The sequence below is a fragment of the Varibaculum cambriense genome, from assembly GCF_022133705.1.
Classification (GTDB): Bacteria; Actinomycetota; Actinomycetes; order Actinomycetales; family Actinomycetaceae; genus Varibaculum; species Varibaculum cambriense_A.
On sequence record NZ_JAKNHJ010000003.1, the window covers coordinates 115,344 to 162,931 of the forward strand.

The window sequence follows — 47,588 nt, forward strand, 5'->3', positions numbered from 1 at the left end:
CATCTCGGCTACTGCCGGCATCCGGGTGGAGCCACCCACTAGCACCACGTGGTCAATATCTGATACGTGGATCTTGGCATCCGCGATTACCTGCTCGAAGGGCTTGCGGGTGCGTTCCAGCAGATCCTGGGTCATTTCTTCGAAGTGAGCGCGAGTGAGGCGCTCATCTAGGTGCACCGGGCCAGATTCGGCCATCGACAGGTACTGCAGAGAAATCTGGGTAGAGGTCGCCGAAGATAGTTCCTTCTTGGCTTGCTCGGCGGCATCGCGTAGGCGCTGAATCGCGATCTTGTCATTCGACAAATCCACACCGGTATTGGTTTTAACGGTACCGATTAGCCAATCCACGATCCGCTGATCCCAGTCGTCACCACCGAGGCGGTTATCACCGTTAGTAGCACGCACCTCGATAGTGGAAAAGCCGTCCTCATCCTTCATTACTTCCAGCAAGGAAACGTCAAACGTACCGCCACCAAGGTCAAATACCAGGATGGATTCGTCCTTTTCGCTCTTTTCTAGTCCGTAGGCAAGAGCCGCGGCGGTGGGCTCGTTTACCAAACGCAGTACGTTTAGTCCCGCAATTTTACCGGCGTCTTTGGTTGCCTGACGCTGCGCATCATTGAAGTACGCCGGCACGGTGATTACCGCGTCCTGCACCGAGTCCCCTAGGTACTCTTCAGCATCTTTCTTCAGCTTGCCCAAAATGAAGGCACTGATCTGCTGGGGGGTGTATTCTTTATCGTCAATTTTTACTTTCCAGGAGCTGTCTCCCATATGACGCTTCACGGAGGCAATGGTGCGATCTACGTTAGTTACCGCCTGCCGTTTGGCAACTTCGCCCACCAGCACTTCCCCAGCCTTAGAGAATGCCACTACCGAGGGGGTGGTGCGCTGGCCTTCCGCATTGGCGACAATAGTGGGCTGCCCACCTTCTAGAACCGCAATCGCGGAGTTGGTGGTGCCCAAGTCAATACCTACTGCACGTGCCATGATCTTTCCTTCCTACGAATGTATTTAGTTGGTCTTACTAGCTCTAGGCTCTGGCGGCTGACGCCCGCTTGTTTCAGTCTTGACGCCTTCCGATCAGATTTCATAAACCTTGAGCCTTACACGCTCAAGGCTACCAAATACTGGCGGAGTATCAAGCCGAACCTTCAAAACCTGAGTCTACTTAACTCAACTTTAAATGCGTAACTTTTATTCCCCTATTTCTAAATATTTTTAAGAAAAGCCCTTAAAAGTGCGCCAAACTGGGGTTTTACCCTAAACAAAACTCGGTCACGACCAACTAATTCCCAAAATTTAGCCCGCTAAGGTCAAGTTACTTCCCAAATTGCGCTGGGAGCGTATATCTTTTCTAGGTAAGAGCCTTCCGCGCAGTAAAGGAGAAATCATGGCAGTAGAACTGGTTACAGAGTTTAGCGACGAACTCGTAGAGGCATTTTCTCGGCTCCTCCCCCAGCTTTCGCAGTCTGCCAAGCAGCTGAGCCCCCAGCAGATAAAAGAATTCTGCGACCAAGAGGGGGTTTATCTGTTAGTCTTTCGCTCCGAAGAGGGAAAAATTCTAGGGATGCTCTCCTTAGCAACCTTCAAAATCCCCACCGGTAAGCGGGCTTGGATCGAGGACGTAGTGGTGGATGCAGCTGCCCGTGGCCAGGGAGCGGGGCAAAAACTAGTAGAGGCAGCAGTGCGCCAGGCCAAAAAGGTCGGAGCTAAAACCGTGGATCTCACCTCCCGTCCCTCGCGCGAAGCTGCCAACCGGCTATATCGGCGCTGCGGATTTAAACAGCGCGAAACCAATGTTTACCGTTACGCGGGATAATTTGGTCTCCCATATTTCTGCGCATACGTCTAGCTAGCAAAACTGACAACTGTGAGGACGCCAGCAGGATTTGCCCTGCGATGCAAGAAAAAACACATTAACGATTTGGATAGCCATATTTGCTGGTAAACCCATTTTAATCCGGTTTTCTCCGAATAGACTTTCGGCCTAAAGCGTGAGTTAGCTAGCAATGTTACCCAAAGACAGTAGGGATCAGGTAACAATAGGGGCAAAAGAAGTCGAGAAATAAGGAATGATTACATGAGCGCCCTGTCCATTCCCAGTGTGGAACTTTCCACCGGATATCAGATTCCGCAATTTGGTTTTGGAACTTACAAAATCGCCCCAGAAGACTGCGTAGATGCTGTTAAATACGCTTTGGATCTCGGCATTCGCCACATCGATACCGCGCAGATGTACCACAATGAGGCAGAAGTGGGACGCGCCATTGAAGAATCGGGGATTGACCGCGACGAGATTTTCTTGACCACCAAACTTAATAACGACAAGCACCTACCGGAGGACGCCCGGAAGTCTTTCCAGCAGAGTCTGGAAGATTTACGCACCGACTATGTGGATCTATTTTTGATCCACTGGCCGCTTCCCACCCTTTATGGGGGAGATTTCGTGCAGACTTGGCGCACTCTTCTGGAGTTCCAGTTCGATAAGACCGCCCGTACCGTGGGGGTTTCTAACTTCCAGATCAACCACCTGGAGCGTTTGATTGCAGAGACGGGAGTAACCCCGGCGGTCAACCAGGTAGAGATTCACCCCCAGTTTGCCAATAACGAGCTGCGTGCGTTCCATAGTAAACACCAGATCGTAACCGAAGCCTGGTCACCACTAGCTCGCGGCAATGTTTTAGGAGAAGAAAAAGTAGTTGCGGCAGCTTCTCGCCTCGGGAAAACACCTGCCCAGGTAGTACTGCGTTGGGGCATTGAACGCGGAGACGTCCTCTTCCCCAAGTCGGTTCACCCCGACCGCATTAAGGAAAACTTGGATATTTTTGATTTCCAACTAGATGAACAGGCTAAAGCTGATCTGGATTCTTTGGATAAGGGCGAGGCCGGCCGCTCCGGTTCCCACCCCGACACCATGGATCGTCTCTAAACCTCTATATCTGCCAACAACGCGTGGCCTAGATTTTTCCTCCCACCTGACGAACAGTTATCGCCATTCCCGGTAATAGGTTGGTGCGGTAGAAGTACGCGGGGGCTAGATTTTTCCTCCTGCCCAAAATTTTGGAAAACGTAGCGACGTTTTCCAAAATTTGCGCCCGCCTAGCCGACTCGGATAAAACCTAGCCCCCGCGCACAGCTGAAACAAACCAGGCTGCTATGTTGCGCCAAAACGGGCGCATACCAGCCCCTAGGCAAGACCTTACGGTTGGCGCGCTAAAAGATGCGAGAGGGCGACTTGAGCCGAGCGAAGCAAGGCTCACCAGAGCCCCGAGCGCTTTTAGCGCACCAACCCGCTACCCTCGCGCTCAAACGCAAAACTCCTATCCCCCGCTTAACCTAATTGCGTTAATACAGGCTAGTTTTCGCGATGGGCGTGGTAGTAGTTGATCAGCGCTTTCGTAGAAGGATCCTGTTGCGCTAAGACCTCCTGGTCACCGGCAATTGCGGGAGTAAGCGCCTTGGCGAGCTGTTTGCCCAGTTCTACACCCCACTGGTCGAAACTGTTAATCCCCCACACTACCCCTTGGGTAAAGGTGATGTGTTCGTAGAGGGCGATCAGCTGCCCCAGTACCGAGGGGGTTAGCCGCGGCGCCATGATCGAGGTTGACGGTTTGTTTCCAGGGAAGACTCGCGCAGGGACGATAGGTTCCGCAGTACCCTCGGCACGTACCTGATCAGCGGTCTTGCCAAAGGCTAGCGCCTGGGTTTGGGCGAAGAAATTACCTAAGAACAACTCGTGCTGATCATTGTCACCGTCTTTGAGTGGCCAGGTGGGGTTGGCGAAAGCGATAAAGTCGGCGGGAATCATTTGGGTACCCTGGTGGATCAGCTGGTAAAAAGCGTGTTGCCCGTTAGTACCGGGCTCTCCCCAGAAGATTTCACCAGTATCGTAGCTTACCGCTTCCCCATCCCAGCGTACGGCCTTACCATTGGATTCCATAGTTAGTTGCTGCAGGTAGGCCGGGAAACGGTGTAGATATTGCGAATAGGGCAAGACCGCGTGGGTAGGAGCGTGTAGGAAGTTGCGGTACCACACGTTGATTAGTCCCATCAGCATAGGAACATTCTCACTGAGCGGAGTCGTTCGGAAATGCTCGTCCATAGCGTACATACCGGATAGAAAATCGGAGAATCCTTCTTTACCAATCGCGACCGCCAGGGCGGTGCCGACTGCGGAATCTACCGAGTAACGTCCTCCTACCCAATTCCAAAAACCAAAGGCATTATCTGGGTCAATACCAAATTCGGCTACTGCCTCAAGATTGGTAGACACCGCCACGAAATGCTTGGATACTGCCTGCCGGGAGTCTTCATCGCTAAGCTGCGATCCGCTATCTTTACCTTCCCAGATTCCCCGCGCAGCCAGTTGATCCAGGAGCCAGCCGCGGGCGGCGCGGGCATTGGTGAGGGTTTCCAAAGTGGTGAAAGTCTTGGAAGCCACAATAAACAAGGTGGCTTCGGGATCCAAGTCCTTCACTTTTTCGCATAGATCCGTAGGATCAATATTAGATACGAAGCGGCACTCCAGTCCGGGTTTAACATAGGGAAGCAATGCCTCGTAGGCCATGGCAGGACCTAAATCCGAACCTCCGATTCCGATATTCACCACGGTAGTGATGGGTTTTCCAGTAATTCCAAGCCAGGCTCCACTGCGCACTTTTTCTGCAAAGGCATAAACCCGCTCTAGAACAGCGGCTACATCGGCGCTAACATCCTGTCCATCAACCTCCAGCTTGTCGCTTCCAGGGCGCCGCAGCGCAGTATGGAGTACCGCGCGATCCTCGGTGGTATTAATATGTTCACCTGCGAACATGGCATCACGGTGAGCTTCGACTTTGGTTTGTGCTGCCAGGCGTGCCAGCGCGTCCAATATGGGAGCGGTTACCAAGTTCTTTGACAAGTCAACCCGCAAATTCGCGGCAGTAAAACTGAGCTGTTCGGCGCGGTCTGGTTGTTGTTCAAACCAACCGCTAAGATCCGGTTTGAACGATTCGGCAAGATTAGTTAACTCTTGCCAGGCTTGGGTGGTACTGGGGTCAATCGGAGCGCTCATGTTTTCTCCTGTTCGAATTGGTTTAGGTTATAGGTCGGTTACTGGCAATGGTCGGACTTCAATATCCCATTCATCACGGGAAACCACCGAAATAATATCAACCAGTGGCAACCACCATTGACTTAGGGGACGACGAACTTGCGGATCAACCTTTTGCTGCATTTGCAGCAATGGGAAAGACTCAATCCCTTCAGCCGACAGTCCCACTCCCAAGGGCTCGCTGCGATTTTGCGTAAATTGTTCGCTGAGCTCTTCAATCGCTGCCCGCACCAGGCGAGTCGCTAAGATGCGGTCAAAGGGCGAAGGCTCTCCCCCTTGCTGCAAGTGCCCCAGAGCCGAGTGGCGCACATCGAACATTCCTTGCGATTCTTGGGCAAACACGGAGGCTATGAATTCTCGATCATACCGGCCTCCGGCTTCTTCATTATGTAGTACCAGACACAGGCGGCGACCATCCCGGAAAGAATCCCGCATCATTTTCACGTCGCTCGCTAGATCTTGCAGGTCATAGGGGAATTCATCGAGGTAGACCAACTCGGCTCCCGCGGCGATACCTGACATTAACGATAGGTATCCACAGTGGCGACCCATCGCATCAGCCACGAAGCAACGCCGAGAAGCTGCCGCAGATTCACGGATACGATCTAACGCCCAGACCGCATTATTAAGGGCAGAATCAGCGCCGATAGAAAGCTCAGATCCCGGCAAGTTATTGTCGATTGATGCCGGAATACAAATCATCGGAATATTAAACGCCGGGTAGCGGGAGGTTTCCTGTCGCATCTGATTAATCGACAGGTAGGCGTTGTAGCCACCGATTACGATCAGGGCGTCGATGCGCTGTTCCTCCAGAGCTCGTCCTATTGCGTAGTACTCTTCTACCCGGGGAATAGGGCGCAAAGTTCCAAGTTCTGCTCCTCCATCAAAGCCCCAACCTTCAACGTCTTCCCAAGCTAGCTGCTTAACTTTTCCAGACATGAGTCCTTCAAAGGAACCGTAGATTCCCAGCATTTCAAACCCACGGTCTATTCCTTGACGCACTGCGGCTCTAGCAGCGGTATTCATTCCGGGAGCAAGTCCGCCTACATGCATAATGGCTACCCGCCGGGCATTATCGGGTAGTTCGTCTTGCTGGGGCGGAGTCGACATTACTTCATTTATGGCCAGCATCTCGCTGAATGAACATCCTCGCGCCTTAACTGCCTTTTCGTATTCTTGTGCTTTCGTAAACTTGGCAACCGCGCGAGTATCGGTGACTGCTTTCATCAAAGGCAAGCGCGCAACCCGGTTATTACGAGCCCCAATGATCACCGGCTCAGAGTTTTGGTCCTGGTGTAGTACTTCATACACTGCCGCATATCCCAGGGCGGTAGGCATCCACCGGTCATAGGCTGAGGGCGTACCCCCGCGCTGTACGTGTCCCAAGATAGTCAGATGCGGACGCTCCCCGGTCTCTTGCTCGAGGGCATCGCACACATCGTTGGCAGTAATGGGATTGCCCTGATGATCGATAGCACCTTCGGCCACCAACACGATGGATTCGCGCCTGCCTGCCTTACGCCCAGCTTCCAGTTTCTTCGTCAGAATTTTTTGCCACCCTTGTTCGGGAGGAGCTTCGGGGATGAACACATAATCGCAACCCCGGGCAACCGCACTCATCAGTGGCAGGTATCCGCAATGGCGTCCCATAACTTCTACGACGAAAGTGCGGCGATGGGAGGCAGCGGTAGAAGAAAGCTCATCTAGAGCCGCCAAGATTCGCTGCAAGGCTGAGTCAGTGCCGATGGTCATATCGAAACCAACTAAATCATTGTCGATAGAACCAACCAGACCGGCTACCCGCAACTTTTCGTGTCCAGCTACCTGTTCGGGGGTAAGTTCGCCTGCCTGAACCAGTTCTTCCAGGAGACTGGGCCACTCTTCTTGAAATTCATTAGTACCGGCTAGGGAGCCATCTCCCCCAATAGAAATCAGGCGATCTATACCTTTTAGAACCAGGTTTTTAGCGGCTTTACGCAGTCCAGAACGCTCGCGAAACTCTTTACAGCGGGCAGTCCCAATTACCGTGCCCCCCTTATTGAGCACACTAGATACATCCGACCATCCCATCGGTTTGATCATCTCACCGCCGGTAACAGCTCCCTGCCAACCTTCAAGGATCGCATAGGGCTGCGCACCCATTTTTAATGCGGTTCGCACTACCGCACGTACTGCAGCGTTCATCCCCTGGGCATCCCCGCCCGAGGTTAAGACTCCTAGACGCTTCGGTTCGGAACCTGTGGACTGACCCATTATTCCTCCTCTGGAAGGCTGGTACCTAGGCGCTTCCCCTGGCAACCAACGTCATCATTTTGTCAACTTCTTTCGGATCTGGGGCATCGATTTTTTCGCCAGACAAGAATTTGGCGAGCGCTTGGGCGTAAATCTGCCCGCTTACTTCAGGATTAAAATCGATAGAGGTAAGTGGCGGGTTGAAGAGTTGACCTTCGGGAGCATTACCTACGCCGATAACGGCACAATCGTTGGGAACCATGCGTCCACACATTCTCAGCGCCTGGATAACCTCCATTGCCAGGAAATCGTTATGGCAGATAAACCCGTCAACCCCCGGGTTCTTGGAAAACAGCTGCACTAACTCTCCGGAAAGATTGGGAGAATTGTATTCGGTAGTCAGCATGGTGGGCGTGGGGCAACCTCCGAAAATACACCCTTGCAACACTCCGGCATACCGTAACTGGTTAAGGTTTTCTAGCAAGGGATCGGAAGAACACAGGTACACCAAGTTGCGGTGACCTGAGGAAACCATTCGGGACGCCATCGCCCGCCCAGAAGCGCCATATAGCGCTGCCACCACTGGATAGGCGGGAGAATCGGTAGCAAAAATTGCCGGCTCGACCTGCACTCCCAGACTTTGCAACTGCTTATTCTGTTCTTCACTAAAGGGAACTAGCGGCAAAATCGGGCCGATTAGCTTTGCACTGTCTGCCAAAGCATCAACATCGAGTTTATCGGTCTCTATCTGGACAGGGATTAAGTCAAATCCCATCTTGGCGATTTCATAGGCGGTGCGTATTGCCATGCTAAGTAACGGAGAATCATACGGCATCGGAGGACTCACTAACAGAAAGCGCTTCGCTTGCGTCTTAGCGTTCTTCGCCACTGTGACTCCCTTCTGTTGACGCTGATTCCGCTAGGTTACTGAGCATCTAACTCACTACTCAATACTAACCTATTTCTTGATATCGACCAGACGAAAGAGATCGGGGCGGACGCTGCTTTTTCGCGTCCGCCCCGAATAGACCGGCAGGATCTGAGATTTCCCGGTTTAAGTCACCTGTCAAAACCCCAAGGTCAAATGGGTTTTAGCTTAGGCATCTTGCTTTAGACGCTTAGCCAGGTTCTCAATCAACACATTCATGAAGCCATCGGTATCCAACCAGGGATGATCCTCATCAATTAGGCGAGCTAGGTCTTTGGTCATTTGCCCGCCTTCAACAGTAGAGACAATTACCTCCTCTAAGGTCTGCGCGAAGTGAGAAACTTCGGGAGTATTGTCTAGGTTGCCGCGATGAGCCAGACCGCGCGTCCAGGCATAGATTGAGGCAATCGGGTTGGTGGAGGTTTTTTCTCCGCGCTGCCAGCGGCGATAGTGCCGAGTTACCGTACCATGCGCTGCTTCGGCCTCGACAGTGCGCCCATCGGGAGTCATTAGTACCGAAGTCATCAACCCTAGGGAACCGAAACCTTGAGCAACCGTATCGGACTGAACATCGCCATCATAGTTCTTACATGCCCAAATATATCCGCCTTCCCATTTAAGGGAAGAAGCCACCATGTCATCAATCAAGCGGTGCTCATAGTGCAGACCGGCTTCCTCGTATTGCTCTTTGAATTCGCTGTCATAGATGTCGGCGAAAATATCCTTAAACTGCCCGTCGTAGGCCTTCAAAATCGTATTCTTGGTGGATAGGTAAACCGGGTATCCCCGCAGCAGGCCATAGCGGAAACAAGCGCGAGCGAAATCTTTGATGGAGTCATTGAAGTTGTACATTCCCATGGCGACTCCCCCACCTTCGGGGTATTCAACCACGGTATGTTCTATAGGCTCAGATCCATCTTTCGGCTGGAAGGTAATGGTTAGGCTCCCGGCACCGGGGATTTTGAAATCAGTGGCCTTGTACTGGTCACCGAAGGCATGGCGAGCAACCACGATGGGCTTTGTCCATCCGCCCACCAGGCGCGGCACATTGCTCATGATAATGGGTTCGCGGAAAATCACCCCGCCGAGAATGTTGCGGATAGTGCCATTGGGCGATTTCCACATTTTCTTTAGCCCAAACTCTTCCACCCGCGCCTCATCAGGGGTGATAGTTGCACATTTTACCCCGACGCCGTGTTCTTTAATCGCGTTGGCGGCATCAATAGTGACCTGGTCACCGGTGGCATCCCGGTTCTCTACGCTGAGGTCGTAGTAACGAAGATCCACGTCCAGATAGGGAAGGATTAGTTCGTTGCGGATTTGTTGCCAAATGATGCGGGTCATTTCATCGCCGTCTAGTTCGACGACCGGGCCGACTACTTTGATCTTTGCCATGAATAACTCCAAAAGCTGTAGTTTTAAGTCCTCACTATCAACTTTACTCGACATCGAGATAAATTAGCAATGGCTAGCGTTGTGAACTGGCAGGCGATTTTGCCGATCGCACCGGACGCTCCTACTCCGTTACCATTGCGCAGCGATAAACGCTTCGCCCAGAGTAGCTTCCTACCTTAAATTGGTTACATGCGGGTGCAGATTGGAAAAACTTGTGCGGCCAAGCCGGAGCCACTTATCTGGCTAGAGGCCGGACTGGGCGGGTCTATGCGCAGCTGGAACTTGACGTTCCCGATTCTTTGTCGCGCTTTTTACTGCGCTCGCACAACCCGCTCCCCGATTTTGCACCCCGAAAAGGGCGCGGAAGTGACTTGGCAAAGCCTAGTGGCGGAGATGCGAGCGGGCGGGGAAGAAATTGCTCGCCACCTGGGTGCCACTTTTGACAAGCCGCTGCCCATGGTGCTGGTGGGACACTCCTATGGGGCAATGCTGGTGCGAGTTTGGGCAGCACAACTATTAAAGTCCCCCACTTCCTCCCGGGTGCAGCCTGTGGGAATCGTACAGATAGACCCCTCCTTCGAGGGAAACAACGAGGGCGCGAGTCCTCTCTATCAAAAGCTGGAGCAAAAGATCCTCGCCTGGATTTACCGCGGCGCTGCCCGCGAGCAACCCTCCTTCTACTTGGCGTGGCAAGATCTCCAAGAGATTGATTTACTGGATCGCCAACTTCCCCAATTGGTGATTTCCGCTGCCCACCGTCGCAGTAGTAAAACTTGGCAAGGTTTGACTTCCTACGCTCGAGCCATTGACGCCCGCCTAGTGCGCGCCGATTCTTCCCGCCATCACCTGCAACTATTTGATCCAGTCACCGTGGCGAGTCAGATCATAGAGTTTACGGCGCAAATCAACGTTCAAACCAATAACAAAAGGTAGTTAGCTACTACCTGTGGAAGTCACCAGCAACTATAGAGAAAAAACTTAAGGGCGGGGACGCCCGAAACCTGCGTCCCCGCCCAAAAAAACACTATCAGCTGCTCTTAGTCGGCGTTATTGACAGTCTCAGCATTTCCCTCGATCTGACGAGAGCCGCGCTGGACTGCAATCTTGCGAGGCTTAGCTTCCTCTGCCACCGGGATAACTAGCTTAAGCACCCCGTCCACATACTCGGCCTCTACCTGGTCAAGAGCCACCCCATTCCCTAAGGTGAGCTGACGAGCGAAAGTACCGAAGGGACGCTCATGAGTCAGCCACTGGGCACCTGCGATTTCGGGGGATTTGCGCTCGGCACGAATAGTGAGGGTGCGATCCTCGATATCGATGTCTACGCTTGCCGGATCCACCCCCGGCAAATCAAAGAGGGCGATGAACTTTTCTCCATCACGATACAAATCCAGAGGCATAGCTGCCCGGGAAGGCCCTTGGCGCATCGCGTCATCAAAAATCGCTTCCATCTGACGGAAGGGATCATACCTGCGAACCATGATTACTCCTTACCCCCGCGAAGTTGCGGGAAATCTTCTTACCGAGATTCTCTCGGTCTCACGTCCTCTATTTTGGCACTCTCTACATTCTAGTGCTAGCCAATTATTCTGGAGGCGAAAAGTTAAGTCTAATAGGCTCAACTTTAAATTTTCTGCTCCCTAATTCGTTCACTTGCCCCTGTTCTCCGCTTTGAACAGCCAATATCTATTGCTATCCCCAACCGCCAGTGACGGTAACCCAAAACGCCGCCCCAAAGACGCCCTAAAACTATTCAATACTGAGAAAATAGGAACATGAGCACGCGATACCTACCTGTATTTGTCTACGGCACCTTGAAACTCGGTTCTCGCGGCTTTGGCTCTAGTCTGAAAGCCGCGGTGACCGAATTCGCCCCGGCCTATTTGCGGGAAGCATCCCTATATATTGGGGCGTCCTATCCGATGGCGATCCGTTCTATCGGCGGCACCGGCATTGTGGGGCAAGTACTCTTGATCGAACAACGCCTATTTGAAGAAACCCTAGAAGAACTCGACGAATACGAAGGATATTTAGGGGAAGGCGACCCCAACAATATGTATACCCGGCAAATCGTGCGGGTAGAGGTATTCCCGGACAAAGACAGCACCTGGGAAGGACCTACCCAACAGGTACAGGCCTATGTCTATATGGCTAACGCGGACTCCTTCCGCGATCACCGCGATGAACTGGTGCTCTCCCCCAGCGGTGATTGGGAAAACCACGAGGAGGAATGGGAGGAGCTCTCCCCCGCCCTCGAAGACACGCAAGACCCTAACATCGATGAACGTTTCCCCGACGACGAGGACGAGCTAGACGGCTAAAGCCTAGCTGGCCGCTATTTACCACCTTCAGCGCCCGCAACCAGGGATTGCTGATACTTCATCATCACTTTCTGCTGCAAGTTTTGTCCCGCTAAGAACCAACGTCCGTCCGCTTCCTGCCAAGCCATAATTTGCAGCGGAGTACCCTGCTTATCCTTAATCAATACTGCTTTCGCCCCGTCGACATCTGCCTTAGTCTCCGGAGAGAACCTCAGGTCTGCTAACTTCACCGAGGGCGACTGCGCAGACTGCGCAAAGGTTTTCTCAACCGCCTGCGTGCACTGATCTAAGCTATTTTCATCGGTTTTTTGGCTAATCGCTTGTACCAATTGCCCCCGCGCCTCCTCGGAACTTAAAGCACAAATAGTTTGCGCATCCTTATCTAGCAGCGCCCCATAATAAGCTTTTGCTCCTTCCTGGGGAGAGGAGGCGCCCGTGGGAGTAAAAATCTTTTGCCAAACGCCACTGGCGTACAGCGCAATCCCGATGGCGGCCACTATTGCTACTATCCCCAATGTCCAGGAAATAGCGGTGCGGGAACGAGAATGAGTTTTCTTAGTTTGACCGGTCTTCTTCAGGGCAATCTGATCAACATTGAAAGCAGTACCAGATTCGGAGTCCGCAAGTTCATCGCGGTCAACGTGTCCGCCAACTTGATTACCCCAAACCCGCTTGTCCCCTTCGCTCTCGACTTCGGGATCTACCTCAGCGGCCGCTTCCTTTCCGCCAGCTAACGGCAAAATCTCAGGAACTTGAAACTCTTCGTCAGCGCTATCTTCACCTTCGGTAACTGGATCCTCGCTAGAAGAGTCCATCTCACCCTCGGCGCTGCCCTCTGCGCTGGTAGCGGTTTCCTCCGCCGGTTCCTGCTTGCCTGCTTGCTCGTCCTCGCCGGGGGGATCTACCTGCGAGCGATCGTCCTTATTAGCAGGGAGAGTGGTATTTTCCTGCCCGTTCTCTGAGGGTGAAAGGGTAGCCTTACTTAAGGTACTGATATCTGCGGCATCACTACTATGCTCAGCGGTTTCTTCTTCAATTCGTCGGTTAGCCATAGGGCGATCCTACCGGGAAAACCCGTTCAGATGCTCATTGAATTTACATAAACGCTCGCTTGGAGAACCAGACTCCGATATCCTTAGGCTAGGTCACTAAAGATCAGGAATACAAAAAAATTCTGGTTATAGACCATTGAAAGCATAACGTCACCCAACCAAGTAGGGATAGGAATAATGGCAAATAGCAAACAAGATAAGAAGACCCCGACCGTAGTACCCACCGCCGAAGAGGCTAAAGAACTTATCCCTGCAAATAACGTTGCCGAGGATCAAGGGCAGGGGCTAACCACCGTTGCCGACCAGGTAGTTGCCAAAGTTGCTGGTCTGGCCATAAAGGAGATCCCCGGAGTTTACGATCTGGGCAACTCCGCCGCCCGCGCCCTGGGGGCTTTGCGTTCCAAAGTCGGAGCCTCCGAAAGCATTACCCAGGGTATTTCGGTAGAAATTGGGCAGACGCAAACCGCATTGGACGTAGTGTTGATTGTGGAATACCCCTACCCGGTACACGAAGTAGCCGATAAAGTTCGGGAAGCTATTTTCTCGGCTATCGAAGGGCTAGTGGGACTAGAAGTTACCGAAGTAAACATCAAGGTTACGGATGTGCATGTACCGGACGATGACGACAATGAAGAAGACGAAGACCAGAAGGATAAAAAGGATCTGAAGTAACCTTCGCCGGAAAGGAAAAAACATGACCACCATAGCTGGTATTTTTTGTGGTGCTTTTCTGGCATATATGGCCGTAGCTCACGGATTCTTTGGATTCCTAGTCGCCATCCTGTTTATGGCCATCGGGGCGGTATTAGGCAGGGCTGCTTCGGGAAAGCTAGATCTGAAAGGCGTAGGTGAAGCCCTAATCGGCAAGCACACTACCACCTCCGATTAAGAAGGAGGATTAATGAATTCCGATAAGGAACCAACAGAACTTGCGGGAATCACCACTGTGTCTGCGCGCGCTATCCAAACCATTGCGAAGGCGGCTACCGCGCAGCGAATCAGTGTCCCCGGTGAGCAAATCAAAGTTTCTACCCGCGACGACCAGGGACTATTGGGCATAGATATTTCTTGTCCCCTCAGCTCCCAAGTTGTAGATACTATCGTTAACACCCCCGATACCTCCGTGTTTTCCTTGGCGGACGCGGCGCGGCGTGACATTGTTACCCGCGTTGGCAAAATCGCGGGAGTGAAAGTCGGGCGGGTAAATCTGCGATTAACTGGAATCTATAAGCATCAGGAACGGAGGCAGCTGCAATGAGTAAACAATCCAGCAAATCCGGACCTTTCGTGTCTTATCTGGTTAGACGGCAGACCCACTCCTCGCGCGCTTTCAGCAGCATTATTTTAGCGATCATCATAATTGCTGTTCTGGGCTTTTTAGCTACCGAGGGCGTGCTGGCGTTATCCGGAAAAGACCCCTTGTTGGTAAACCCGGCTGATATGTGGCAGCAAGGATTTGCGGCTTTAACTGATAGTCACCGTCCCCTAGCGATTATCGTAGGGGTGCTGCTAGCCCTCTGCGGATTATTATTGCTGGCTAAAGCGGTACTGCCGGGTACTTTAAGTAAACACGCCCTAAGTGACGAACGCGCTGCCTACGTTATTGATGATGGTGTGGTCGCCGCAGGAATTTCTCGTTTAGTACGCGAAGAAGCGGGTCTGCCACAAGGAACCGTCTCTACCGCAGTTAATAAACGACGTTCGGTAAGCACTATTACCCCTAGTACTGGACGCACCTTAGACCAAGCGCAAATCCAACAGGTGGCAAGCGAAGAGGTCGCTTCCTGGCAGCTGAGGCCACGGCTAAAAACCGCAGTTAAGATCGCTACCGAAGGGAGGCTCGAAAAGTGAAAAAACTACCTCGAGCTTTGAATCGGATCTTACTGTTTATTTTTGGTTTGCTGTTTCTTGCCGCCGGAGTTTCAATTACCTCCGCTGCAACCTCGGCCTCGATTCACCGCCGCCTTCTTGACTACCGCTCAAAAATAGAGTCCGGATTTAGCAACCTGGTTAGACAGTCAACCTTCCAGGTGCAAGGCAGAGAGATTTCCGCAGTTCAAGCGGGAGCCCTAGCCTTGGTGATCGTAGTGATCCTGTTGCTAATAGTCTGGGTGTTTTCCCAAGGCGGCGGCAAGATTCGCTCGCTGGCTTTAAATAAGGCCGGGAAAGATTCTGACAAACAGGGCGAGATTACTGCCGAATTGGGGTTAATCCAGGACATAATCGAGAGTGAAGTAGCAAGTAGTCGCGACCTTGCCTCTCTAAAAATCTCTTCTTGGGAGGTTAAAAAACGCCCTGGACTGGCGCTAACCGCCGCGGTTTACAAGGGAACGAACCCTCGCGAAGTTAAGATAGAAATTGATCAAGCGATTGCGAAGTTAGATCAAGTTTTAGGAATAAAAATGCCGATTCTGGTGCAAATAACCACGAACTGGCGAACCAATTTAGGATCTGCGGACCGCGTGGATTCATAGAGTATAAAAGGAGAACAATATGGGAATGGACGACAAGATTAAGAACTCTGCAGAGGACTTGGGCGGCAAAGCCAAAGAAGCTGCCGGCAAAGTTAGCGGAGACAAGAACGTAGAAGCCGAAGGTAAAGCGGATCAGGTTAGCGCAGAAATCAAAGATAAGGTTTCTGAATTCTCGGACAAAGCCAAGGATATGGCGGAAGAAGCCGGCGCTAACCTGAAAGCTGCTGCCGAAAAAATCAAAGAAGGCTTCTCTAGCGACAAGTAAATCCGGCAAAATCTAGCAGTAGCAAATAGCTAGTTTATGAATCGGGAGGCGATAGCCTCCCGATTCTTTTATTCTTATTCCCCTAGCGTCTGCGTCTTCAATCCCAGTTAAGATACCCGCACGCAAGGCGCCAGTTCCTAGATAACGCCTGGTTAATCCAATAAGGAGGGCGAAACTTTGGTTTCCTCACCAATGCGCATATCCGCGATTTTACCGGCTGCCCGCAGCTCTTTTAGCCGGGGAACTACCCGCCGGGAAATGCCCCACGGATCAATCGTGTTTAAGTAAATCCGGGTACCGCCCTCAAAACCCGCCAAAGTTGAAATTCGCCATTTCAGTAAGATCCGCCAGCGCATGGGAGTCGAAACCGATAGCGGACGGTGATACCACTCTTCATTGCAAGGGACATCAGCACCGGTAGCAGCATGGATAGCGTGCAAAATATCAGAAACTGCCCGCGTCTTCTTTTCTCCCGCATCCCAGGGATTACAGGGCTTACCGAGCGGCCAAACCGCGATCGTAGGATAACGGTGTCCTACCCCCGCCATTGCGATCGCGTCCTCGTTTTGTGCCAAGATCAGCCCGCGAGTAGCTCGAATCTTCAAAATGGTGTGGTAAATATCGGGGTCTTTGCGCAGTCGCTCGCGTTCTTGAGTGGTCTGAACGGGGAATTCGTCAATCGCTACCAGTTGCTTATGCAGATGATCGAAACTGGCGCCCGCCGGTTTTAACCAATTCTGGAACGTCGCCACATATTTGACGGCTGGATCCAGATCGTACAGATCCCGCAGCGCCCTCGCCGTGAAGGCAGTATAGGCATGATGTTCCTCCGGAGTCAGAGTACCCGCGGAAGCCAGCTGGGAGGAATCAGTGGCTCCCGGAACAAAATGTCGATTAGCCACAATCAGATCATGCCCACCCGAGAAGAACGAGTTTGCTTGCCCCAACATTTCCGGTTCGGAAAGGCTATTAATTTCCTCGTCATTCATCCCATATTGGTGGAGTTTAGCTCGCACTACCCGCAGCACATGGTCATAGCCGGTGGGGGTAGCTAAATATTCTGCCAAACGCTGGCGTTCCTTATCGGAAGGTTCATGACCATGATTAAGGTGCCAGTACTGGTAGGAAACGATTTCAAATAGATTCGGGATCCGGCGAAAATCTGCCGGATATTTACTAAGCTGATCGGCAGCTAATCCTTCTACAATCCGGAACTCTCCGCAGCTAGTAGTGTTATCTGCTGGCAGATCCGCATCCCCTAAGACAATTCGAGATTTTTCGGGCGGGGTTTCTAAATAGCGATCAGAGCAGAAGGCACAAGTAGAAGTATGATCCTGGGCGCTAATGGGACTGGGATTAACCTGGGGCTTGGAAAGCGGGCGGTGCCCCCGGCCAGGTACCGTCCACACCTCGGTTCCAGTTAACTGATTTCGTTGTTTAACGGTTCCATCTGCCAGTTTAACTAATGCCCGTGCGGCTGCTGCTTCCTCTTTTGCCATACTTCCACCCTAGTTGCCTATTGGTACTTTTTCGCCTACTCCCAGCGCGTGTAAGTCAGATGCTTTAAATGCTGAGGGTCTGGTTTATAGTGAGCGGAAGGGGAAGGAGGTAAGTTGATTAAATATCTGGGGTCAAAACGGAACCTGGTACCAGCTTTAGGAAGCATTGCTAGCGCTACTGGTGCGAACAGCGCTCTCGATCTGTTTTCCGGTACTACCCGGGTCGCCCAAGAGTTTAAACGTCGCGGGATCTTCACCACTGCCTGCGATCTTGCTTCCTATAGTTACCAATTGGCGCGCACCTATATCGAAACTGATGCCAACACTGTTGATATCGCGGCTTTACGCAACCATCTAGAGGCAATGAGCGCGCTTAAAGGTAAAGAGGGATACTTTACCGAGACTTTTTGCCGCCAAGCCCGGTTTTTTCAGCCCCATAACGGAAGACGTATCGATGCTTGCCGAGATTACCTGGTTGACCTGCAAGATGATCCCTTATTCCCGATTTTATTAACTTCCCTGATGGAGGCTGCCGACCGGGTAGATTCCACCACTGGAGTCCAAATGGCTTATCTGAAGAAGTGGGCACCGCGTTCCTATAACCAGTTAGAGCTACGTTTGCCGCAGCTGCTGCCGGGAAAGGGGCACGCCTTCCAAGGAGACGCCCTCAAACTGGTTGACCAGGTACCCAAAGCAGATCTTGCCTACCTCGATCCCCCCTATAACCAGCACCGTTACTTCACTAACTACCATATTTGGGAAACCTTGGTGCGCTGGGACTCTCCTAAGGCATACGGGGTGGCGCGCAAACGGATAGATGCGCGCGGTGATCAGCACCGTTCAGCATTTAACTCCAAACGCACTATGGCGCAAAGTTTCTTTTCCTTGCTTGGGCGGGTACGCGCCCAAACTATAGTGGTTTCCTATAACGACGAATCTTGGATTGGCGAGGACGAGATGGTGAGCGCCATTTTGGAGGCCGGCTTTGCCCAGGTAAAAAAGTTTGCATTTTCACAGCGCCGCTATGTGGGAGCAAAAATCGGAATCTATGACCCGCAAGGAAAGAAAGTGGGTAAGCCCGGGGCAGATCGCAATATTGAGAATGTGTTTGTAGGTGGCAACGCTACCACTCTGTCTCAAATCAGCGCGGCTTTATCCTCTTAAATCAGTCTACAGTTAGCGATTTTAGTATTGGAGCCAGCCCTGAGCCTGCTGGGAGAGCTGCTGCAGCAAAGATATGGCCTCTTGCGCCCGCGCTGCCGGTACCATCAGGTGGTCATGATGCAGTCCCGATAAAACATTACAGGGAATAGATTGGCTAGCCAGCTGGGAAGCAACCGTAAAAGTCAGCCCCGTTTCTTCTAGCGAGACATCGCAATCCAAAGTAATTCGGCGATAGATCTTTTTCCCCGCGGCCAGACCTGCTGCTTTTGCCTGTTCTAAGGGAACGATTAGGGTGAGTCCTTCTTCCTCTTTTATCTGTGCAAACGGCTCTAATCCCGCGGGCAGACCATCCCGCTCCGACAAGAATACATACTTGCCAAACATATGCGGACGAAGCTTAGACAACGCTAGATCAAAGTCAGAATACGAACTCATAGTTTTAAGTTAGGGGGCTAAGCCCTACCCGTGCTTTCTAGTCTCACTCTGCGGTCGATATTTCCCGGTTTCAGCAGGTAAATACCAAAATTCTCAGGCGGCGTTCAGCAACTTGTTTTAAACTACAGACCCATAAATCCGACCGCGGCAAAATTAGTTTCCGCCCGGCGCTCTAAGTTAAATCCCGGCGCAAAAGTCAGGACATCCTCCGATAAACACTCATCACTGCTCGCGCTACCGCTGAGGGCGCCTCTAAGGGCACCAGATGACCCGCACGCGGCACGGAAACCACCCGGGTGCCGAGCGCCTTGGCCATCGCTTCCGCCTGGGCTGGAGTGGAGTTTTGATCTTGTTCCCCCCGAACCACCATTGCCGGGATTTGCGCCCTCCCTAGCGTTTCGAGACGGCCAGGGCGCGCCGCCAAAGCACGCTGCGCCCAAGAAATCGCCTCCCCGGGTGCCTCGTTAATCCATTTTTCCATCAGCTGCGGAATCTTGGGAAAATCCGTGAGGGTCTCTTTAGCCAACATAGTGGGAATAGACTTCACCAATTGTTCTTGCGCCCTGCCAACCAGGGCGCCGACTGCCATTTCTGTACGGGCAGCCCGCGCGGCCGCAGTATCAATATCAGCCTTAGTGCCCACGAGCACCACTCCCCCCACTAAGCGGGGATGACGCTCAATCATCGCCTGCGCGGTATATCCCCCCATCGAGTTCCCGCACACCAGCACTTTTTCTGCCCCTTCTGCTCTTACCGCTTGGGCTACATAATCGGCATAGATTTCTAAAGAGGGCGGATCTAGCGGAACCGGGGAACGGCCAAACCCGGGAGGATCAATCGCTATTACCGGCACTCCCTCGAAACGACGGGCAACCCCTTCCCACATTCGATGGTCATAGGGAAAAGCTGCTAATAAAACCACTGCGGGGGTGCCCGCCATTCTATGCGCATCCCGCGTAAAAATAGCCACGTTCATAATCTCCATCTTCGCACAGCTCGGAGAAGATGACCTCGAAAACTAGGATGATAGTTGCGGAATTACATTTTAGAGTTTTGGCGAGCGTTGCAAACCCGCAAATACTAGAGACCGCGTTCCCAACACGAACGATGCCAATGCCGGCGTTGATCTAAACCAGCTTGAGTACCAAAAATAGAATCGGTTCGCCAAGCCACCACATGTGCCTGGCCGATCTGGATCTCTTGACTGCACCCGGGACACACATAAGTTTTACGCGCCTGGGACAGGTGCTGCACCTGGAAATCACCATCCGGGCGGGAAACTGCCCGTGGCATAGAAGCTAAAGAATCCATCCTTAAAGGCCGATGCTCCCCCCAGGGACGTTTCCGAGAACGCCTAGCCACTTTAAAATACCCGGGATCCGCGTTTGTAAACTTCCATAGGATTCAAATCGGCATCAGTAACTAAAAGATCGGCAAACTTGCCGGGAGCTACCTGCCCCAATTGGGGGTTTCCTAAGATTTTTGCCCCTTGCGTCGAAGCGCAATACACCGCATCTACCAGCGGTATTCCTGCCTTATGCGCTATCTTAACCTGGTTGATCAGATGGGAAGTTCCCCCCGCGAGCCCTCCGCCGCGCTGACTCAAAGTCGCTACGCCCTCTTTAACGGTTACCGCTTGTCCCCCGAGGACGTAGTCGCCGTCTCCCAGCCCGGTAGCGGCCATCGCATCGGTCACGAATACCATCTGTTCGCGCCCGATCAGTTCATATACATTGCGCACCAAGGAAGGATCCACATGGACACCGTCGGCAATGAGTTCGACAATCACTCCGCCCCCGGCCGCATCCGCCAGGATCTCCGGAACCGGTCCGGGATCGCGGTGATGCATCGGTGCCATCCCATTAAACAGATGAGTTACCGTGGCATGCGGGCAGCGGGCATGCGCCGAATGCTGCAGGGTTTGCCGCACTTCTACCAAGGCGTCCCGCATCTTCTGAGAACTGGTATCGGTATGGCCAAAGGAAGGCACTGCCCCACCTGCAATCAAGGTTTCTGCCACCCCGGAAGGTCCCATGGCATAAGGTTTTTCCGGCGCGAAAGTCATCGACACCGCATATCCGCGCGAGGCAATCAGCAGCTCACGCGCTAAGGGTTCATTCGGGGCTTGAATATGCGCGGGATCTTGAGCGCCACAATGCCCCTGAGCGATGAAGGGACCTTCAAAATGGATACCCGCGAGTTTACCTGCCGCGCACATCCCGGCCAATAGTTCTGCTTTCTCCCGCAGTACCATCGGTGATTGCGTAACTAGCGAGGCTACCAGCGAAGTAGTACCCCAGCGTAGATGTTCCGCCACCGCTGCCAGGGCTTGGTCTTCGGACTGGACATCCGGGAAAGATACACCCCCGCCTCCGTGGCAGTGGACGTCGATCAACCCCGGCAATACGTAACGGTCGTCGCTTGGAGCGGGGGCTGCCAGGATTTCGTCACCGAAACCAGCATCTTTAGCCGCAGTTGATTCGCCTATCCAAACAATGGCGTCTCCAGAAACTACCACTGCCCCATCGGTAATGATGCGACTCGCGGTGACTACTCGTCCGCGGATGGCAAATACTTCATTCATAGCTGCAATGCTCCTGCCCGATAAACTGTATTTTCATGGCTTAAAACAGGCGCGACTCGGCGTCGTCTACTCCTCGCATGGTATCGTAATCCAAGGTTAGACAGCGAATCCCCCTATCTTCAGCAAGGGTTCTGGCCTGCGGTTTGATTACTTGCGCCGCAAAAATTCCCCGCACTTCCGGCATTATCGGATCGCGGGAAAGCAGATCTAGGTAGCGGGTAAGCTGCTCTACCCCATCGATTTCTCCGCGCCGCTTCACTTCGATAGCAACATGGTTCAGCTCCGGATCAAAAACCAGCAAATCCACCGGGCCGACCGGAGTGGGATATTCCCGCCGGATTAGTTCCCAGCCGGCACCCAGGATATCGGGAACTTGCGCCGCCAGCAGCTCTTGTAAATGCGCCTCTACCCCGTCTTTTTGTAGTCCCGGATCTATTCCCAGATCGCAACTGGTTTCCGAGAAAATCTCTCCGACCCGCAGTTTTAGCTGATCTCCAGTTTTTGCTGATTCTACTAACCAAATCTGCTCTATGCCGGCGGCCTCGTCCTCGACGGGTACCGGTAATTCTTCGATAGTAGCCGGCCCTGCCATCCAGTTAAGGGGTTTATAGGAGCCGCCATCACAGTGAATAAGCACCGAAGAATCGGCTTTCACCATAATCATTCGCGGTGCCATAGGCAGGAACGAGGTGAGGCGACCACTGTATTCGACGGAACAGTTAGCGAAAATTACGCGCATGAGAATCTATTCTAGATCATCGGGAAATTTGGTTCACCCGGGTGTTTACTGCGTTATTTTGCAAGCATCTTAACCCCAGGATTGGGGAATTTCGCGAGGGGGCGCCGCCTCTGCCCAGGATACGAGGCCGGCGTGGTCGTCCTCGGAAAGAAACAACCAAAAACGATGGGTATCCACCGTAACCGGAACCGCAACGTTTCGTATCCCCTTTTTGGACAGGTAATTGTGGACTTTCCCTAGCTCTATTTTTCGGCGCGGCCAAGTCTTGTCGGGACGGAACGATAGAGCAGCCGCCTTGTACCAGTTTAAAGACTCGGCCTCATAGACTGCGCAGCCCTCGGTCCATCCGGAAGTTACATCCGGTCGGTAGGAGCATAGAAAAGCCCCCTGACGGTAAAGGCGATTCATACGCCACAAAAAATAGGCGGCAATTAAAGCCACTAGGGCGGCAATCACCAAAATGATTAGCAGAAGAACTTTTAGCGCCGTCATGGCCTAACTATACCGCCTCTAGCCAAATCTTTTCGATTTACAGCCCGTCAACTACGATGGTTACGTTATCTTCATCAACGGAAACAAATCCGGGAACTATTTCAAAAACCCGGGCATCCGGGTCGTTTTCTTTCATCCCGACTTTAACTTTTCCCGCGGTAATGGTACCCAAAAATGGCAGGTGTCCCGGCAGTATCCCCAGCGAGCCTTCGGTAGTGGGCAGGGAGACGAATCCCGCCTGCCCACTAAACAGCTCCCCCGAGCGGGTCACTACTTTAACCGAAAGCGAACTCATTACGCCGCTTCCTTCTGCAGCTTCGCCCAATTGCGTTCCAGATCCTCGATCCCGCCAATATTGAAGAATGCCTGCTCCGGAATATGGTCGTAAGTGCCTTCGCAGATGCGCTTAAAGGCCTCAATAGTTTCAGCCAGCGGAACCGTGGAGCCTTCTACCCCGGTGAATTTCTCGGCCATATAGGTGTTCTGCGACAGGAACTGCTGGATTCGGCGTGCCCGGTTCACGGTGAGTTTATCCTCTTCAGAAAGCTCATCCATGCCTAGGATCGCGATAATGTCTTGCAGTTCTTTGTTCTTTTGCAGAATCGACTTTACCTGGGTGGCAACCTGATAGTGTTCTTCACCCACATAGGTGGGATCCAAAATGCGCGAAGTCGAAGACAACGGGTCAACCGCCGGATACAAACCACGCGAAGCAATATCACGCGAAAGCTCGGTGGTGGCATCTAGGTGCGCGAAAGTAGTTGCCGGAGCCGGGTCAGTGTAGTCGTCAGCCGGCACGTAAATCGCCTGCAGCGACGTAATCGAGTGGCCTGCAACCGAAGTAATGCGTTCTTGGAGCAGCCCCATTTCATCGGCCAGGTTCGGCTGATAGCCTACCGCCGACGGCATGTGCCCCAGCAGAGTCGATACCTCCGATCCAGCCTGAGTGAAACGGAAAATGTTGTCGATAAACAGCAACACGTCCTGGTGCTGTACATCCCGGAAGTATTCCGCCATGGTTAGACCGGTTAGCGGAATGCGCAGACGCGTCCCCGGAGGCTCATCCATCTGTCCGAAGACTAGTGCGGTCTTATCAAAAACTCCCGCTTCATCCATTTCATGAATCAGGTCGTTGCCCTCGCGGGTACGCTCACCCACGCCAGCAAATACCGACACACCGCCGTGATCTTGGGCTACGCGCTGAATCATTTCCTGAATCAACACGGTCTTGCCTACGCCTGCCCCGCCGAACAGACCAATCTTCCCACCCAGCACATAGGGGGTGAGCAGGTCAATAACTTTAATCCCGGTTTCAAACATCTGGGTTTTAGATTCCAGCTGATCGAAAGAGGGCGGGTCGCGGTGAATAGGCCACCGTTCTTTAATCTCGAGGGTCTCCCCCTCTTCCAGGTTGAGGCAGTCGCCGGTGACGTTAAATACGTGTCCCTTGGTAACGTCACCTACCGGAACTGAAATGGGGGCTCCCGTATCAGTTACTTCCTGTCCGCGCACCAATCCGTCAGTGGGCTTTAGGGCTAGGCAACGCACCACATCGTCGCCTAGGAACTGCGCCACCTCCAAGGTGAGCTTATGGGGGGTAGCTTCGCCCTCAATCTGGATCATGGCTTCCAGGGCATTGTACATTTCCGGCAGATGATCTGGCGGGAACTCCACGTCCACGATCGAGCCGATCACCTGGGAAACCCGTCCCACGCCCGTAGTCCGTTCGGTATCACTCATTAGAGTCTCCTTAATCCTTTGTTTCCTCTAGCGACCAGCGGCCAAGGCTTCGGCCCCGCCGACGATCTCCGTTATTTCAGTAGTAATTTCTGCCTGACGTGCATTATTAGCCAGGCGGGTATAACGCTCAATCATGTCCTGAGCGTTATCGTTGGCAGTGTGCATCGCGGTTTGCCTGCTGGCTAACTCGCTGGCAGCTGCCTGCAGCAACGCCGAGCGAATCCGCGAACGCACATACATAGGTAAGATCTGGTCTAGAACTGCCTCGGGGCTGGGCTCAAACTCGTATAGCGGAGGTACTTTGCCCTGGGGCGTATCCAGGTTAATATCCATCTCTTCGGCTTCTTCTTCCGAGATGACCTCCAGTGGCAACATCTTGCGTACTATCGGAACCTGTTTGACCATATTCACGTAGCGGGTAAACACCAGGTAGACCTCACAGACCCCCTCATGAATCACGTCCGCCAAAAAAGTGTCGGTAAGAACGTCGGCGATCTCGTAAGATTGCTCGATGGTCGGAGAATCCGAGTTACCACTCCAGGATCGTTCCACCGGAACCCCGCGGAAGCGAAAGTAACTTTCTGCCTTGCGTCCATAGCTATAGAGCACCGGTTCTTTACCTTGCTCTTTGAGCTGATCCACCAGTTTCTCGGTTTCACGAAGAATAGAGGCTGAATAAGCACCGGCTAGACCGCGATCGGAAGTCACGCACATAACCGCTACCCGGTCAGTATCCGTACGCTCTCGTGTTACCGGGTGATCGAACGAAGAGTGAGCTGCTAAAGCCGCCAAAGCCTGCGTGATTGCCGTATCGAAGGGCGTGGACTGGGTGGCAGCTTCGCGAGCCTTTCCGATACGCGAGGCCGCGATCAGCTCCATAGCATGGAAGACCTTGCCCAGCGTCTGCGTGGCCTTGATCTTCTGCTTATATATCCGCTGCTTTCCGCTCAAGGTTAATCCTTTTTATCTTTCTTGTTGTGGCGATCTACCACCAGTTTTTCGTTATCACGCTCAGCTTCGGAAACTTCTTCGGGAATGTTAACTTCTGAGTCCAGCACTCCCTGGGAAGAAACGAAACCGCTGCGGAACTTCTCGACCGCTGCTTTTAGAGCCTCTTCCGTATCGGAATCGAACTGCCCGGTTTCTTTAATCTTGGCGGGTACATCCGAATTGGCATGCAAATAGGCAAGCATTTCCGACTCGAAGCGGTGAACATCAGATACCTCGATATCATCTAGATAGCCGCTGGTTCCTGCCCAAATCGAGCAAACCTGATCCTCGACCTCGTAGGGAGTAGCCTGGGGCTGCCGCAGCAACTCCATCAGCCTCGCACCCCGGGTGAGCTGCCTCTTTGTGGTGGCATCTAAATCCGACGCGAACATCGCGAAAGCCTGCATATCCCGGTACTGCGCCAAAGTAATCTTCAAAGTGCCGGAGACTTTCTTCATCGCCTTGACCTGCGCGTCGCCGCCTACACGAGAAACCGAAATACCTACATCCACTGCCGGACGTTGGTTGGAGTTAAACAGATCCGACTGTAAGAATATCTGCCCGTCCGTAATCGAAATGACGTTGGTAGGAATATATGCCGACACATCATTGTCTTTGGTTTCAATCAAAGGCAATCCGGTCATCGAGCCTCCACCCAGTTCATCAGAGAGCTTGGCACAGCGCTCCAGGAGACGGGAATGTAGGTAGAAAACGTCACCGGGGTAGGCTTCGCGCCCCGGCGGACGGCGTAGCAATAGGGAAACGCTACGATAGGCTTCTGCTTGTTTGGAAAGATCGTCAAAAATAATGAGGACGTGCTTACCCTGGTACATCCAGTGCTGGCCGATAGCGGAACCGGTGTAGGGTGCCAGATACTTAAACCCGGCTGAGTCAGAAGCAGGCGCCGCCACGATAGTGGTGTATTCCATGGCTCCAGCGGCCTCTAACTGGCCGCGTACACTGGCGATGGTGGAACCTTTTTGTCCCACAGCAACATAGATGCAACGTACCTGCTTATTGGGGTCGCCGCTTTCCCAGTTCTTTCGCTGGTTAAGCACGGCGTCAATCGCAATCGCAGTTTTACCGGTTTGGCGATCTCCAATAATCAACTGCCGCTGACCCCGCCCAATCGGAATCATGGAGTCGATGGCTTTCAGGCCGGTCTGCAGGGGCTCGTGCACGGATTTACGCATCATCACCCCGGGAGCCTGTAGCTCCAAGACCCGGCGTGCTTCAATATCCTGAATCTCGCCCAGACCGTCTAGGGGCTGTCCCATGGGATCAACAACGCGCCCTAGATACCCGTCACCCACTGGAACGGATAGTACCTCTCCGGTACGGCGCACCGGTTGTCCCTCTTCAATACCTGAAAAGTCGCCCAGCACAATCGCGCCAATCATGCGGTCTTCTAGGTTCATTGCCAATCCGGTAGTGCCATCGGCGAACTTGAGAAGCTCGTTCGCCATTGCCCCCGGCAAGCCCTCGATCTGCGCGATACCATCAGCCGCCATCACTACATGCCCGATTTCGTCCTCGGTAGAGCGAGTGGGCTCATAGGAGCTTACGAAGTCCGCGAGGGCGTCACGAATCTTCTCCGGTTGGATTTGAAGTTCAGCCATGAATTTGCCTTTTCCTAACGTTCCGGTACTACCCGGCCAGTTTCTGCTTTGTTTCTTGAATGATGGTGGCCAAGGAGCCATCGAAAATTTGGGAACCCACCCGAACTTTCATGCCCCCTATCACCGAGGGATCTATGCTCACCTGTAGGTGAATGTTTTTTTGATAACGCCGTGACAAGATATCCCGCAGGCGCTCAGCTTGGGCATCTGCAAGCGGGGTTGCCACCTGCACCGTTGCTACCAGAGTATCGCCGGCTGCTGCCAGATCACGACGCATATGACGCAAGTTTCCAGTTAAGGATACCGAGTCCTCCAGCTTGCTATCGCGGTTTACAGCACTCACCGCCCGGAGGGCCAGAGTTGTAGCCGGACGCGACAAACTGGAACCAAAAAGCTCTTTTAATAAGCGCACCCGATATTTTGGCTCGCGATTGCGATCAGAAAGCGCTGAGCGTACCTGCTGATTAGATCGCACGAATCGTTCCAAAGAAAATATTTCGTCCGCGATCTCGATAGCCTTACCCTCAGTCTGAGCACCGCGTTGTACTGCGTATTCACCGAGAGTTTCAATCACGGTGGGCAGTTCTTGGGCACTGGGAGCTGCGCTAAGAGCGCCCTCTACGGTTGTAAGTGCAACCTCTGACAGGTTTTCGGCCAAGGCTTGAAGCAACCTGACCCGATCCTCCAGGTTACGAGCCGGATCGGTAAGCGCCAATGCAATCCTAGATGAGCCTTGCACCAAGTCAGATAGCACAAAGAGGTCATCCGCCCAGTCGTAACAAGTCTGGGCAGTCATGCCCGTTTGCCGGGCTAAAACCGCTTTGCCCTGCTCTAGAGCTTGCCTACTGGATGCGCGCATTATTTCCTAACACTTTCCTTTTCGCAGGAGGTTTCCAGTTGATCCAAAAAACGGTCAATTACCCGTGCAGATAGATCCCGATCCGTCAACTGTTCGCCCACAATATTCTCTGCCAGTTCTGCAGCCAGCATCCCGACCTCAGTCTTAAGAGAAATTTCTGCAGCCTGCCGATTAGCTTCCACCTGCCGCTGTGCCTGGGCGTTAATACGCTCAGCTTCCTCGCTAGCTTGGGTTTTCGCTTCGGCCACAATCCGCTTGGCGCTCTCTTGTGCCTCCGAGCGGATCCGGGCTGCTTCTTCGTGAGCCTGCCGCAAAGCCTGTTCCGATTGCGTGTTGGCATCGGCGATTTCTTTCTTCGCCTGCGCCGCCTTTTCCAGACCATCTTTAATGGTGGTGGCCCGTTTTTCGGTGATCTCTTTGTACTTCGGATACATGAACTTCAATATCACGAAGAAGAAGATCGCGATAATGATCGCGGACCAGACTAACTCCGGAATCGCGGGCAGCAAGACATTGTGTTCTTCTGCCCCACCTGACGGTTTTGCCAGCTGAATCAGGTATAACATTAAGTTTCCTTTTTACTACTTGAACAGGAAGCCGGCTACCAAACCGATTAGCGCCAACGCCTCTACGAACGCGATACCGATGAACATATTGGTGGTCAGACGCCCACCAAGTTCAGGCTGGCGTGCGAGAGATTCCTGAGTCTTACCAATCAAGATACCCAGCCCAATACCGGGGCCAATACAAGCCAGGCCGTATCCGAGAGTAGCTAGGACAGCCATATTTATAGTCATTTTTTCTCTTTCTTTTCTTTATTTGTGGGTTTTCCCGCCGGAAGCGGAAGTCTTAGTGGGCGTGCACCGACTGGTCTACATAAACCGCGGTGAGGACCGCAAATACATAGGCCTGCAGGAAAGCAACGAAAATTTCGAAAGCGGTTACCGCAATCGCAGCAACGAAGGTAATCACCGAGAACACCTTCATGCCCCCTGCTGCCAGCAGCAGGAAATAGTTGGAGGCCAAGATGGTCAGCGCCAGCAACATGTGCCCGGCAATCATATTGGCCAAAAGACGGACGAACAAGGTGAAGGGACGCACGATGAAGGTCGAGAAAAACTCGATTGGGGTCAGCAATATGTAGAGCGCCTTAGGGACATTGGGGGGAAATAGCGAGGATTTAAAGAAGCCCCCCGCGCCCTGAGCCCGAATTCCGGCGATAATAAATAGGAACCAGACGAAGATAGCTAGTAGCAACGGGATCCCCGCCACCGCGCTGCCGGCGATATTTAGCCCCGGGATAATCCCGCCAATGTTCATAAAGAGGACGGTGAAGAAAATCGCGGTCACGAAACCGTTATATTTCTTCGCGTATTCTTTCCCCATCACCTGCTCAGAAATATTGGTGCGGCAAAAATCCAGCAGGTACTCCATCGTGGATTGGGCGGCACCGGGAACCATTTTTGCCCGCCGGGTGTAAAGCACCGCGCAAATCAGGAAAGCCACCAGTAAGATGATGCGCACCAGGGTAATGCGATTCATTTCGAAGGGGGTGCCACCCAAAGCAATCACCGAGGGGAAGAACTCATCAATGCCAGGTGGCTCGAATTCTTGCGGTACCAGGGTGGTTAACCCACTGAGCATCGGTGACACTATCTGTTCCCTTCATTTCTGCCGATATGGCCGAAAACTGTGATCCGGGTTCCATACTAGCGCTTTATTTCAGGCGGTGGACAGACTCCCGAATATCTCTAAACCAACTTAGCATAGGACTTGCGTCCCCGAGAACTAAGCGGACTTTTACCATAGAAATATCTGGTTTAGAGCTTCCCAATACTAATTTTATTGGTTTTCGTTACTACTCGCGCCTCTCCAATGGTGGTTAGTAAAATTGCGATTACCAACACCAGAAAAATCACTTTGCTATCAACCTGCGGCAAGGGGCGAAGCACCGCTACCGCCACGATAACTATGACCAGTTTCACTAAATAGGCTCCAAAAACATAGCCGCTAGTGTGCAGGGGATCTCGCAATACCAACCGGTTGGCGCCGATTCCAACGGCCGCCACCACCCACATGATTACCATGGCGGAGAGAGCCCCTAGTGCCCCTGGCCAAGAACGAATTATTCCTGCCGCCGGTACAGAAATCAGGGTTAGGATCGCCAAAATCAGGACAACAGCGCGATTTCCTTTGCGAATAGCCATCCGCGCTCCGTAGCGATCAGCAACTGTAGCGACTTCCGGTGTCCGCGGACTCTTTCCGTCAGTGTCTCGATGCGCAGAGGTCAAGCCCCTCCCCGACGTTCCTTCGGAGAAGCTTTCGATATCTTCGTTCATCAACCATCCTTTCCTCGTACATGCCGGGGATAGGGATCCGTGCCCAGCGAATAATAACTACGTAATCCCGGTAAGTAGGAAATGGTGACTATCAGGCAGGTTACCCCACCTAGCACTGCCAGAATTAACTCGGGAAGCCAATCAAGCTTTAGCAAACAAACTGCAAGTACCGAAAAATAGAATGCCCACAGGTACATCACCAAAACTGCGCGACGATGCGAATGCCCCATCTTCAACAGTCGATGATGCAAGTGAAGACGATCCGGTTTAAAGGGGCTTTGCCCATTGGCCAAACGGCGAATCACCGCCATTATCATGTCGACAAAGGGCAGAGCCATTACTGCCAGCGGCAAAAGCAGCGGAATCGCTGCCGGTAGGAACTGTGATGTGCCCAGAGAAACCGGGTCAATTTGTCCGGTAACTACAATGAACATGCAGGAAATGGTCAGCCCCAGCAGCATCGAGCCCGAGTCTCCCATGAAAATAGTTGCGGGATGAAAGTTAGAGGCTAGGAAACCTAGGCAAACCCCCACAATTACGATTCCGATCATGGCAGCGAAGGAGGCGTAACTTTGCGCGTTTGTCAGGCGAATCAAAAGATAAGAATAAACAAAGAACGCTCCTGCTCCGATCAAAGTGATTCCGGCTGCTAAACCATCAAGACCATCAACAAAGTTAACCGCATTGGTAGAAAACACTATTATCAGCACGGTTATCAGAATCGACATCCTGGTTGAGGGAATAGTCATTCCAAAGATAGGGAACGAAACCACTTGAATGCCTTGCCAAGCGACCGCAGCCGCAATCAAGACCTGTCCGGAGAGTTTAGTCCACCAGTTCAAATCATAGATGTCATCCACTACCCCAAGCACTGTTATGGCGATCGAACCAAAGATGAGCGCCCACACCTGGGGATCGGCGTAAAACTGGGAAAAATATGGCATCTGCCGCGAAAGCAAAAACGCTCCTAATAGTCCGCACAGCATAGCAACCCCACCCAGTCGCGGAGTGGGCACCTGGTGAACGTCGCGCTCCCTCACCGGGGTCAAAACGTGAAGTGCCAAGGAGATACGGCGCACTATCGGGGTCACCAAAAAAGTAATCGCACAGGCAATTACCCCCAGTAACAGATAGGCTTTCACAATCTCTCCCTACTGTTTTGCTGCTTTCCCGGCAACCATCTGAAGCTGACGAGGCGAAATTGCCCCGCTGCGGAGCACCGAGTATTCTGCTTCCTCTACCTTAACTATGGTGGATGGTTCTCCAATCTGACTAGGACCGGCGTCGATATATTCGGCGACCTTATCTGAGAAATAATCTTGCGCTTGCCTAACCGTTTGTGCAGGCGGTAACCCATGAAGATTCGCAGAGGTTACTGCCAAAGGTCCGTTTTCCTGCAGTAATTGCAAAAGATCACTTTGATCTGGTTGGCGCAGGGCGACAGTTCCACCCGTTACCCCCAGGTCGAGTGGCAAATCTTTTCGCGCCGGTAACACCACGGTCAGAGCTCCCGGCCAAAACCTCTCCATAAACACTCTGGCCAGAGGAGGAATCGCGGGCACCAATGCAGCAGCTTGCGAAATACTACTTACCAGTACCGGGGAGGGGAAATCCCGGCCTCTACCTTTTGCCGTTAGCAACCGATCTACTGCGGAAGCCACAAAAGGGTCGGCGGCTATTCCATAAACCGTATCGGTGGGTACTACCAACAGTTTTCCCGCCGCTATCAGACTTTTGAGACTAGTTATATCTTGCTTACTAAGCGGAGTTCGCATACTTGCATATTAGCCGTATCGACGTTGCTTGCGCCCATAGGTGATCACTGCGCTTCCCACCCAAATGCTAAGCAGTGAAAACCCGGTCAGCCAAATATTGCGCTGACCTCCGGTTTGGGCTAGCTGCCTGGGGGCAGCCGGGGTTCTACTTGACGCGGAAGGAGGATTCATCTGCCCGGTAGGAGTAGGCTCGCTAGTTTCCGGAATAGGCATCGCAGTCGTTGGCTCTGCCCCGGCAGTAATCGTGACTTCTTCGGGAGTGCTACTGATACTACTGGGAGGGGTGTCCAGAGGAGCTTCCACATAATGCAAAGTTGGTTGGGGAGACGGATCCTCTGCGAAAGCAGTAGCGGTGAAAAACATAGGTACTAACGCCACAGCGGTTACTGCCCCTACCGCGCGAAACCAAGCCGCCATTGCCGCACCCTTCCGCTATCTTCCAGCTACTTTACCTTAACGTTAGCATCATTTAAGAGAGACCTTAATCTGATCTTTACTTTCGTGCCAATAGATAGCGAGGACGCCCGGTAAGATCCTGCTCCGTCTTTACCTGACTAAATCCTATTTTACCAGCATATTCACACAGTTTTTCTCCCTGCGTAGGATCATGTTCCATCGAAAAAAATCCGCCTTTACCCAACAGCCGAAAAGCCTGATTCACGGTCTGTTTAGGAATATTAAGGCCATCCTCTCCCCCACCCCAGAGGGCGAGTGGGGGATCCTTTAAGGCTTCTGGTTGAGTAATAGTACCGGGCGGGACATAGGGAGGGTTGCTAACCACTAGATCAAATTGCCCCGCTTGCTCTTCCCATAAACGAGGGTCAGCCACATCTGCGCAACTCACGCTAATGCGCCGCGCGAGCTGTGGGTAACGTTCCAGGTTTTTCCGCGCTACTGTCAAGGCTTTTTCACTAATCTCCACCATAAAGACCGCAGCCGAAGGCAATTCTCGGGCAAGGGTAAGGGCGATGGCGCCCGATCCCGCACATAAATCCGCAGCCAAGCCCGCTTCCCGTGCGCCCCGAGGGCGCAACGCCAGTTCTACTAGGTACTCGGTTTCCGGCCGCACGATAAAGGCATCGGGGCTAGAAAACAAGCGAAAGGATCCGAAAAACATCTCTTTTAGCAGATGCTGCAATGGTTCGTGACTGCAGCGCCGCTTCACCAGTTCTCGGAAATCTTGCGTCTGAGCGGGAGTTAACTCCTGAGGGGCAAACAAAAACTCGTCGGCTCCACAAGCAGCACAATAAAGCGCCATGATTTCTCGCGCCGGCTCAATTCCAGCTTTCATATAGAGGTGGCGTGCCCAACTAAACGCCTCCGGGCGGGAGAAACCGGCTTCACTCATCAGAATCCGCGCAGAATCTATTTAGCTGACTGTCCCGAAAGTTGCTCTAGACGATGCTCCTCGTCAAGTTTTATCGCAGAGTCAATCACTGGCTGCAACTGTCCGTTAAGTACCTGGTCAAGGTTATATGCCTTGTATCCAGTGCGGTGGTCAGCAATCCGGTTCTCCGGGAAGTTATAGGTACGGATGCGTTCGGAGCGATCTACGGTGCGCACCTGAGAATGGCGTTGCTCAGCTGCCTCGGCCTCCCGTTTCGCCTCTTCCTCTGCCTTTAAGCGAGCCCGCAACACCCGGAACGCGGCCTCACGGTTTTGGATCTGCGACTTCTCGTTTTGCATACTAACCACGATTCCAGTGGGAATATGGGTCAGCCGGACTGCGGAATCAGTAGTATTAACCGACTGTCCACCCGGCCCGGAGGAACGGAACACATCTACCCGCACCTCATTGGGGTCGATCTCAACCTCTCCCGCGTCTTCTACCTCCGGCATCACTAATACCCCGGCAGCAGAGGTGTGAATCCGTCCCTGCGACTCGGTGACCGGCACTCGCTGCACCCGGTGCACTCCGCCCTCATACTTTAGGTTCGCCCAGACTCCCTCTTCGGGGGCTACGTTCCCCTTAGCTTTTATCGCGATCTGGGCGTCTTTGATTCCGCCCAGGTCATTCACAGTGGAGTCCATTACCTGCACGCTCCAGCCTTTGGTTTCTGCAAAACGTTCGTACATCCGCAGCAAATCCCCAGCGAAGAGGGCGGACTCATCCCCACCTGCACCCGCTTTAATCTCCATAATGACGTCACGAGCATCATCGGGATCGCGCGGTGCCAACACTTTACGCAGCTTATCTAACGCTTTACTTTCAGCCTGTTCCATCTGGGGAATCTCGGAAGCAAAATCCGGATCTTCCTTAGCCAACTCTTGGCCGGCCTGTAAATCTTCCTGCGCACTCTTCCAGGTCTCATAGGCTTTCGCTATCTGTGCCAACTGGGTGTGACGGCGACCGATTTTACGAGCCTGCTGCTGATCCTTTTGCACTTGCGGATCGCCCATCTTCATTTCCAGTTCAGTTTTTTCTGCGATGAGGGCCTCTACGGCTTCCTCGTCAATCGGCGATCCCACAGTTGCTCCTTATTACTCTTCGCGAACTGCCTTCTACTCTACGTTGCCGGCGGGGTGAACCAAAAAACAGCTGTCCGGGATCTGTGGGAAAACACAACTTTTTACGAGAGTAAGGGAATACGGTGAAAGGGTCTATTGGATCTATTTACCTCAATAACGGGGGTGCAGTTACCCTTACTTAACCGCACCCCCGTTTGATGCCGTACTCTAGCTTTAGGAAATATGGTGCGCTATCTTGCTACTTACCGGAGCCAGGGCTTCGTATATTTCTAAATATCTCTGGTGGTAGAACTGATACTCGCTAGTTGCATCGGAGTTTGGTTCAATCGCATCCGCCATCTCAACCATCTCTTTTGCTGCACTCCCAATATCTTTATGCAAACCAGCCCCAATTGACGCCAATATCGCGCCACCGATCAGCGGCCCTTCTGTATTCTTCGGGAATAACATCGGTACCCCAGTGACATCTGCATGCATCTGCATCCAGAATCTCGATTTCGTCGGCCCGCCAGAAACCACCACTTTTACCGGGTCGAATCCTTTATCCCGGAAGGTGTCAAAAATAGTTTTTGTTCCATAACAAACCGACTCCAGAACAGCTCGGTACAGGTGAGCTTCAGTATGCGAAAGAGTCAGCCCAGTGAACGCTCCCCGGGAATAGGGATTGGAAAAAGGAGAACGATTTCCTTGGAAATGATCCAACGCGACAACCCCGTCACAGCCTATTGGAATCTGTTGAGCCTGTGCATCCAAATACTTGTAAAGATCTGCGGATACGTTGCTGGAATTATGGGCGTCAACCGTAAACCTATTGGTGAACCAATTATTCACTGAACCTGATGAAATCTGTCCTGCTTCAACTGTGTAAAGACCAGGAATAATAGCATCGTAATACGCTCCCCAGATCCCTTTGGCATAGATAGCTTGATCTGTTTGCCCTAGCATTACGTGAGAAGAACCGGTAATTAGAGCCAAGGATCCTTCATCAACAACTCCCAGTCCGATTGCACCGACATGAGCATCGATACCTCCCATCGTGACAGGAATTCCCGCAGGTAAACCAAGCTCTTGCGCGGCGTCACGACTTAGTTCACCCACTAGTTCGCCCATATTCAACACGTTGCTAGGTAATTTTCCTAGGGCATCGGGAATACCTGCCTCTTCGTAGAGGCTAGTGGGCCAGCCGGACCAGTTTGAGTCGTAGAAGTATTTACAGGTAGCTGTGCAAATCGACATTGCCCACTCGCCTGTTAACTTGAAATTCATCCAGTCGACACAATCAACGAATACCTCTGCCTTCTTATATATATCGGGCTCTTTTTCGGCCAGCCACATCAGCTTGGGCACACCCCACTCGGCAGATACCGTTTGCATTCCCGCGTATTTAAGAGCAGGATCCCCGGTACTGGTAAGTTTTTCGGCTTGTTTAGCAGCTCTAACATCCATCCACAGCAGGCAGGGACGGAGAGGATTCCCACTGCGATCGCAAGGAATTACCGTAGCAGAAGTCCCATCAACCGCAATTCCCGCGAAGGCGTCAGCCGGCAGGCTAAGCAGCAACTTCCCAATAGCAGTTTTTAATCCATCCCACCAGTCTTGGGGATTCTGCTCAGCATGAGCAGGTTTTGGAGTGTAAGTATCCACTGAAACGGATGCTGAATCAAGCATCTTGCCATCCGGAGTAACAGCCGCAACCCTTACTCCTCCAGTTCCAACATCGATACTTAGCAATAATTTATCATCCATTTTTAACCCCATTGTTAATAGATATTTCTTACTTACTTAGAACTGCTCTTGAACCCGACAAGCCCAGGCGATTGGCTCCCGCATCAACCATTGCTGAAGCCGTTTCGGGATCGCGAATGCCTCCAGAGGCTTTAACTCCTATTTCGTCACTCACGGTCTTGCGCATTAACTTCACAGCTTCTACGGACGCTCCCCCAGATTTATGAAATCCAGTAGAAGTTTTCACAAAATTAGCTCCAGCTTTTTCTGCGCATTGACATGCTTGAACAATTTCGTCCTTGGTTAAACAGGCAGATTCGATGATTACCTTGAGTACCACGTTTTCGGAAATAGCATCGCGCACTGCTTTGATATCGGAAACAAGATAGTCCCAGTCATGTTCTTTGGCTTTTCCAACGTTAATAACCATATCTATCTCGTCAGCACCATTTTCTACCGCTAGCCTTGCCTCGAGAGCTTTCACCTCACTTGCATGAGCACCACTCGGAAAACCGCACACGGCAGCAACCTTTAAAGACTTAGGAGTAGAAATAGGTAACATGCTCGGTGAGACACATACCGAGTAAGTACCGAGTTCCACCGCTTCCTCAATTAGCTCTTTAACATCCTCGGAGGTGGCTTCGGGAGCCAGCAGGGTGTGATCGATAATATTTGCAGATACTTTTGTCATGATTACCTTTCTGCTAATACTTCCTTAGCTGTTTTTTCATCGGTAATTAAAGTGGTCATAAAGCCACCTTTTAGAGCAGCTCTGGTGATTGATGCTTTGTTTTCACCAACTGCTACCCCAATGGAATTTTTAATCCCTTTCAGTGTTTTTAAATCAACACCAATAGTTCTAGATTCCAACTCTGGACTCACTATGTCTCCGGCGCCGTTAATAAAACGGCCGAGAATATCTCCCACGCCACCATTGGCTCTTAAATAGCTAACATCCTGGCGGGTAATGCATCCGGATTCGACGAGTACCGAGTCGAACCTCAAAGCTCCCAGTGAAAAAATCGCTACATCGACCTGACGCCCAATATCGAGCACACTTGCTACTCCAGGATCTTCGCGAAGATCCTTTGCCAATGAAACTTTTGAAACAATTGCTGGACAAGGCAGGCCCTTGGCTTTACCATCTGCCTTTTGCGCGAAGCTCAAAATAGTTTCTTGGACAGATTGAGCTGAAGATAATGCTGCGACTCCTCCGTTGAGTTGGACAATCATAGGATCTACTGCCCATCCTGATTCCAATGCTTTCGCTACCTTAGCGAGTGTGCGTCCCCAAGAGACTCCCACAAGCTGCGGCATAGGCTTAAGCTCAGCTAAGTACTTGGCGCTTTCATTGGCTACTGCGGTAACAGTATCTTCTAGATTCAAACGATTCCGCACTACGATGGTTCGGGACAGCGAAAAACGATTGGTTATTTCTTCCTCAAGAGAACTGACCCGAACATAGGGATCAACGATTTCGATCGAAACATACCCCTCGTCATAGGCTTCTTGCAGTAGTCGCCGTACCGTCCACCGGGAACAGTTCAGCTCTTGTGCAACTTGGGAGGTGGTTTTCCGTTCTAAAAAATATAACCGGGACGCCCCCAAGACCTGTTCTCTGCGGTATTCACTGGGAAGCTTCATATGAACTATTGACGAGTCTTTTCCGGCATGAAAATAACCTTAGAGCTATGAATCTCCCGGTTGTACATACGTCTTATCGTCTCTGCTACAGAATCCAAGCCAAGCTCGTGGGTAATCATGAACTCCCATTTCAGGTCTCCGGAATTTAGTTTTTCTACCGCGGTCCTCCATTCATGGCCGGGGAACGGTGCAGAGAAAGAGTTCCATGACCCCATAATTGCCGCTTCTAAACGCATCAAACGTGCCCAACTTGAATCCGAAATCGTGATATCAGCATTGGGAATACCAATCAAAACTAACTCTCCGTGCCGAGCCAGTACAGATACTGCAAGATCAGGAACAACTCTGGCTCCGGATGTCTCAATAATGACGTCAAATCCACCGCCGATGTCTTCCAGATCCTTCCAGTCGCTGACTGCCTCATCAGCCCCGGCTTCTTTTGCCAACGGTATTTTCTCTTTTGTCACATCAATAGATACCACCTGGGAAGCACCCATGATTCGTGCCCACTGAATTGCGAAAAGTCCAATGGGTCCGCCCCCGCCCGTTACCGCAACTCGTGACCCTACAGTTAGCTTAGTGCGGAGAATAGCATGTAGGGCGATAGCAGCTGGATCCACCATAGCTGCAGCTCTCAAGTCCAGACTATCGGGAACTTTCAATAACAAATCGGCCGGGCCGCATACGTATTCTGCGTAGGCTCCATGTCGGCGCGATCCGTAGTAATCATAGTTTTCACACAGCGAGAAGTGCCCCTGCTGACAAGGTCCGCATTTAAAGCACGGCAACATGGGTGGCACCGTTACATGATCGCCCGCCTTCACAGAAGTTACACCCTCGCCCACTTCTTCTACTACCGCCGAGAATTCATGCCCGGTAATAAGAGGCAGTTTATGCGGTCCCTTTTTGTACATTCTGTCTAAATCAGATCCACATACTCCACAGGCAGCGATCTTTAGTAGCGCTTCCCCGGATCCAGGTTTGGGAACATCTACCTGTTCCAGCCGAATATCGTCAACCCCATACATAACTACTGCAGTCATTTTTTCTGCCATATCTGCCTCCTATCAGTCTAAACAAGCTTCTTTGCTTGCTAACTAAACGCTAGTTGTTTAGGTAGCTCATACGGCAAATAAAGAAAAAACTGCACCATTGGTGCAGTGAAAAATAAAAAGGGGTGGCCGACGCGCTCGCCGGCCACCCCTAAAACAAAGCTTACTTTTCGCGCTTGCGCTTGCCATAACGGGCTTCGAAGCGGGCAACCCGTCCTCCGGTATCCATAATCTTCTGCTTGCCGGTATAGAAGGGATGGCAAGCGGAGCACACATCTACCCGCATAGTGCCGGAGGTAATAGTAGAACGGGTTTCAAAGGTGTTCCCACAGGTACAAGTAACCGTGGTGGGAACATATTCGGGATGAATTCCCTGTTTCATGGTTTCTCCTTGAGGTTCTCAGGGCGCCGGGTCCAAATGCAGGTTACATAAGGTGAACCGGAACCGGATTTGATTATGCCACTTTGCATATTGATAACGCCAGTTCTCAGCCAAAATGTGGTGGGGGTGACCTTTTGATTTTTCTGCATTCCGCCAGTGTTCACTATCCGAAAAACAATTCTGATAACAATCTCATAACAGCAGGAGTCTTGTAAGACTATTACTGCTGGTCAAGGAAGATAAAAACCGGCTCTACCTGCACTGTGAGCAGACTTACCCAACCTGGCCATGTTGGAAGTCATTAAAGGCCGTTAGGATGAAGGTGTTATTTGACCGAGCCGTTTTGGAAGCACAGATACCAATGTCGAAGAAAGCAAAAATTACCATTGCCGTGTTAGTTACCGCGCTGGTGGCGCTGGTGGCGGCATTCGCTATTTATGTGACCTATTACGCGATAGGGAAAAAGGCACTGCCGGGAACCACGGTAGGGGAAGTCAAAGTATCGGGAATGACCAGTTCCCAGATCCAAAAGCAACTGGAAGCCGCCCAAACCGACTACAAGGCAACTTTCTCAGGCCAGGGAATCGCAGAGAAATCATTTACCCCGCAAGAAATCGGCTACCGGTTAGATGCGAAAGCTACTGCAAAGAACGCCACGGAACGAGACAGTGCTTTCAGCTACGTCAGCAGGCTATTTACTTCCCGTCAGGTAGATATCGTTCACGAAATCGATCCGGCAGTAACCAATAAACTTTCGCAGGATCTATCCAAAGATATTCCAGAAGCTAAACCTGCTACCGAGCCGGTTGTGAAACCTAATGCAGAAGGAACCGGGTTTGAAGTGATTCCTGGCAAGGACGGGTTCGGCGCGGATACCCATACGCTGGTCGCAGCCGCTAACAAGGTTATGGATACTCAAAAGGATCAACTCTCCTCCCTGGAGGTGAGCCCAGTTAAACCACTAGCCAGCCAAGAAATGGCACAACAAATGGCGGATGCCGCCGCTAAGCTAACGGAAAACAAAGTTACGATTGCTGCGGGAGAAAAGACCTTCACCGCTGATCAAAAAGCAAAAGTTAGTTTTGTAAAAATCCCTGCAATCAGTAAAACCGCTAAACCTGAAGCAAATCAGCAGACTGTCGGAGACTGGGTCAATAAGAATAAAGGGGAAGTTGAAGTTAAGAAGGTTGACGGAAAACGATTCGTCAATAGCGCTGGCAAAGTTCTGAAAACCGAAACCGAGCCTAAAGATGGCGTGACGGTCAGTAATGTTGAAAAACTTACCCAAGAAATAACTAAGAATTTTGCCGCTGGAAAAGACAGTTCCCTCAGCTACGAAACCCAGGTTGAAAAAGCTAGCGTCAAAGACAAAACCATTGCTGACGGCGCCGAAAAATTAGCCTACATGGCGGCGCCGGGAGAAAAATGGATTGATATTAACCTGTCGAACTACACCGTAACTGGATATGAAGGCGCTTCAGTAGTGAAAGGCCCGACCTCTATGGTTCCCGGAGCTCCTGCTACCCCCACCATTAAAGGTAACTTCGCTATCGAACGTAAATATCGCTCCAAAACCATGCGGGGATTCAATACTGACGGCAGTCGCTATGTTTCTCCGAACGTCCCCTACGCCATGTTCTTCTCCGGAGGCTACGCGCTGCACGGAGCTCCTTGGCGCGGATCCTTCGGCTGGGGAGGCCCGGGAGGATCTCACGGTTGCGTGAATATGCCGGTTGGCGGGGCTCGTGATTTCTACGATTGGGCACCGATCGGAACCCCGGTGATATCCCACTCTTAGCGGGATATCAGCCAGGAAATAATCTGGTTTCCGCTGGCGCGCAGGCCGTCGTGATGCAAATCCTCTTTCTCCAAGATATTGGCTCCCATAATCCTGCCGGTATTTAGCGACAGGTCGCGAGGAACGAAAATGTCGTCCCGGTAAACCACCGCATGTACCGGAACTTGGTTTTCCGCCAATCTCTGCGGGTCATAGAGTACCGGCCACTCGGTTTCTGCCGCCAAATCATCTGCCAGTTCCGCTAGGGACTTGAGCGCGGGATCGCTGGCGAACACCCAGCGACCAAAATGCTCCCCGGTCAGGTAATAGGGTTGGCTCTTATCAAGGGGATCTGCGTTTTGGGCGAACCCAGGAGCTTTTTCGCGAATCCTATCTGCCGCCCAGGCGGTGGGCTCCACTTCGCTTTGCGGGACGGCGTTCCCGTAAATAGTTTCATGCAAGAGGGCGTAGAGCGGATCTAAGGAAAAGCTGACTCGTCCTCCTACCTGTCCTAAAAATTCTTGGGTGAGGTGACGCTTCCCCCCGATGTGAACAAACGGCGCCTCGAAAAGGTAGCGCAGGTTCTCAAGCCCGTAAGTGCGCCCGAGCTCCAGGCCTACCTGCCTAATCCGATTGGGGGTTAGTTTTTCTCCATTAGGCAGGTATTCATCGTGTTCTAGCACGTGGGCGCAGGTTTGCCGGACTGCTTCTTCCATGCCGGGCAGAGCGTAGAACTCTTGGCAGCGCCGGGCGGTGGCCGCGAAAGTTCGCTCGTAAATCCGGTTTACCTTGGTCAGTCCCGGCAATCCCCCGGTGATATAGGCTTTTTCGATAGCCTCGGGAAAGCGAGACAGATAGGCGGTAATAATAAAGCCGCCGAAACTTTGCCCCATTACTGTCCACTTTTTTATGCCTAGGGCGCGGCGTAGCGCTTCGGCGTCCCCTACAATCTGGTCGGCGCGCATCAGCCGCAACCAAGCTCCGGCGCGGTTTCCTAGCGCAGGAATAGTGACATTATCGAGCGGGGTGGAACGCCCAGTTCCCCGCTGGTCAAGCATGATTATCCGGTATTTTTCCAGGGCGGCGCCAAACCAGGGAGCAGACCAGTCTGCCGGACGAGAGCCTTTACACCCCGGGCCGCCCTGGAAATAAATCAGATAGGGACGGTTTTCTTCGTCATCAAGGGCGATTTCGCGGGCATAAATCTGGATATTGGTTTTCTTGATTTCCGCATCTACCCAGGGGGGAAGGAACTGGTTGTCTGGCGGCGTAGAGGTGATCGGGTTTCCCTGCGATTTTGGCCGGGATTGTTCGCCGGGATTAACCGCAAAAAGCTCGCTCTGCACCCCGCTTTCCTGGTTATCTGCCTCTCGTTCCAGATTTACTACCGGATTTTTTGCCGAGTCCGGGAACAGGTTTAACGCTACTTCCGGATGGTAGAGGGGGACCGTGAGGAGGTGCTCGCGAATCAGGTAACGCCCTTGGCGATACTCTTTAGGGTTAGGCTCTTGTTCTAATCTCGGGTAAAGAGGACGCGCGAGAACAGATGTCGGGGCGGCCGGTTTTTGCTGGCCGTAAGTTTCGCGGGGTTCTTTTCGCCTCCGTTCTTGTACGGAACTAGCAGCACTACCACCCGCTGTATCGGAAGCTAGCTCACCGGCAATCTGTCTACCGGTATTCCAGCCTGGCCCGAAATCCGCCTGTCGAGGAGTCCCCGCCTGGTATGCCTTCGCAATTGCCTGCGCATGGGAGTCTGCCTGTTCATTGAGGGGATGCCCGGCGTGTCCCTTTACCCATTCGAAGCTAACTTTCCCCCTCCTGGCAGGGTCAGATAATAGCTGATCTAGACGTTTGACCAGTTCCAGGTTGGCTACCGGTTTGCCACCGCCAGTTTTCCATCCCTTTTTCTTCCAGCCGAACCGCCATTTCGTCAAAATATTAATCACGTATTGGGAGTCCGCCTGGATCAATAAATCATCGTCCATTCCGGCAGTTTCGGTGAGTAAATCGGCTACTGCCATTAGTTCTGCCTGATTATTTGTTCCCAGCGTAAAACCACCAGATCGCCAACAATCAGGAGACAGATACCAACACCAGCCGCCGGCACCGGGATTTCCGAGGGAGGAACCATCTGTTGCTGCGATAATCATCTTCGTTCTCCTAACTGCACACCTGGAAAATCAAAATAACCTGGGGACGCCTCCCGGCGTCCCCAGGTTATCAGTACACAATCAGATTAACCGCTATAGCCAAGCAATTATTTACTTAGCCCGATACTGCAAACACAGCATTTAAAACTAACGATTATCTAGTCTCTAGCTAGACTATCCAGCCTAATGCCAGAAATGGCGAGTACCGGTCAAGTAGAGAGTTATGCCTGCTTCTTGACAGGCTTTGATGGTGTCTTCGTCGCGAATAGACCCACCGGGCTGCACAATGGCTTTCACGCCTGCCTCAATCAGGGATTGCGGACCGTCAGCGAAGGGGAAGAAAGCATCGGAGGCAGCCACCGAGCCGCGCGCCCGCTCGGGAGCAACCTCGCCTTCCGCTACCTGCCCCAAGGTATTTGCCCGTTGAATCGCCAGGGCGCACGAATCTACGCGGTTCACTTGCCCCATACCGATACCTACAGTGGCCTGATCCTTTGCCAGCAAAATAGCATTAGACTTCACTGCCCGCACGCTCTTCCAGGCAAAAACCAGATCTGCCAGCGTGGCTTCATCAGCTGCTGCGCCCGCCGCCAAAGTCCAGTTTGTGGGATTGTCGCCCTCGGCCTGCAAACGGTCACGAGTTTGTGCCAGCACTCCCCCGCTAATCTGCCGGAACTCCCATTCCACCGGGGCATCCGCGTCAATCCGCAAAATCCGCAGATTCTTCTTAGTCTGCAGCAGCTCCAGCGCCTCTGCTTCATAGTCAGGAGCAATGATAACCTCAGTGAAAATCGGTTTCACCTGCTGCGCCATCTTTAGTGTCACTTCACGGTTACAGGCAATCACCCCACCATAGGCTGATAGCGGATCACAGCCGTGCGCAAGCAGGTGCGCCTTCGCTACGTCCTCGGCAACTGCAATCCCGCAGGGGTTGGCGTGTTTGATTACCGCCACGCAAGGCTCGCTATGGTCGGTAGCGGCGCGCCAAGCCGCATCGGCATCGGTGTAGTTGTTGTAGCTCATAGGTTTGCCGCCCAGCTGTTCTGCCTGCGCCAGGCCCCCCTCTTCATCGGTGAAACGATAGACCGCGGCCTCTTGATGGGGATTTTCCCCATAACGCAAGCTGTGTAGTTCCTTTAGCTGCGGTTTCCACTGCTCCAAGTTGGGCAGGGCACTGCTAGTATCCGCTTCCTCACCCTTTAGTTGCTTCGCAAACCAGGAAGAAATCTGAGTGTCATAAATCGCGGTGTGGTTAAAGGCGCGCGCTGCGAGTTCCCGGCGCTCCTCGGCAGTGAAGCCCCCGCGCTGCAGAGCAGCAGCTAAATCGTCGTAGGAACTGGGATCGACAATCACCGCTACATCGGCGTGATTCTTGGCGGCCGCCCGAATCATCGATGGCCCCCCAATATCAATTTTTTCGATGCAATCAGCAAACCCCGCGCCGGAAGCTACCGTGTCCGCGAAGGGGTAAAGATTGCAAACCACCAGGTCAATCGGGGTTACTTCGAGTTCTTCTAGCTGGGCAACATGAGCAGGTAGCTCTCGGTTAGCAAGAATCCCGGCATGAATCAGGGGGTGCAGGGTTTTTACCCGTCCGTCGAGACATTCGGGGAACCCGGTTACCTGGGATACTTCGGTTACCTCTACCCCAGCATCAGCAATTACTTGCGCAGTAGAACCGGTGGAAACAATCTCTACCCCAGCTGCCTGTAGATTTTTCGCCAGTTTATCGAGGCCGGTTTTATCGTAGACGCTGACCAGGGCACGTTTAATGGGTTTTATTTCGCTCATGACGCGGGATCCTTTTGTTGCATTCTTTGTCCAGCCCAGGCGAGCGACTGTCCTTTTACGTTCCCCAGTGGTAATCCACTTTTTTCGCCAGTCACGTTAAATCCAGTCTATCTTGCTAACTCCAGCTGCGAAAGTTAATCCTCGGTGGGGATTTCGATGGCTTGGGTGGAAGTGTCGTCAGCGCCGCGCCGCGGTTTGCCCGCACGCAAGCGACCTCGTTTAAAAATTGAACGTTTTATTGCTGGCCGCGTCATTTCTGCTTCCGGCAGGCGCTGGGCAGAAAATTTGATTTTTTCCAATTCCTGCTGTTCTTTCGCAATAACTTCATCGGTTTTGCGCTCTGCCCAATCGGTGGCCAGATCTTTTATTTCCTCGGTGTCTACCGGGAGGGCTCCCCGCGAACGCGCAAACTTTTCTTCCGGAGTCTGCGGAGGAGCAGCTGGCTTACTCGCCCGGTCAGCCTGCGATTTTTCGATGGTTTCGCGGCCGTCTTCGGTATCTTCGTCAGTATTTTCAGGATTTGTTTCCGCCGCGTCCTCGCTGTCGCTTTCTTCATCAGCGGGGGCTGGTTGCGAGTCTGTTACCGGAAGTTCTGGCGATTGCGATCCTTGTTCAGTTCCCGGCGATTCTTTCGCAGTTGGGGACACCTCCGGTGTTTTCTCCCCTGCTGCTTCTGTCCCTTTTTCGTCCGCTCCAGCTGCTTCCGGGACGCCAACTGCCACGTTCTCATCCGTCACTCCAGCCTCGGCGTTAACGGAATTTCGGGACTGGAATTCTTTGGCTTTTTCTTTCGCGGCTGCCAAGCCTTGACGCCCAGCTCGCTCGCTCGCCCTCTTGAGTTTAAAGAAATTATCTGCCAGGTAAGCGCGAGCATGAGGGTGGGTAACCGTTGCTACCAGTAGGATCGGTATCCATACCAAGATGAACCCCATCGCCGCGGTGGTCAATGGCTCTGGCCCCCACATAGACATGCGTCCCGCGCCGATGGAACCGGAAGCTAAGAAGCAGAACCAAGTAGTTAAAACCGTAAACGAAAGCGTAGCGACTAGGAAAGAAGCCACGTGGGAAAAGAAATCTACCCGCGCCATGGAAGTGTAGAACAGGTATCCGCACAGCAAACTGAGCGCTACGATTAGCGCCAATACCCAATTTCCGGGAGTTTGTGCAGGTAATGCCCCCAAGATGGGGACTGCAGGAATCGGACCGGTTTTTACCTCCGTTAGCGAACGGATAGTGCCGGTACCTTGTTGAAATCCCGGCCCTAGAATCCAGGCCAGCGCCCAGGTTTGCACAGTAGGCAGATAAAGCAGTTGTGCCAGCCAGATTAGAAGCCCTGCCCCTAGGGAAAGACCATACAGGTCTAAGATATTCTTTACTGCCGGGAAATGGGTGAACACTTGGGCAACTACCAGTATCAAGGTTACGATCCCAAATAGTTTGAATACTTTCCAACCAGCCCTTAGCCCCGAAATAACCCAGCCGGGTACGGTCCAAGTGCTATTGGCGCCGTCCCAACTGCGTTCATCACGGTCAATACCGAGGCGTCGGTTTTCCAGATCCTGATTGTAGGCATGATCTGGTTTACTCACGCGGAGAATAAACTGTCGGCTCCAGCTGGTAAACCGTTCATATTCAACCTTTAAACGCGCTTGTGGATGTCGGAGGGACGGTTTTTCCCTATCGGGACGCTGATCGCGATCGAAGAGATAAAAAGCGTAGATCACCGTAGCGAAACCGTGGAGTAGCGCCCAAAAGAATAGTGCCCCTAGGCTGTAGGTTCCGCGTACGACTAGCCCCACCAGCACGGCAACTATCGCTTGTGCAAAAGGGTAAAACCACAGTACTGCCCGGCTTTCAAGGACAAAGGTGCGCGCTAGATGCCCTCCTAGCCAAAGATAGGCTATCCACAATCCCAGGGGGATCACTGATAACGTGGCGGCTTGTCCTAGACCAGCAGGGAGAGGAACTGCGAATCCATGAGCCCAGATACTGGCTCCTACCGCCAAGGAATCCGTCCAAACCGTGTCGGTCATCCAGGGGTTGGACGAGGTGGAAAAATAAACTCCGGCACTGACACTCAAGAAAATGAGCCAGGGAATTAGGCAGGTGAGAAGGGCAGCGGCCACCATCCGAGTGATTCCGCGGGGAATTCTCACCGTGAGGGTGCGCCGAGTTTTTTGGGAGCTACCTTTCGGCTTTAAGTCAGCGGTATCACCGGTTGCTTTCCCCCCAGTTGGGGTTTCCTTACGAATTAACCGGAGCTTGTCCCCCAATCCGCGACTCCCGACTGTATTCGCGCTGCTGCCTGGACGTTTCTTGTCTTTAAAGGCCGATTGTTTGGCTTGCCCCTGGCTTCGCGCTGTAACTTGCTGCTGAGAGTTTTTAGTGGCCTGGGCAGTTGTCCCCTTTTGGGTAGGCGCAACTTGTTTCCTGGCTCCTGCAGATTGGAGAGGATTTTTTGGAACATTAGGCCGGCGCATCCCTACTATTGTCCACTTTTTCACTCTCTTGCCACTTAGGCGCACCGCGGTCAGCTATGCCTGACGGTAAATAGTCTACAGGGGGGGGGGGGGGGGGGGGGGGCCCACCCCCCCGCCCCCC

General features: G+C 52.5%; 48 protein-coding genes and 1 riboswitch (1 of these 49 only partly in view). Of the genes, 12 read left to right on the top strand and 36 right to left on the bottom strand.

What is annotated here, in order from left to right; translation table 11 throughout:
- Positions 1-990, bottom strand: partial view of a molecular chaperone DnaK gene (gene dnaK, locus L0M99_RS02200; RefSeq protein ID WP_238127577.1) — the 5' portion only. Its footprint begins 888 nt before the window's first position; the window shows 990 of its 1,878 coding nt (coding positions 1-990); the start codon lies at positions 988-990; its stop codon lies beyond the left edge, outside the window.
- Positions 991-1,393: 403 nt separating this feature from the next.
- On the opposite strand from dnaK, the gene L0M99_RS02205 reads away from it, so the two are divergent.
- Positions 1,394-1,822 (top strand): GNAT family N-acetyltransferase, encoded by a 429-nt coding sequence (locus tag L0M99_RS02205; protein WP_238127578.1) that lies wholly within the window; start codon positions 1,394-1,396, stop codon positions 1,820-1,822.
- A 261-nt stretch (positions 1,823-2,083) separates the two neighbouring features.
- The gene (locus tag L0M99_RS02210; RefSeq protein WP_238127579.1) at positions 2,084-2,932 is read left to right on the top strand and encodes an aldo/keto reductase; all 849 of its coding nucleotides are present in this window, start codon (positions 2,084-2,086) and stop codon (positions 2,930-2,932) included.
- 426 nt (positions 2,933-3,358) lie between these two features.
- On the opposite strand, the gene pgi is transcribed toward L0M99_RS02210, so the two are convergent.
- The 4 genes from pgi to L0M99_RS02230 form a co-directional block, all read right to left on the bottom strand.
- Positions 3,359-5,056: a glucose-6-phosphate isomerase gene (gene pgi / locus L0M99_RS02215; protein WP_238127580.1), complete on the bottom strand. Its 1,698-nt coding sequence runs from the start codon at positions 5,054-5,056 to the stop codon at positions 3,359-3,361.
- A 27-nt stretch (positions 5,057-5,083) separates the two neighbouring features.
- Positions 5,084-7,348, bottom strand: coding sequence for a 6-phosphofructokinase (locus tag L0M99_RS02220; protein WP_238127581.1), 2,265 nt, complete (start codon positions 7,346-7,348; stop codon positions 5,084-5,086).
- 25 nt (positions 7,349-7,373) lie between these two features.
- Positions 7,374-8,135 (bottom strand): substrate-binding domain-containing protein, encoded by a 762-nt coding sequence (locus L0M99_RS02225; protein ID WP_238127582.1) that lies wholly within the window; start codon positions 8,133-8,135, stop codon positions 7,374-7,376.
- Between the two features lie 288 nt (positions 8,136-8,423).
- The gene (locus L0M99_RS02230) at positions 8,424-9,650 is read right to left on the bottom strand and encodes an NADP-dependent isocitrate dehydrogenase (protein ID WP_337954202.1); all 1,227 of its coding nucleotides are present in this window, start codon (positions 9,648-9,650) and stop codon (positions 8,424-8,426) included.
- A 189-nt stretch (positions 9,651-9,839) separates the two neighbouring features.
- On the opposite strand from L0M99_RS02230, the gene L0M99_RS02235 reads away from it, so the two are divergent.
- A complete protein-coding gene (locus tag L0M99_RS02235; protein ID WP_238127584.1) occupies positions 9,840-10,583 on the top strand; it encodes an alpha/beta fold hydrolase in 744 nt (247 codons plus the stop codon).
- Between the two features lie 104 nt (positions 10,584-10,687).
- Here L0M99_RS02235 and L0M99_RS02240 read toward each other — a convergent pair whose 3' ends face one another.
- Positions 10,688-11,131: an Hsp20/alpha crystallin family protein gene (locus L0M99_RS02240; RefSeq protein ID WP_024059339.1), complete on the bottom strand. Its 444-nt coding sequence runs from the start codon at positions 11,129-11,131 to the stop codon at positions 10,688-10,690.
- A gap of 294 nt (positions 11,132-11,425) precedes the next feature.
- Here L0M99_RS02240 and L0M99_RS02245 point away from each other — a divergent pair, with 294 nt between their 5' ends.
- Entirely contained in the window at positions 11,426-11,971 is a 546-nt protein-coding gene (locus L0M99_RS02245) for a gamma-glutamylcyclotransferase family protein (protein ID WP_024059340.1), read from the top strand.
- A gap of 14 nt (positions 11,972-11,985) precedes the next feature.
- Here L0M99_RS02245 and L0M99_RS02250 read toward each other — a convergent pair whose 3' ends face one another.
- Positions 11,986-13,023 (bottom strand): hypothetical protein, encoded by a 1,038-nt coding sequence (locus tag L0M99_RS02250; RefSeq protein WP_238127585.1) that lies wholly within the window; start codon positions 13,021-13,023, stop codon positions 11,986-11,988.
- A gap of 177 nt (positions 13,024-13,200) precedes the next feature.
- On the opposite strand from L0M99_RS02250, the gene L0M99_RS02255 reads away from it, so the two are divergent.
- From L0M99_RS02255 to L0M99_RS02280, 6 genes are read left to right on the top strand one after another with little or no spacing between them, the layout of a single operon-like run.
- Entirely contained in the window at positions 13,201-13,695 is a 495-nt protein-coding gene (locus L0M99_RS02255; protein ID WP_024059342.1) for an Asp23/Gls24 family envelope stress response protein, read from the top strand.
- A gap of 22 nt (positions 13,696-13,717) precedes the next feature.
- Complete coding sequence (locus L0M99_RS02260) at positions 13,718-13,912, top strand: hypothetical protein (protein WP_024059343.1); 195 nt, start codon at positions 13,718-13,720, stop codon at positions 13,910-13,912.
- Between the two features lie 12 nt (positions 13,913-13,924).
- Complete coding sequence (locus L0M99_RS02265; protein WP_238127586.1) at positions 13,925-14,281, top strand: hypothetical protein; 357 nt, start codon at positions 13,925-13,927, stop codon at positions 14,279-14,281.
- Entirely contained in the window at positions 14,278-14,874 is a 597-nt protein-coding gene (locus L0M99_RS02270) for a hypothetical protein (RefSeq protein ID WP_238127587.1), read from the top strand. Before L0M99_RS02265 ends, L0M99_RS02270 begins: the two co-directional genes overlap by 4 nt.
- Positions 14,871-15,497 (top strand): hypothetical protein, encoded by a 627-nt coding sequence (locus L0M99_RS02275; RefSeq protein ID WP_238127588.1) that lies wholly within the window; start codon positions 14,871-14,873, stop codon positions 15,495-15,497. Before L0M99_RS02270 ends, L0M99_RS02275 begins: the two co-directional genes overlap by 4 nt.
- 19 nt (positions 15,498-15,516) lie before the next feature.
- Positions 15,517-15,762, top strand: a complete 246-nt coding sequence (locus tag L0M99_RS02280) for a CsbD family protein (RefSeq protein ID WP_024059347.1) — start codon at positions 15,517-15,519, stop codon at positions 15,760-15,762.
- A gap of 152 nt (positions 15,763-15,914) precedes the next feature.
- Here L0M99_RS02280 and L0M99_RS02285 read toward each other — a convergent pair whose 3' ends face one another.
- Positions 15,915-17,261, bottom strand: a complete 1,347-nt coding sequence (locus L0M99_RS02285) for a DUF4921 family protein (RefSeq protein WP_238127589.1) — start codon at positions 17,259-17,261, stop codon at positions 15,915-15,917.
- A gap of 114 nt (positions 17,262-17,375) precedes the next feature.
- Between L0M99_RS02285 and L0M99_RS02290 the strand changes: the two genes are divergently transcribed.
- Positions 17,376-18,425, top strand: a complete 1,050-nt coding sequence (locus L0M99_RS02290; protein ID WP_238127590.1) for a DNA adenine methylase — start codon at positions 17,376-17,378, stop codon at positions 18,423-18,425.
- Positions 18,426-18,446: 21 nt separating this feature from the next.
- Here the strand turns inward: L0M99_RS02290 and L0M99_RS02295 are convergent, their stop codons facing one another.
- From L0M99_RS02295 to rpmE, 25 genes are all read right to left on the bottom strand, one after another.
- Positions 18,447-18,860, bottom strand: a complete 414-nt coding sequence (locus L0M99_RS02295; RefSeq protein ID WP_238127591.1) for an ACT domain-containing protein — start codon at positions 18,858-18,860, stop codon at positions 18,447-18,449.
- A 196-nt stretch (positions 18,861-19,056) separates the two neighbouring features.
- Positions 19,057-19,800, bottom strand: coding sequence for an alpha/beta fold hydrolase (locus tag L0M99_RS02300; RefSeq protein WP_038109965.1), 744 nt, complete (start codon positions 19,798-19,800; stop codon positions 19,057-19,059).
- Positions 19,801-19,940: 140 nt separating this feature from the next.
- Positions 19,941-20,222: an ATP/GTP-binding protein gene (locus tag L0M99_RS02305; protein ID WP_238127592.1), complete on the bottom strand. Its 282-nt coding sequence runs from the start codon at positions 20,220-20,222 to the stop codon at positions 19,941-19,943.
- A 1-nt stretch (position 20,223) separates the two neighbouring features.
- Positions 20,224-21,444, bottom strand: coding sequence for an N-acetylglucosamine-6-phosphate deacetylase (locus L0M99_RS02310; RefSeq protein ID WP_024059353.1), 1,221 nt, complete (start codon positions 21,442-21,444; stop codon positions 20,224-20,226).
- Positions 21,445-21,484: 40 nt separating this feature from the next.
- Complete coding sequence (nucS, locus tag L0M99_RS02315; RefSeq protein ID WP_024059354.1) at positions 21,485-22,183, bottom strand: endonuclease NucS; 699 nt, start codon at positions 22,181-22,183, stop codon at positions 21,485-21,487.
- Between the two features lie 69 nt (positions 22,184-22,252).
- Complete coding sequence (locus tag L0M99_RS02320; RefSeq protein ID WP_024059355.1) at positions 22,253-22,675, bottom strand: DUF2550 family protein; 423 nt, start codon at positions 22,673-22,675, stop codon at positions 22,253-22,255.
- A gap of 37 nt (positions 22,676-22,712) precedes the next feature.
- Positions 22,713-22,970: a F0F1 ATP synthase subunit epsilon gene (locus L0M99_RS02325; protein WP_024059356.1), complete on the bottom strand. Its 258-nt coding sequence runs from the start codon at positions 22,968-22,970 to the stop codon at positions 22,713-22,715.
- Complete coding sequence (atpD, locus tag L0M99_RS02330; protein ID WP_238127593.1) at positions 22,970-24,415, bottom strand: F0F1 ATP synthase subunit beta; 1,446 nt, start codon at positions 24,413-24,415, stop codon at positions 22,970-22,972. The genes L0M99_RS02325 and atpD overlap by 1 nt, the downstream gene beginning before the upstream one ends.
- A 27-nt stretch (positions 24,416-24,442) precedes the next feature.
- Positions 24,443-25,366, bottom strand: a complete 924-nt coding sequence (locus L0M99_RS02335) for a F0F1 ATP synthase subunit gamma (RefSeq protein ID WP_238127594.1) — start codon at positions 25,364-25,366, stop codon at positions 24,443-24,445.
- Positions 25,367-25,368: 2 nt separating this feature from the next.
- Positions 25,369-27,024 (bottom strand): F0F1 ATP synthase subunit alpha, encoded by a 1,656-nt coding sequence (atpA, locus tag L0M99_RS02340; protein WP_238127595.1) that lies wholly within the window; start codon positions 27,022-27,024, stop codon positions 25,369-25,371.
- 28 nt (positions 27,025-27,052) lie between these two features.
- Entirely contained in the window at positions 27,053-27,883 is an 831-nt protein-coding gene (locus L0M99_RS02345) for a F0F1 ATP synthase subunit delta (protein ID WP_238127596.1), read from the bottom strand.
- Entirely contained in the window at positions 27,883-28,449 is a 567-nt protein-coding gene (locus tag L0M99_RS02350) for a F0F1 ATP synthase subunit B (RefSeq protein ID WP_238127597.1), read from the bottom strand. Before L0M99_RS02350 ends, L0M99_RS02345 begins: the two co-directional genes overlap by 1 nt.
- Positions 28,450-28,464: 15 nt before the next feature.
- Positions 28,465-28,680 carry an ATP synthase F0 subunit C gene (gene atpE, locus L0M99_RS02355; protein WP_238127598.1) on the bottom strand — a complete coding sequence of 72 codons (216 nt, stop codon included), beginning with the start codon at positions 28,678-28,680 and terminating at the stop codon, positions 28,465-28,467.
- Positions 28,681-28,732: 52 nt separating this feature from the next.
- Positions 28,733-29,527: a F0F1 ATP synthase subunit A gene (gene atpB / locus L0M99_RS02360; RefSeq protein ID WP_238127609.1), complete on the bottom strand. Its 795-nt coding sequence runs from the start codon at positions 29,525-29,527 to the stop codon at positions 28,733-28,735.
- A gap of 176 nt (positions 29,528-29,703) precedes the next feature.
- Positions 29,704-30,222, bottom strand: a complete 519-nt coding sequence (locus L0M99_RS02365; protein ID WP_238127599.1) for a hypothetical protein — start codon at positions 30,220-30,222, stop codon at positions 29,704-29,706.
- Positions 30,222-31,364, bottom strand: a complete 1,143-nt coding sequence (locus tag L0M99_RS02370) for a glycosyltransferase family 4 protein (RefSeq protein WP_238127600.1) — start codon at positions 31,362-31,364, stop codon at positions 30,222-30,224. The genes L0M99_RS02365 and L0M99_RS02370 overlap by 1 nt, the downstream gene beginning before the upstream one ends.
- 9 nt (positions 31,365-31,373) lie before the next feature.
- Positions 31,374-31,997 carry an L-threonylcarbamoyladenylate synthase gene (locus L0M99_RS02375; protein ID WP_238127601.1) on the bottom strand — a complete coding sequence of 208 codons (624 nt, stop codon included), beginning with the start codon at positions 31,995-31,997 and terminating at the stop codon, positions 31,374-31,376.
- A 9-nt stretch (positions 31,998-32,006) separates the two neighbouring features.
- A complete protein-coding gene (locus L0M99_RS02380) occupies positions 32,007-32,414 on the bottom strand; it encodes a hypothetical protein (RefSeq protein ID WP_238127602.1) in 408 nt (135 codons plus the stop codon).
- A gap of 76 nt (positions 32,415-32,490) precedes the next feature.
- Positions 32,491-33,345 carry a peptide chain release factor N(5)-glutamine methyltransferase gene (gene prmC, locus L0M99_RS02385; RefSeq protein WP_238127603.1) on the bottom strand — a complete coding sequence of 285 codons (855 nt, stop codon included), beginning with the start codon at positions 33,343-33,345 and terminating at the stop codon, positions 32,491-32,493.
- A 17-nt stretch (positions 33,346-33,362) separates the two neighbouring features.
- On the bottom strand, positions 33,363-34,466 hold the full coding sequence (gene prfA, locus L0M99_RS02390) for a peptide chain release factor 1 (RefSeq protein ID WP_337954201.1): 1,104 nt from the start codon (positions 34,464-34,466) through the stop codon (positions 33,363-33,365).
- A 213-nt stretch (positions 34,467-34,679) separates the two neighbouring features.
- Positions 34,680-36,212 carry an FGGY-family carbohydrate kinase gene (locus L0M99_RS02395; protein ID WP_038109970.1) on the bottom strand — a complete coding sequence of 511 codons (1,533 nt, stop codon included), beginning with the start codon at positions 36,210-36,212 and terminating at the stop codon, positions 34,680-34,682.
- Between the two features lie 28 nt (positions 36,213-36,240).
- Positions 36,241-36,882: a deoxyribose-phosphate aldolase gene (gene deoC / locus L0M99_RS02400; RefSeq protein WP_024059371.1), complete on the bottom strand. Its 642-nt coding sequence runs from the start codon at positions 36,880-36,882 to the stop codon at positions 36,241-36,243.
- Positions 36,883-36,884: 2 nt separating this feature from the next.
- Positions 36,885-37,835: a sugar-binding transcriptional regulator gene (locus L0M99_RS02405; RefSeq protein ID WP_024059372.1), complete on the bottom strand. Its 951-nt coding sequence runs from the start codon at positions 37,833-37,835 to the stop codon at positions 36,885-36,887.
- A 5-nt stretch (positions 37,836-37,840) separates the two neighbouring features.
- Complete coding sequence (locus L0M99_RS02410; protein WP_024059373.1) at positions 37,841-38,890, bottom strand: galactitol-1-phosphate 5-dehydrogenase; 1,050 nt, start codon at positions 38,888-38,890, stop codon at positions 37,841-37,843.
- 160 nt (positions 38,891-39,050) lie between these two features.
- Positions 39,051-39,269, bottom strand: a complete 219-nt coding sequence (gene rpmE, locus L0M99_RS02415) for a 50S ribosomal protein L31 (RefSeq protein ID WP_024059374.1) — start codon at positions 39,267-39,269, stop codon at positions 39,051-39,053.
- Between the two features lie 361 nt (positions 39,270-39,630).
- Between rpmE and L0M99_RS02420 the strand changes: the two genes are divergently transcribed.
- Positions 39,631-41,067 (top strand): L,D-transpeptidase, encoded by a 1,437-nt coding sequence (locus L0M99_RS02420; protein ID WP_238127604.1) that lies wholly within the window; start codon positions 39,631-39,633, stop codon positions 41,065-41,067.
- Here L0M99_RS02420 and L0M99_RS02425 read toward each other — a convergent pair.
- The 3 genes from L0M99_RS02425 to L0M99_RS02435 all read right to left on the bottom strand — a co-directional run bounded on the left by L0M99_RS02425 (position 41,064) and on the right by L0M99_RS02435 (position 47,491).
- On the bottom strand, positions 41,064-43,196 hold the full coding sequence (locus L0M99_RS02425; protein ID WP_024059376.1) for an alpha/beta fold hydrolase: 2,133 nt from the start codon (positions 43,194-43,196) through the stop codon (positions 41,064-41,066). The genes L0M99_RS02420 and L0M99_RS02425 overlap by 4 nt on opposite strands.
- Before the next feature lie 183 nt (positions 43,197-43,379).
- The gene (purH, locus tag L0M99_RS02430) at positions 43,380-44,987 is read right to left on the bottom strand and encodes a bifunctional phosphoribosylaminoimidazolecarboxamide formyltransferase/IMP cyclohydrolase (protein WP_024059377.1); all 1,608 of its coding nucleotides are present in this window, start codon (positions 44,985-44,987) and stop codon (positions 43,380-43,382) included.
- A 26-nt stretch (positions 44,988-45,013) separates the two neighbouring features.
- A riboswitch (ZMP/ZTP riboswitch) is annotated at positions 45,014-45,092 on the bottom strand.
- A 29-nt stretch (positions 45,093-45,121) separates the two neighbouring features.
- The gene (locus L0M99_RS02435; protein ID WP_238127605.1) at positions 45,122-47,491 is read right to left on the bottom strand and encodes a DUF6350 family protein; all 2,370 of its coding nucleotides are present in this window, start codon (positions 47,489-47,491) and stop codon (positions 45,122-45,124) included.
- Between the last annotated feature and the right edge of the window lie 97 nt (positions 47,492-47,588).

What these genes read in the sequence shown, in the direction of transcription:
- L0M99_RS02205 (WP_238127578.1), top strand. Translation starts at nt 1,394, where the DNA reads ATGGCAGTAGAACTGGTTACAGAGTTTAGCGACGAACTCGTAGAGGCA.
- L0M99_RS02210 (WP_238127579.1), top strand. Translation starts at nt 2,084, where the DNA reads ATGAGCGCCCTGTCCATTCCCAGTGTGGAACTTTCCACCGGATATCAG.
- pgi (WP_238127580.1), bottom strand. Translation starts at nt 5,056, where the DNA reads ATGAGCGCTCCGATTGACCCCAGTACCACCCAAGCCTGGCAAGAGTTA.
- L0M99_RS02220 (WP_238127581.1), bottom strand. Translation starts at nt 7,348, where the DNA reads ATGGGTCAGTCCACAGGTTCCGAACCGAAGCGTCTAGGAGTCTTAACC.
- L0M99_RS02225 (WP_238127582.1), bottom strand. Translation starts at nt 8,135, where the DNA reads ATGGCAATACGCACCGCCTATGAAATCGCCAAGATGGGATTTGACTTA.
- L0M99_RS02230 (WP_337954202.1), bottom strand. Translation starts at nt 9,650, where the DNA reads ATGGCAAAGATCAAAGTAGTCGGCCCGGTCGTCGAACTAGACGGCGAT.
- L0M99_RS02235 (WP_238127584.1), top strand. Translation starts at nt 9,840, where the DNA reads ATGCGGGTGCAGATTGGAAAAACTTGTGCGGCCAAGCCGGAGCCACTT.
- L0M99_RS02240 (WP_024059339.1), bottom strand. Translation starts at nt 11,131, where the DNA reads ATGGTTCGCAGGTATGATCCCTTCCGTCAGATGGAAGCGATTTTTGAT.
- L0M99_RS02245 (WP_024059340.1), top strand. Translation starts at nt 11,426, where the DNA reads ATGAGCACGCGATACCTACCTGTATTTGTCTACGGCACCTTGAAACTC.
- L0M99_RS02250 (WP_238127585.1), bottom strand. Translation starts at nt 13,023, where the DNA reads ATGGCTAACCGACGAATTGAAGAAGAAACCGCTGAGCATAGTAGTGAT.
- L0M99_RS02255 (WP_024059342.1), top strand. Translation starts at nt 13,201, where the DNA reads ATGGCAAATAGCAAACAAGATAAGAAGACCCCGACCGTAGTACCCACC.
- L0M99_RS02260 (WP_024059343.1), top strand. Translation starts at nt 13,718, where the DNA reads ATGACCACCATAGCTGGTATTTTTTGTGGTGCTTTTCTGGCATATATG.
- L0M99_RS02265 (WP_238127586.1), top strand. Translation starts at nt 13,925, where the DNA reads ATGAATTCCGATAAGGAACCAACAGAACTTGCGGGAATCACCACTGTG.
- L0M99_RS02270 (WP_238127587.1), top strand. Translation starts at nt 14,278, where the DNA reads ATGAGTAAACAATCCAGCAAATCCGGACCTTTCGTGTCTTATCTGGTT.
- L0M99_RS02280 (WP_024059347.1), top strand. Translation starts at nt 15,517, where the DNA reads ATGGGAATGGACGACAAGATTAAGAACTCTGCAGAGGACTTGGGCGGC.
- L0M99_RS02285 (WP_238127589.1), bottom strand. Translation starts at nt 17,261, where the DNA reads ATGGCAAAAGAGGAAGCAGCAGCCGCACGGGCATTAGTTAAACTGGCA.
- L0M99_RS02295 (WP_238127591.1), bottom strand. Translation starts at nt 18,860, where the DNA reads ATGAGTTCGTATTCTGACTTTGATCTAGCGTTGTCTAAGCTTCGTCCG.
- L0M99_RS02300 (WP_038109965.1), bottom strand. Translation starts at nt 19,800, where the DNA reads ATGGCGGGCACCCCCGCAGTGGTTTTATTAGCAGCTTTTCCCTATGAC.
- L0M99_RS02310 (WP_024059353.1), bottom strand. Translation starts at nt 21,444, where the DNA reads ATGAATGAAGTATTTGCCATCCGCGGACGAGTAGTCACCGCGAGTCGC.
- nucS (WP_024059354.1), bottom strand. Translation starts at nt 22,183, where the DNA reads ATGCGCGTAATTTTCGCTAACTGTTCCGTCGAATACAGTGGTCGCCTC.
- L0M99_RS02320 (WP_024059355.1), bottom strand. Translation starts at nt 22,675, where the DNA reads ATGACGGCGCTAAAAGTTCTTCTGCTAATCATTTTGGTGATTGCCGCC.
- L0M99_RS02325 (WP_024059356.1), bottom strand. Translation starts at nt 22,970, where the DNA reads ATGAGTTCGCTTTCGGTTAAAGTAGTGACCCGCTCGGGGGAGCTGTTT.
- atpD (WP_238127593.1), bottom strand. Translation starts at nt 24,415, where the DNA reads ATGAGTGATACCGAACGGACTACGGGCGTGGGACGGGTTTCCCAGGTG.
- atpA (WP_238127595.1), bottom strand. Translation starts at nt 27,024, where the DNA reads ATGGCTGAACTTCAAATCCAACCGGAGAAGATTCGTGACGCCCTCGCG.
- L0M99_RS02345 (WP_238127596.1), bottom strand. Translation starts at nt 27,883, where the DNA reads ATGCGCGCATCCAGTAGGCAAGCTCTAGAGCAGGGCAAAGCGGTTTTA.
- L0M99_RS02350 (WP_238127597.1), bottom strand. Translation starts at nt 28,449, where the DNA reads ATGTTATACCTGATTCAGCTGGCAAAACCGTCAGGTGGGGCAGAAGAA.
- atpE (WP_238127598.1), bottom strand. Translation starts at nt 28,680, where the DNA reads ATGACTATAAATATGGCTGTCCTAGCTACTCTCGGATACGGCCTGGCT.
- atpB (WP_238127609.1), bottom strand. Translation starts at nt 29,527, where the DNA reads ATGCTCAGTGGGTTAACCACCCTGGTACCGCAAGAATTCGAGCCACCT.
- L0M99_RS02365 (WP_238127599.1), bottom strand. Translation starts at nt 30,222, where the DNA reads ATGAACGAAGATATCGAAAGCTTCTCCGAAGGAACGTCGGGGAGGGGC.
- L0M99_RS02375 (WP_238127601.1), bottom strand. Translation starts at nt 31,997, where the DNA reads ATGCGAACTCCGCTTAGTAAGCAAGATATAACTAGTCTCAAAAGTCTG.
- L0M99_RS02380 (WP_238127602.1), bottom strand. Translation starts at nt 32,414, where the DNA reads ATGGCGGCTTGGTTTCGCGCGGTAGGGGCAGTAACCGCTGTGGCGTTA.
- prmC (WP_238127603.1), bottom strand. Translation starts at nt 33,345, where the DNA reads ATGAGTGAAGCCGGTTTCTCCCGCCCGGAGGCGTTTAGTTGGGCACGC.
- L0M99_RS02395 (WP_038109970.1), bottom strand. Translation starts at nt 36,212, where the DNA reads ATGGATGATAAATTATTGCTAAGTATCGATGTTGGAACTGGAGGAGTA.
- deoC (WP_024059371.1), bottom strand. Translation starts at nt 36,882, where the DNA reads ATGACAAAAGTATCTGCAAATATTATCGATCACACCCTGCTGGCTCCC.
- L0M99_RS02405 (WP_024059372.1), bottom strand. Translation starts at nt 37,835, where the DNA reads ATGAAGCTTCCCAGTGAATACCGCAGAGAACAGGTCTTGGGGGCGTCC.
- L0M99_RS02410 (WP_024059373.1), bottom strand. Translation starts at nt 38,890, where the DNA reads ATGGCAGAAAAAATGACTGCAGTAGTTATGTATGGGGTTGACGATATT.
- rpmE (WP_024059374.1), bottom strand. Translation starts at nt 39,269, where the DNA reads ATGAAACAGGGAATTCATCCCGAATATGTTCCCACCACGGTTACTTGT.
- L0M99_RS02420 (WP_238127604.1), top strand. Translation starts at nt 39,631, where the DNA reads ATGTCGAAGAAAGCAAAAATTACCATTGCCGTGTTAGTTACCGCGCTG.
- L0M99_RS02425 (WP_024059376.1), bottom strand. Translation starts at nt 43,196, where the DNA reads ATGATTATCGCAGCAACAGATGGTTCCTCCCTCGGAAATCCCGGTGCC.
- purH (WP_024059377.1), bottom strand. Translation starts at nt 44,987, where the DNA reads ATGAGCGAAATAAAACCCATTAAACGTGCCCTGGTCAGCGTCTACGAT.